Genomic DNA, 53,881 nt, shown 5'->3' on the forward strand with positions numbered 1-53,881 from the left:
ACAATTTCACCGGTACATTCTGAGCGGTAAGGATCTCCAGCATTTGCTGAATGTTGTAGCCTTCCCCTGGTTTTTGCCCGCGCAACCCGGCTGTGACCGCATCAGACATCAGGAACAGACGCAGATCCAGGTTGCTCTCCTGCTCTCGTAGCGCAATGGCCAGCCGTAAGCTGTTAAACAAGGATTCGCTCCCGTAAGGTGCGCCATTAGCAACGATCACGATTTTTTGCATTATTTACTCCTGTATTCAGGGAATTAGACACTGATCTTCTATCTTACTGCTTCTGCACCGTCTGACCAATCAGTCACATTTTTAAGGATTTTCCGGAAAGCGCGAGAAAATACGACAAAAATTGCCTGTAATCGTTATTCTTTAAGGCTATGGTTGTTCATTTTTACTGGAAGTTACCGACGTTTTGAGCCGTTTCGTTTCTCGCATTACCCCGTTTTATTTACTCTTGCTTATAGCAGGCGGTACAGCTAACGCACAATCTACCTTCGAACAAAAAGCGGCAAATCCCTTTGATAATAACAATGATGGTCTGCCGGATTTAGGCATGGCACCTGAAAATCATGATGGGGAAAAACACTTTGCTGAAATTGTGAAAGATTTCGGCGTAACCAGTATGAATGATAACGGGCTGGATACTGGCGAGCAGGCAAAAGCTTTCGCATTGGGAAAAGTCCGCGACGCGCTTAGTCAACAGGTTAATCAGCACGTAGAGTCCTGGCTATCACCGTGGGGAAATGCCAGTGTTGACGTCAAAGTGGATAACGAAGGACATTTCACCGGCAGTCGTGGAAGCTGGTTTGTGCCGTTACAAGATAATGATCGTTATCTCACCTGGAGCCAGCTTGCTCTTACTCAGCAGGATGATGGGTTGGTGAGCAATGTGGGCGTTGGGCAACGCTGGGCGCGCGGCAACTGGCTGGTGGGTTATAACACTTTTTATGACAACTTGCTGGACGAAAATCTTCAGCGAGCGGGCTTTGGTGCCGAAGCGTGGGGCGAATATTTGCGACTATCGGCAAACTTTTATCAGCCGTTTGCTGCATGGCATGAACAGACAGCCACGCAGGAACAACGGATGGCGCGCGGGTACGACCTGACAGCCCGGATGCGCATGCCGTTCTATCAACACCTCAATACCAGTGTCAGCGTAGAACAGTATTTTGGTGATCGTGTTGATTTGTTTAACTCTGGTACGGGTTATCACAATCCCGTCGCATTGAGTCTGGGATTAAATTACACCCCTGTGCCCTTAGTCACTGTGACGGCCCAGCATAAACAGGGTGAAAGTGGCGAGAATCAAAATAACCTCGGGCTGAATCTTAACTACCGCTTTGGTGTACCGCTCAAAAAACAACTTTCTGCGGGCGAGGTTGCCGAAAGTCAGTCGTTACGTGGTAGTCGCTATGACAATCCGCAGCGAAATAATCTACCGACTCTTGAGTACCGACAGCGAAAAACGTTAACGGTGTTTCTGGCGACACCTCCGTGGGATCTAAAACCTGGCGAAACAGTGCCGCTGAAATTACAAATCCGCAGTCGTTACGGTATTCGGCAACTGATTTGGCAGGGCGATACGCAGATATTAAGTTTGACGCCGGGCGCACAAGCCAATAGCGCGGAGGGCTGGACGCTGATCATGCCTGACTGGCAAAACGGGGAAGGGGCAAGCAATCGCTGGCGATTGTCTGTAGTGGTGGAAGATAACCAGGGGCAGCGTGTCTCCTCCAATGAGATCACGCTAACGCTTGTCGAACCGTTCGACGCATTGTCAAACGACGAACTGCGCTGGGAACCGTAATCAGAAAATGCGCTCCTGATGCACCCATACTGCTGCTTCCACGCGAGACTTGAGCTTCATTTTCTTCAGCATGTGCTTGACGTGCACTTTTACTGTGCTTTCGGTGATGTCCAGGCGGCGGGCAATCATCTTGTTCGGCAAACCCTGGGCAATCAGCTTGAGAATATCGCGCTCGCGTGGAGTTAACTGATTAACATCGCGTTCAGTAGTGGCACGGTTAGCGCGCAAGCTGGCGGCCAGAACAGGCGTTAATGCTTCGCTTAATACCATTTCGCCAGCAGCAGCCTGATGCAATGCTTTCAGCAGATCTTCCGGTTCCATATCTTTTAACAGATAGCCATCCGCGCCGCGTTTCAGTGCGGTGACCACATCTTCTTCATGGTTAGAGACGCTGAATACCACAATGCGCCCGGAGAGGGACTTTTCGCGCAGTTTATCCAGCGTTTCCAGACCGTTCATGCCGGGCATATTGAGATCTAACAAGATCAAATCGGGATCAAGAGACTCCGCCAGTTCAATACCCTGTTCGCCATTACTCGCTTCGCCAACCACGGTGATATCTGGTGCCATACTGATAAGCTGTTTTACGCCAGTTCGCAGCATCGGGTGATCGTCGATCAGCAGGATAGTAGCCGGTTCCTGATTACTCATGGGTATCTCCTTGGACGTCTGTGAAAGTTTTTTCGGGAATAAAGGTGACCACCACTTCGGTGCCACCTGATTCACGACGGCGGACGCGGCAATCGCCTCGTAAACTTTGCGCACGGTCGCGCATTATTATCATGCCGTAGTGATTGCTGCGGATGGCATTTTCAGGCACGCCGCAGCCGTTATCCTGGACGGTCAGTTTGACCTGATTATCGTTTTGCGCCACTGTCACCACGACCTCACTCGCTTGCGAATGTTTGAGGGCGTTACTTAATGCCTCACGGGCAATTTGCAACAGATGGATTGCCTGATGCGAAGGTACCAGACGAGGCGGCAATTGATAATCCAGCTTCACCGGGAAGCCAAATTTGGCGCTGTACTCTTCGCAACTCGCTTCCAGTGCCGGACGTAATCCAGGCTCAGTGAGCTGCAAACGGAATGTGGTGAGCAATTCACGCAACTGCGCCCAGGACGCATTCAGTTCGTTACGGATCTGACTTAACAGTTCGCGGCTGCTTTCTGGCAGCGCATCGCCCTGCATCTGTAAACAACTCACCTGCATCTTCATGCAAGAGAGAGATTGGGCAATAGAATCATGCAGTTCGCGCGCAATGGTGGCACGCTCTTCCATCACAATCAACTGTTGCTGACGTTCCTGATGGCGATCCAACGCCAACGTGGCGGTGAGTTGTTCAACCAGGGTATCCACCAGTTGCTGTTGATCATGGCTAAGATGACGCCCCTGCGGTAGGGTCGCCAGCAAAATACCGTACTGCGTATGAGTGTCAGCCAGTCGCCACTTCAGGGTTGTGCCGCGATCGCCAACGGGGAGTACACCGCGCGGGCAGAGCTGACAGCCTTTATCATCGCAAGTCATATCCGACTGGCAGGTAAATTCCTGGTGATTATCTTCATCGTCAGTGTCATACACCCGCAGTTCGATATCACGTAGCAGGGTTAAATTCTGTAAGCCGTTGAGTACAGGTGACAGGCGTTCACACAGCGGGGCGCGGGAATGCAAACGGCGGTTGGCCTGCCATAAAAAAGAGAGGATCTGATTTTTATGTTCCAGCCCGGCGGTTTTCTCCTGAACCCGCTGCTCAAGTACGGCGTAACTTTCCGCCAGTTCTGCAGACATATTGTTCAACGCAGTTCCAAGCATAGCCATTTCGTTGCGCCCGCTGATGTTCGCGCGTTGGGTAAAATCGCGATGGCTGACGGCACTCGCCATTGCCAACAACTGCCGCCACGGTTGTAGCAGTCGCGCCCGCAACCAGATAATAGTGAACACCAGTAAAAGTGCCATAAATACCGCCATTACCCGATGGACCAGCACCACTGTCTCAATGCGCATTTCCGTGGTGCGGTCAAAACCAGATACCAGTTGATCAAGCCCGGCAACAAACTGGCTGACATCCGCTGACACCGTTTTGCGGTTTTGTGCACGCAGCAGCGCAGGGATCAGTTCATTACGCCAGTAATCTTGTAAACCCTGTAGTTGCGCCAGTTGTCCGTCTCGTTCTGCTGCTCGGGTTAACTCGGCGCTAAATGCCGTTTGTTCCATCTCTTTAATTAAGGGCTTGTCTTTCTCGCTTAATGGCACTGCCGCCAACAGACGGTAACTTTGCATGCGCAGCGATCCCGCTTTGTTGATCGCATGGGCGCTGCCCTGAACGCCTTGTACCAGCCAGCCAGAAACCGCCATCCCCGCCAGTCCAATAGCAGTAGAAAGCAACACAATAAGCGCAACCTGATTAACCAGGGTGAGCGGAGAGAGACAACGTTTAAGCATGTAAACCTCTTCCTTCAGGCTTTAAATGAGCAATAACCTTAATGAATGTGACGATACATTCTGGAATGGCAGTATTCTCGGCTATTGGCTGAGGTATACCCATACCCGGAAAGAGTTACTCCTTATTTGCCGCGTGGTTAGTCGCTTTACATCGGTAAGGGTAGGGATTTTACAGCACCGTGAAAAATCTCATAATTTTTATGAAATCACTGTACTCACTATGGGTAATGATAAATATCAATGATAGATAAAGTTATCTTATCGTTTGATTTACATCAAATTGCCTTTAGCTACAGACACTAAGGTGGCAGACATCGAAACGAGTATCAGAGGTGTCTATGAGTCACTCATCCGCCCCCGAAAGGGCTACTGGAGCTGTCATTACAGATTGGCGACCGGAAGATCCTGCGTTCTGGCAACAACGCGGTCAACGTATTGCCAGCCGCAACCTGTGGATTTCCGTTCCCTGTCTGCTGCTGGCGTTTTGCGTATGGATGTTATTCAGTGCTGTTGCGGTGAACTTACCGAAAGTCGGTTTTAATTTTACGACCGATCAGCTATTTATGTTGACGGCGCTGCCATCGGTTTCTGGCGCGTTGTTACGTGTTCCATACTCCTTTATGGTTCCTATCTTCGGTGGTCGTCGCTGGACGGCGTTCAGCACCGGTATTCTGATTATTCCTTGCGTCTGGCTGGGTTTTGCCGTGCAGGATACCTCCACGCCTTATAGCGTCTTCATCATCATCTCTCTGCTGTGCGGCTTTGCTGGCGCGAACTTCGCATCCAGTATGGCAAACATCAGCTTCTTCTTTCCGAAACAGAAGCAGGGTGGCGCGCTGGGTCTGAATGGTGGTCTGGGCAACATGGGCGTCAGCGTCATGCAGTTGGTTGCTCCGCTGGTGGTATCACTGTCGATTTTCGCAGTATTTGGTAGCCAGGGTGTCAAACAGCCGGATGGGACTGAGCTGTATCTGGCGAATGCGTCCTGGGTATGGGTGCCGTTCCTTGCCATCTTCACCATTGCGGCGTGGTTTGGCATGAACGATCTTGCTACCTCGAAAGCCTCCATCAAGGAGCAGTTGCCGGTACTCAAACGGGGTCATCTGTGGATTATGAGCCTGCTGTATCTGGCAACCTTCGGCTCCTTCATCGGCTTCTCCGCGGGCTTTGCGATGCTGTCAAAAACGCAGTTCCCGGATGTTCAGATTCTGCAATACGCTTTCTTCGGGCCGTTTATTGGTGCGCTGGCGCGTTCTGCAGGTGGTGCATTATCTGACCGTCTGGGCGGAACTCGTGTCACACTGGTGAACTTTATCCTGATGGCGATTTTCAGTGGCCTGCTGTTCCTGACCTTACCGACTGACGGACAGGGCGGAAGCTTCATGGCGTTCTTCGCAGTCTTCCTGGCGCTGTTCCTGACCGCTGGGCTGGGTAGTGGTTCCACTTTCCAGATGATTTCCGTGATCTTCCGTAAACTGACAATGGATCGCGTGAAAGCAGAAGGGGGTTCTGACGAACGTGCGATGCGTGAAGCGGCAACCGACACGGCGGCGGCGCTGGGTTTCATCTCTGCGATTGGCGCGATTGGTGGCTTCTTTATCCCGAAAGCGTTCGGTAGCTCGCTGGCATTAACGGGTTCGCCAGTCGGCGCAATGAAAGTATTTTTGATTTTCTATATCGCCTGCGTAGTGATTACCTGGGCGGTATATGGTCGGCATTCTAAAAAATAAATCTTAATATTTGATTATCCTTTGCGCGGCATGATGTCGCGCTTTTTTTATGCATCATTTAGTTACAACATACTAATGTTATATGGCTTATTTTGCCGGATTTCATTAAGAGCCATTAATATGTTACCCATGGGGAATACTCCTTAATACCCATCTGCATAAAATTCTTAATAGTTTAAATAACTACAGGTATAAAATGCCTTAATTTACAGTCTTTTATGCTGTAACTGTTAATTATCCTAAAGGGGTATCTTAGGAATTTACTTTATTTTTCATCCCCATCACTCTTGATCGTTATCAATTCCCACGCTGTTTCAGAGCGTTACCTTGCCCTTAAACATTAGCAATGTCGATTTATCAGAGAGCCGACAGGCTCCCACAGGAGAAAACCGATGAGTAAATTCCTGGACCGGTTTCGCTACTTCAAACAGAAGGGCGAAACCTTTGCCGATGGGCATGGCCAGCTTCTCAATACCAACCGTGACTGGGAGGATGGATATCGCCAGCGTTGGCAGCATGACAAAATCGTCCGCTCTACCCATGGGGTAAACTGCACCGGCTCCTGCAGCTGGAAAATCTACGTTAAAAACGGTCTGGTGACTTGGGAAACCCAGCAGACTGACTATCCGCGTACTCGCCCGGATCTGCCAAACCATGAACCTCGCGGCTGCCCGCGCGGTGCCAGCTACTCCTGGTATCTCTATAGCGCCAACCGTCTGAAATATCCGATGATGCGCAAACGCCTGATGAAAATGTGGCGTGAAGCGAAGGCGCAGCATAGCGATCCGGTTGAGGCATGGGCTTCTATCATTGAAGACGCCGATAAAGCGAAAAGCTTTAAACAAGCGCGTGGACGTGGTGGTTTTGTTCGTTCTTCCTGGCAGGAAGTGAACGAACTGATCGCCGCCTCTAACGTTTACACCATCAAAAACTACGGCCCGGACCGCGTCGCTGGCTTCTCGCCAATTCCGGCAATGTCGATGGTTTCTTACGCATCGGGTGCTCGCTATCTTTCGCTGATTGGCGGTACTTGCTTAAGCTTCTACGACTGGTACTGCGACCTGCCTCCTGCATCTCCACAAACCTGGGGTGAGCAGACTGACGTACCGGAATCCGCTGACTGGTACAACTCCAGCTACATCATCGCCTGGGGCTCTAACGTGCCGCAGACGCGTACCCCGGATGCTCACTTCTTTACTGAAGTGCGCTACAAAGGCACCAAAACCGTTGCCGTCACGCCGGACTACGCTGAAATCGCCAAACTGTGCGATCTGTGGCTGGCACCGAAGCAGGGCACCGACGCAGCAATGGCGCTGGCGATGGGCCACGTGATGCTGCGTGAATTCCACCTCGACAACCCAAGCCAGTATTTCACCGACTATGTGCGTCGTTATACCGACATGCCAATGCTGGTGATGCTGGAAGAGCGCGACGGTTACTACGCTGCGGGTCGTATGCTGCGCGCTGCTGATCTGGTGGATGCGCTGGGCCAGGAAAACAATCCGGAATGGAAAACAGTCGCCTTTAATACCAATGGCGAAATGGTTGCGCCGAACGGTTCTATTGGCTTCCGCTGGGGCGAGAAGGGCAAATGGAATCTGGAGCAGCGCGACGGCAAAACTGGCGAAGAAACCGAGCTGCAACTGAGCCTGCTGGGTAGCCAGGATGAGATCGCTGAAGTGGGCTTCCCATACTTTGGTGGCGACGGCACGGAACACTTCAACAAAGTGGAACTGGAAAACGTGCTGCTGCACAAGCTGCCGGTGAAACGCTTGCAACTGGCTGATGGCAGCACCGCACTGGTGACCACCGTTTATGATCTGACGCTGGCAAACTATGGTCTGGAACGTGGCCTGAACGACGTTAACTGTGCAACCAGCTATGACGATGTGAAAGCTTACACCCCTGCGTGGGCCGAGCAGATTACCGGCGTTTCTCGCAGCCAGATTATTCGCATCGCCCGTGAATTTGCCGATAACGCTGACAAGACGCACGGTCGTTCGATGATTATCGTCGGTGCGGGGCTGAACCACTGGTATCACCTCGATATGAACTATCGTGGTCTGATCAACATGCTGATTTTCTGCGGCTGTGTAGGTCAGAGCGGTGGCGGCTGGGCGCACTATGTAGGTCAGGAAAAACTGCGTCCGCAAACCGGCTGGCAGCCGCTGGCGTTTGCTCTTGACTGGCAGCGTCCGGCGCGTCACATGAACAGCACCTCTTATTTCTATAACCACTCCAGCCAGTGGCGTTATGAAACCGTGACCGCAGAAGAGTTGTTGTCGCCGATGGCGGATAAATCCCGTTATACCGGACATCTGATCGACTTTAACGTCCGTGCAGAACGTATGGGCTGGCTGCCGTCTGCGCCGCAGTTAGGCACTAACCCGCTAACTATCGCTAGCGAAGCGGAAAAAGCGGGCATGAATCCGGTGGATTACACCGTGAAATCCCTGAAAGAGGGTTCTATCCGTTTTGCGGCAGAACAACCAGAAAACGGTAAAAACCACCCGCGTAACCTGTTCATCTGGCGTTCTAACCTGCTCGGTTCTTCCGGTAAAGGTCATGAGTTTATGCTCAAGTACCTGCTGGGGACGGAGCACGGTATCCAGGGTAAAGACCTGGGTCAGCAGGGCGGCGTGAAGCCGGAAGAAGTGGACTGGCAGGACAACGGCCTGGAAGGCAAGCTGGATCTGGTGGTGACGCTGGACTTCCGTCTGTCGAGCACCTGTCTCTATTCCGACATCATTTTGCCGACGGCGACCTGGTACGAAAAAGACGACATGAATACTTCGGATATGCATCCGTTTATTCACCCGCTGTCTGCGGCGGTCGATCCGGCCTGGGAAGCGAAAAGCGACTGGGAAATCTACAAAGCCATCGCGAAGAAATTCTCCGAAGTGTGCGTTGGTCATCTGGGCAAAGAAACCGACATCGTTACGCTGCCGATCCAGCACGACTCTGCCGCTGAACTGGCGCAGCCGCTGGATGTGAAAGACTGGAAAAAAGGCGAATGCGACCTGATCCCAGGTAAAACTGCACCGCACATTATGGTCGTAGAGCGCGATTATCCGGCAACTTACGAACGCTTTACCTCTATCGGTCCGCTGATGGAGAAAATCGGTAACGGCGGTAAAGGGATTGCCTGGAACACCCAGAGCGAGATGGATCTGCTGCGTAAGCTCAACTACACCAAAGCGGAAGGTCCGGCAAAAGGCCAGCCGATGCTGAACACCGCAATTGATGCGGCAGAGATGATCCTGACGCTGGCACCGGAAACCAATGGTCAGGTAGCCGTGAAAGCCTGGGCTGCCCTGAGCGAGTTTACCGGTCGTGACCATACGCATCTGGCGCTGAATAAAGAAGACGAGAAGATCCGCTTTCGTGACATTCAGGCGCAGCCGCGCAAAATCATCTCCAGCCCGACCTGGTCTGGCCTTGAAGATGAACATGTTTCTTACAACGCCGGTTACACCAACGTTCACGAGCTGATCCCGTGGCGTACGCTCTCTGGCCGTCAGCAGCTGTATCAGGATCATCAGTGGATGCGTGATTTCGGTGAAAGCCTGCTGGTTTATCGTCCGCCGATCGACACCCGTTCGGTGAAAGAAGTGATGGGTCAGAAATCTAACGGTAATCCGGAAAAAGCGCTCAACTTCCTGACACCGCACCAGAAATGGGGTATCCACTCCACCTACAGCGACAACCTGCTGATGCTGACTTTAGGTCGCGGTGGTCCGGTAGTCTGGTTGAGTGAAGCCGATGCCAAAGAGCTGGGTATCGCCGATAACGACTGGATTGAAGTCTTCAACAGCAACGGTGCACTGACTGCCCGTGCGGTTGTCAGCCAGCGTGTTCCGGCAGGGATGACCATGATGTACCACGCGCAGGAACGTATCGTTAACCTGCCTGGTTCAGAAATCACCAGTCAGCGCGGCGGTATTCATAACTCGGTCACCCGTATCACGCCGAAACCGACGCATATGATCGGCGGCTATGCCCATCTGGCATACGGCTTTAACTACTACGGCACTGTAGGTTCTAACCGCGATGAATTTGTTGTAGTGCGTAAGATGAAGAACATTGACTGGTTAGATGGCGAAGGCAATGACCAGGTACAGGAGAGCGTAAAATGAAAATTCGTTCACAAGTCGGCATGGTGCTGAATCTGGATAAGTGCATCGGTTGCCACACCTGTTCAGTGACCTGTAAAAACGTCTGGACCAGCCGTGAAGGCGTGGAATACGCGTGGTTCAACAACGTGGAAACCAAGCCGGGCCAGGGCTTCCCGACAGACTGGGAAAACCAGGAGAAATACAAAGGCGGCTGGATCCGTAAAATCAACGGCAAACTGCAACCGCGCATGGGTAACCGCGCCATGCTGCTGGGTAAAATCTTCGCTAACCCGCATCTGCCGGGGATCGACGATTATTACGAGCCGTTCGATTTTGACTATCAGAACCTGCATACCGCGCCGGAAGGCAGCAAATCGCAGCCGATTGCCCGTCCACGTTCGCTGATTACCGGCGAACGGATGGCGAAAATCGAAAAAGGACCGAACTGGGAAGATGACCTGGGCGGCGAGTTTGACAAACTGGCGAAAGACAAGAACTTCGACAACATCCAGAAGGCGATGTATAGCCAGTTCGAAAACACCTTCATGATGTATTTGCCACGCCTGTGCGAACACTGCCTGAACCCGGCATGTGTGGCGACCTGCCCGAGCGGTGCGATTTACAAGCGTGAAGAAGATGGCATCGTCCTGATCGACCAGGACAAATGCCGCGGCTGGCGTATGTGCATCACCGGATGCCCGTACAAAAAAATCTACTTCAACTGGAAGAGCGGTAAGTCTGAGAAGTGCATCTTCTGCTATCCGCGTATTGAAGCGGGTCAGCCGACGGTGTGCTCTGAAACCTGTGTCGGTCGTATCCGTTATCTTGGCGTGCTGTTGTACGATGCCGACGCGATTGAACGTGCGGCCAGCACCGAGAACGAGAAAGATCTCTACCAGCGTCAGCTGGACGTGTTCCTCGATCCGAACGATCCGAAAGTCATCGAGCAGGCGATTAAGGACGGTATTCCGCTGAGCGTTATTGAAGCCGCACAGCAGTCGCCGGTTTATAAAATGGCGATGGAATGGAAACTGGCGCTGCCGCTGCATCCGGAATATCGCACACTGCCGATGGTCTGGTACGTGCCGCCTCTATCGCCGATTCAGTCTGCGGCAGATGCGGGCGAGCTGGGCAGCAACGGTATTTTGCCAGACGTCGAAAGCCTGCGTATCCCGGTACAGTATCTGGCGAATCTGCTGACCGCCGGTGATACCAAACCGGTACTGCGCGCGCTGAAACGTATGCTGGCGATGCGTCATTACAAACGTGCTGAAACCGTTGACGGTAAAGTTGATACCCGTGCGCTGGAAGAGGTCGGTCTGACCGAAGCTCAGGCACAGGAGATGTACCGTTATCTGGCAATTGCCAACTACGAAGATCGCTTTGTGGTGCCGAGCAGTCACCGTGAACTGGCGCGGGAAGCCTTCCCGGAGAAAAATGGCTGTGGCTTTACCTTTGGTGACGGCTGCCACGGTTCAGATACCAAATTCAATCTGTTCAACAGCCGCCGTATCGATGCCATCGACGTGACCAGTAAAACGGAGCCGCACCCATGATCGAACTTGTGATTGTATCGCGTCTCCTTGAATATCCGGATGCTGCCTTATGGCAGCATCAACAAGAGATGTTTGAGGCGATTGCTGCGTCGGAAAATCTGTCGAAAGAGGATGCCCATGCGCTGGGCATTTTCCTGCGCGATTTAACAGCGCTGGATCCGCTGGATGCTCAGGCCCAGTACAGCGAACTGTTCGACCGTGGTCGCGCCACGTCGTTGCTGCTGTTTGAGCATGTTCACGGTGAATCCCGCGATCGCGGCCAGGCAATGGTTGACTTGTTGGCACAGTATGAGCAGCACGGTTTGCAATTGAACAGCCGCGAATTACCGGATCATCTGCCGCTGTATCTGGAGTACCTGGCGCAGTTGCCGCAAAGCGAAGCCGTGGAAGGTTTGAAAGACATCGCGCCGATCCTGGCGTTGCTGAGCGCACGTCTGCAACAGCGTGAAAGCCGTTATGCCGTGCTGTTTGATCTGCTGCTGAAACTGGCGAATACCGCTATCGACAGCGACAAAGTGGCGGAAAAAATTGCCGACGAAGCGCGCGACGATACGCCACAGGCGCTGGATGCTGTCTGGGAAGAAGAGCAGGTTAAGTTCTTTGCTGACAAAGGTTGCGGTGATTCAGCAATCACTGCTCATCAGCGTCGCTTTGCCGGTGCCGTCGCGCCGCACTATCTGAATATCACCACCGGAGGACAGCACTAATGCAATTCCTGAATATGTTCTTCTTTGATATCTACCCGTACATAGCCGGGGCCGTCTTCCTGATTGGTAGCTGGCTGCGCTATGACTACGGGCAGTACACCTGGCGCGCGGCATCCAGCCAGATGCTGGATCGCAAAGGGATGAACCTGGCGTCGAACCTGTTCCATATCGGTATTCTGGGGATTTTTGTCGGCCACTTCTTCGGTATGCTGACGCCGCACTGGATGTATGAAGCCTGGCTGCCGATTGAAGTGAAACAGAAAATGGCGATGTTTGCTGGGGGTGCCAGCGGCGTGCTGTGTCTGATTGGCGGCGTGCTGTTGCTAAAACGCCGCCTGTTCAGCCCGCGCGTGCGTGCAACGACTACCGGAGCGGACATCCTGATCCTGTCGCTGCTCGTTATCCAGTGCGCACTGGGCCTGCTGACTATTCCATTCTCCGCCCAGCATATGGACGGTAGCGAGATGATGAAACTGGTTGGCTGGGCGCAGTCGGTGGTGACCTTCCATGGTGGCGCTTCTCAACATCTTGATGGTGTGGCGTTTATCTTCCGTCTGCACCTGGTGCTGGGGATGACGTTATTCCTGCTGTTCCCGTTCTCGCGTCTGGTGCACATCTGGAGCGTACCGGTGGAGTATCTGACACGGAAATATCAGTTGGTGCGTGCTCGCCACTAAGTGAATTTTAGTTCACACAGACCCTGCTTCGGCGGGGTTTTTTTATGGGTACGGTGCGGGGTGAGTTGTCGGATGCGCTTCGCTTATCCGACCTACAGGGGAGGATATTGTAGGTCCGGTAAACCGTGGTGCCATCGGGCAAAATTAGCTCGGAGTAACAGGTTTTGATTATTTCAGGAAGCGATGGTGGTGGGGGAAGGATTACTCAGCGCTGCGCGCTTCGCCCTTCGGGTCGTTGCCTGCGGCAACGCTCTCTCGCTGGCGCTCGGGTCGAACCTTGGTCGAAGTTTCCCATCCTTCCCCGCATGGGCAGAATATTTAATTGTGGATTTGTTGGGGATTTCAGGAACTTTTGAAAGTGATGGTGGTGGGGGAAGGATTACTCAGCGCTGCGCGCTTCGCCCTACGGGTCGTTGCCTGCGGCAACGCTCTCTCGCTGGCGCTCGAGTCGAACCTTAGTCGAAGCTTCTCATCCTTCCCCGCATGGGCAGAATATTCAGTTACGGATTCGTTGGAGAATACAGGGGTTTTTGAAAGTGATGGTGGTGGGGGAAGGATTCGAACCTTCGAAGTCGATGACGGCAGATTTACAGTCTGCTCCCTTTGGCCGCTCGGGAACCCCACCACGGGGTAATGCTTTTTACTGGCCTGCTCCCTTGTGGGGAAGCGGGGCGCATCATATCAAATGACACGCCGCTGTAAAGGGTTACGTTGAGAAAAATGAACTGGTTGCGTAATTTTCATCCGTAACGGATTAAAGGCAACCAGTTCTATTTTGCTGGCGATTAAAGAATAATCGTCCGGTTACCGTAAACAAATACACGCTGCGCCAGCACTTTGTAAAGCGCGCGGCTTAAGACGTTTTTCTCGACATCACGACCTGCACGCATCATATCTTCAGCCGTGTATGTATGATCGACATGAATAACGTCCTGCATGATGATTGGGCCTTCATCCAGATTGTCATTCACATAGTGAGCGGTTGCACCAATAATCTTCACGCCACGCTCATAGGCCTGGTGATAGGGACGTGCACCGATAAACGCTGGCAGGAATGAATGGTGAATATTGATAATTTTATTCGGGAAGCGTGCTACGAACTCTGGCGTTAATACCCGCATATACTTCGCCAGCACCACGTAGTCAGGCTGATAAGCATCAATGGCATCCGCCATCTTTTGATCGTGCTCGTTGCGACTTAATCCTTCATGACTTACCAGCTCAAACGGAATATCAAAACGCTCAACCAGAGAACGTAAAGTATCGTGGTTACCAATAACTGCCGCGATTTCGACATCCAGGCCGCCGTAATTGGCTTTCATCAACAAATCGCCAAGGCAATGCGCCTCTTTAGTGACCAGAATCACTATCCGGCGACGACCGGCAGGATTCAGCTCACGTACGGAGCCTTCTGGCAATGCGCTGTCGAGATCCGCCAGCAGGGTGGAATCATTAAAAATTCCTTCCAGTTCCGTGCGCATAAAAAAGCGCCCGGTACGGTGATCAACAAATTCATTGTTCTGCACGATATTTAACTCGTGCTTGTAGCAAATATTAGTAATACGGGCGATCAGACCTTTTTGGTCCGGACAAATAGTACGCAGAACTTTACGTTGGAGTGAATGCATTGCTGGAAAAACCTTGTTGAGAGTGTTTGCTTAACCGTACCGTCAACCATTATTGGCCGCAGCACTTTTTAAATTTTTTACCTGAACCACAAGGGCAGGGATCGTTGCGGCCAAACTGCGGACGTGTACCGTCAATATAGTACCATTGACCGTTTTCTTTCAAAAATCGCGAACGTTCAATTATTGCACCTGTTTTGCCACCTTCGGTAAATCGAGCAACAAAACTGACAAATCCGATATTGTCGCCGTCCTGCCAACAATGTTCAAATACGGTCAATCCCAACCATTCAGTATGCGCAAATCCGGCAATCAATTCGGCACGTAACGCCGCCGCTCCACAAGATGGATGCCAGGTCTTTATTAAATAATCTGCGTCTTGCATCACAAAAGCGCAGTAACGCGAACGCATGAGATGTTCTGGATCAGGTGCAACCTTTTCACCAGACACATAAGGGTGGCAACATAGGCTATACTCGACAGCACTACCACAGGGACAAAGCTGAGACACAAATAATCTCCCTGGAAACAATAACGGCGTATTAACCGCCTGAGTAGCACTATGTTAACCGAGCAGTAGCGATGTTGCTACGATTGCATTCCAGGGGAATCTTGCGGGAATAATGAGAAAGATAAAAATAGGGCTGGCGCTGGGATCTGGCGCGGCGAGAGGTTGGTCGCATATTGGCGTTATTAATGCGCTAAAAAAAGTGGGTATTGAAATTGATATCGTTGCAGGATGCTCAATTGGTTCGCTGGTGGGCGCGGCCTATGCATGCGATCGATTATCTGCGCTGGAAGATTGGGTAACCTCTTTCAGTTATTGGGATGTTTTACGCCTGATGGATCTCTCCTGGCAGCGCGGTGGGTTACTGCGCGGCGAGCGTGTCTTCAATCAATATCGCGAAATAATGCCGGAAACAGAGATCGAAAATTGTTCCCGTCGCTTCGCGGCTGTTGCCACCAATTTAAGTACTGGGCGCGAATTATGGTTTACTGAAGGCGATCTCCATCTTGCTATTCGTGCATCATGCAGTATTCCAGGACTAATGGCACCCGTTGCGCATAACGGCTACTGGCTGGTTGATGGGGCAGTAGTTAACCCAATTCCTATTTCGCTCACGCGTGCATTGGGTGCTGATATTGTGATAGCGGTCGACCTGCAGCACGATGCTCATTTGATGCAACAAGATCTGCTCTCCTTTAATGTCAGTGAAGAAAATAGCGAGAATGGTGATTCTCTGCCGTGGCATGCGCGTCTGAAAGAAAGGTTGGGCAGCATAACGACACGTCGGGCGGTGACAGCGCCAACGGCAACAGAGATTATGACCACTTCTATCCAGGTGCTGGAGAACCGCCTTAAAAGGAACCGCATGGCAGGTGATCCGCCCGATATTCTGATTCAACCTGTTTGCCCGCAAATATCTACGCTTGATTTCCATCGCGCGCACGCTGCCATTGCGGCTGGGCAGCTGGCAGTGGAAAAGAAAATGGACGAACTTTTGCCGTTGGTACGCACCAACATTTGACCAGAATTTTTATCTACACTTAAGTTAATTCTGACAGGCGCAGGTGGCAATAGCATGCCACTATTGAGTAAAGCCAGTCAGGGGAGAGAACATGACGCAGCCATTGGTCGGAAAACAGATTCTCATTGTTGAAGATGAGCAGGTATTTCGCTCGCTTCTGGATTCGTGGTTTTCCTCATTGGGAGCGACAACGGTACTGGCGGCTGATGGGGTGGATGCCCTTGAGTTGCTGGGAGGTTTCACTCCAGACCTGATGATATGTGATATCGCGATGCCACGAATGAACGGGCTTAAACTGCTGGAACATATACGCAACAGAGGTGACCAGACACCGGTTCTGGTGATATCTGCCACTGAAAATATGGCAGATATTGCCAAAGCGTTACGTCTGGGCGTTGAAGATGTTTTGCTGAAACCAGTTAAAGATCTGAATCGCTTGCGCGAGATGGTTTTTGCCTGTCTCTATCCCAGCATGTTTAATTCCCGCGTTGAGGAAGAGGAGAGGCTTTTTCGCGACTGGGATGCAATGGTTGATAACCCTGCCGCAGCGGCGAAATTATTACAGGAATTGCAACCGCCGGTTCAGCAGGTGATTTCCCATTGCCGGGTTAATTATCGTCAATTGGTTGCCGCGGACAAACCCGGCCTGGTGCTTGATATTGCCGCACTTTCGGAAAACGATCTTGCATTTTATTGCCTTGATGTCACCAGAGCTGGACATAATGGCGTACTTGCTGCCTTGTTATTACGCGCATTGTTTAACGGATTATTACAGGAACAGCTTGCACATCAAAATCAACGGTTGCCAGAGTTGGGCGCGTTATTGAAGCAGGTAAACCATTTACTCCGTCAGGCCAATCTGCCGGGGCAGTTTCCGCTATTAGTTGGCTATTATCATCGCGAACTGAAAAATCTCATTCTGGTTTCTGCGGGTCTGAATGCGACGTTAAATACTGGCGAACACCAGGTGCAAATCAGTAATGGTGTTCCGTTAGGCACTTTAGGTAACGCTTATTTGAATCAATTGAGCCAGCGATGCGATGCCTGGCAATGCCAAATATGGGGAACCGGTGGTCGGCTTCGCTTGATGTTGTCTGCAGAATGAGCAAACGATAACGCGGGCTAAATTTGCATTACCTGCTAATGTCGGCTGGTGGTACTATCGTCGCCATTCGTATAAGTAATTGTCTTAATTATGCTAACTCGCCTCCTTTTCAGAACTTAGCCCCTTCGGGGTGCTGATATACTGGGATGCGATACAGAAATATGAACACGTTCAAAACACGAACAGTCCAGGAGAATTTAAATGGCTGCCATTAATACGAAAGTCAAAAAAGCCGTTATCCCCGTTGCGGGATTAGGAACCAGGATGTTGCCGGCGACGAAAGCCATCCCGAAAGAGATGCTGCCACTTGTCGATAAGCCATTAATTCAATACGTCGTGAATGAATGTATTGCGGCTGGCATTACTGAAATTGTGCTGGTTACTCACTCATCTAAAAACTCTATTGAAAACCACTTTGATACCAGTTTTGAACTGGAAGCAATGCTGGAAAAACGTGTAAAACGTCAACTTCTTGATGAAGTGCAGTCTATTTGTCCGCCGCACGTGACTATTATGCAAGTTCGTCAGGGGCTGGCGAAAGGCCTGGGACACGCGGTATTGTGTGCTCACCCGGTAGTGGGTGATGAACCTGTGGCTGTTATTTTGCCTGACGTTATTCTGGATGAATATGAATCCGATTTGTCACAGGATAACCTGGCAGAGATGATCCGCCGCTTTGATGAAACGGGTCATAGCCAGATCATGGTTGAACCGGTTGCTGATGTGACCGCATATGGCGTTGTGGATTGCAAAGGCGTTGAATTAGCGCCGGGTGAAAGCGTACCGATGGTTGGCGTGGTTGAAAAACCAAAAGCGGATGTTGCGCCGTCTAATCTCGCTATTGTGGGTCGTTACGTTCTTAGCGCGGATATTTGGCCGTTGCTGGCAAAAACCCCTCCGGGTGCTGGTGATGAAATTCAGCTCACCGACGCAATTGATATGCTGATCGAAAAAGAAACGGTGGAAGCCTATCATATGAAAGGGAAGAGCCATGACTGCGGTAATAAATTAGGTTACATGCAGGCCTTCGTTGAATACGGTATTCGTCATAACACCCTTGGCACGGAATTTAAAGCCTGGCTTGAAGAAGAGATGGGCATTAAGAAGTAACTTCCGTATCGGTGTTATCCACGAAACGGCGTTGAGCAATCGACGCCGTTTTTTTATAGCTTATTCTTATTAAATTGTCTTAAACCGGACAATAAAAAATCCCGCCAATGGCGGGATTTTAAGCAAGTGTCATCTACAAAAGATTATTGCTTGATCAGGAAATCGTCGAGGGATTTACCTTGCTCATCCATTGCTTTTTTGATTACAGCTGGAGTACGACCCTGGCCAGTCCAGGTTTTAGTTTCGCCGTTTTCGTCAACGTAGCTGTATTTTGCCGGACGCTGAGCGCGTTTAGCTTTGGTGCCAGATTTAACGGCAGCAAGGCTATTCAGCAGTTCGTTCGGGTCAATACCGTCAGCGATCAGCATTTCGCGATATTGTTGCAGTTTACGAGTGCGCTCTTCAACTTCAGCAGCAGCCGCGCTTTCTTCTTCGCGACGTTCGTTAACAACAACTTCTAATTTTTCCAGCATTTCTTCCAGCGTTTCAAGTGTACATTCTCTTGCCTGCGCACGAAGAGTACGGATGTTGTTCAGAATTTTAAGTGCTTCGCTCATTGTAGTAATCTCAAACTTATATTGGGGTGGTTTGTTGAGGTAATAATAGAGCCTTAAATTCAGTTGTGCAATAGCCAGGAATGTAAGGAATTCAAAATTGTTCTTTATTTTGTGCCGCCAATAAATATCTTTTCATAAAATTAGCCAGAAAAGACGCGGCATATAGCCCTATTTGCGCCGATGATTTCGCAGCACGTGAGGTTAAAACTTCCTGATTCATGTCACATTTTATGGGGAGATTATCGTAGGCTGACGACCTTTCAGTCTTCTGTATTAGTCGTGTTTACGAGAATTCCCTATTAAGCGAATGATGAAAAGTAGAACAGTCGCAATAAGAGCAGGGACTTAGTATTGCACTATCTCCAGGAGGTCAACAGAGGGCTATTACTTGCGCAACAGGTTAAAGATTGTGAATAGTTACCAGCAGTCATTTACCCGCTTATAACAAGCGAGGCAGTTGTAATGATAGCTCAGAAGGATTATGCAAGGCTTCGTAAGGGAGAACGCATATACCACTTCTATGCATACTGTTGAGCTGAAAAACTGACGAATTATGATAAACTCCAGCCAACTTTAATTCATATCATTGAGGGCCTGTGGCTGATGGCACAGCTATATTTCTACTATTCCGCAATGAATGCGGGTAAGTCTACAGCATTGTTGCAATCTTCATACAATTACCAGGAACGCGGCATGCGCACTGTCGTATATACGGCAGAAATTGATGATCGCTTTGGTGCCGGGAAAGTCAGCTCGCGTATAGGTTTGTCATCGCCTGCAAAATTATTTAACCAAAATTCATCATTATTTGATGAGATTCGTGCGGAACATGAACAGCAGGCAATTCATTGCGTACTGGTTGATGAATGCCAGTTTTTAACCAGACAACAAGTATATGAATTATCGGAGGTTGTAGATCAACTCGATATACCCGTACTTTGTTATGGTTTACGTACCGATTTTCGAGGTGAATTATTTATTGGCAGCCAATACTTACTGGCATGGTCCGACAAACTGGTTGAATTAAAAACCATCTGTTTTTGTGGCCGTAAAGCAAGCATGGTGCTGCGTCTTGATCAAGCAGGCAGACCTTATAACGAAGGTGAGCAGGTGGTTATTGGTGGTAATGAACGCTACGTTTCTGTATGCCGCAAACACTATAAAGAGGCGTTAGAAGTCGGCTCATTAACGGCTATTCAGGAAAGGCATCGCCACGATTAATAAGAATTTCTTTACTGACAGGGTGAGCAGGGCGCTTTTATCCTGTCAGTTCATTTTACGCACTTCATCCGGTGTATATACCCTTCTCGACAGTTCTTTAACGCCACTATACCCCTCACAGATCGCTTTTACAGTGACGTTGACTTGTGACCTGTAAAGTACAATATCGCTGTGTGTAGGCGTTATACATCGCCGTAAATATGATGAAGGCAAATGCTGTCGGTTTATGGGAAAGTTGCTTTGGGTAAAACAAAAAAACGGCCCCAGAAGGGACCGTTTATGTTGCCAGACAGCGCTACTTATTAAGCGGATTTCTTCGCTTTTTTCTCAGCTTTAGCCGGAGCGGCTTCTTTTTTCGCTGCAGTTTCACCTTCTACATAATCACGACCGTAGTAGGTATCCAGCAGAATCTGTTTCAGCTCGGAGATCAGTGGGTAACGCGGGTTAGCGCCGGTGCACTGGTCATCGAATGCATCTTCAGACAGTTTATCCACATTCGCCAGGAAGTCTGCTTCCTGAACGCCAGCTTCACGGATAGATTTCGGAATACCCAGTTCAGCTTTCAGCGTTTCCAGCCATGCCAGCAGTTTCTCGATCTTAGCAGCAGTACGGTCGCCCGGTGCGCTCAGACCCAGGTGGTCAGCAATTTCAGCATAACGACGGCGAGCCTGCGGACGGTCATACTGGCTGAATGCAGTCTGCTTGGTCGGGTTGTCATTCGCGTTGTAGCGAATAACGTTACAAATCAGCAGGGCGTTTGCCAGACCGTGCGGAATATGGAACTGGGAACCCAGTTTGTGCGCCATTGAGTGACATACACCCAGGAAGGCGTTCGCAAACGCGATACCCGCGATAGTTGCTGCACTGTGAACACGTTCACGCGCTACCGGATTTTTAGATCCTTCGTGGTAGGACGCTGGCAGATATTCTTTCAGCAGTTTCAGTGCCTGCAGTGCCTGACCATCAGAGAACTCAGATGCCAGTACAGAAACATAAGCTTCCATGGCGTGAGTTACTGCGTCCAGACCACCGAAAGCACACAGGGACTTCGGCATGTCCATAACCAGGTTGGCATCGACAATCGCCATATCCGGGGTCAGCGCATAGTCTGCCAGCGGATATTTCTGACCAGTAGCGTCGTCAGTTACAACCGCAAACGGAGTGACTTCAGAACCTGTACCAGAAGTGGTGGTGACAGCGATCATTTTCGCTTTCACGCCCATTTTCGGGAACTTGTAGATACGTTTACGGATATCCATAAAGCGCAGCGCCAGTTCTTCGAAGTGAGTTTCCGGATGTTCGTACATGACCCACATGATCTTCGCGGCGTCCATCGGGGAACCACCACCCAGCGCGATAATCACGTCTGGTTTGAAGGAGTTTGCCAGTTCTGCACCTTTACGAACGATGCTCAGGGTCGGGTCAGCTTCTACTTCGAAGAAGACTTCAGTTTCAACGCCTGCTGCTTTCAGTACGGAAGTGATCTGATCAGCATAACCATTGTTGAACAGGAAGCGGTCAGTCACGATGAGCGCACGTTTGTGGCCATCAGTAATCACTTCATCCAGCGCGATTGGCAGAGAGCCACGGCGGAAGTAGATAGATTTCGGAAGTTTGTGCCACAACATGTTTTCAGCTCGCTTAGCAACGGTTTTCTTGTTGATCAGGTGTTTCGGACCAACGTTTTCAGAGATGGAGTTACCACCCCAGGAACCACAACCCAGAGTCAGGGAAGGTGCGAGTTTGAAGTTATACAGGTCACCGATACCACCCTGAGACGCCGGGGTGTTGATCAGAATACGGGCCGTTTTCATTTTCTGACCGAAGTAGGCAACGCGAGCCGGTTGGTTATCCTGGTCAGTGTACAGGCAAGAGGTATGACCGATGCCGCCCATAGCAACCAGTTTCTCTGCTTTTTCTACCGCGTCTTCGAAATCTTTAGCACGGTACATTGCCAGAGTCGGGGACAGTTTTTCATGTGCGAACGGTTCGCTTTCATCAACAACGGTCACTTCACCGATCAGAATCTTGGTATTTTCTGGTACAGAGAAGCCTGCCAGTTCAGCAATTTTATAGGCTGGCTGACCAACGATAGCCGCGTTCAGCGCACCGTTTTTCAGGATAACATCCTGAACAGCTTTCAGCTCTTTACCCTGCAACAGATAGCCGCCGTGGGTTGCGAAACGTTCACGTACTGCGTCATAAACAGAGTCAACAACAACAACAGACTGTTCAGAAGCACAGATTACGCCGTTGTCGAAGGTTTTGGACATCAGTACAGATGCAACTGCACGTTTGATATCAGCAGTTTCATCGATAACAACTGGCGTGTTACCCGCGCCTACGCCGATAGCTGGTTTACCGGAGCTGTATGCGGCTTTAACCATGCCCGGACCACCGGTCGCGAGGATCAGGTTGATGTCTGGGTGGTGCATCAGTGCGTTAGACAGTTCAACCGAAGGTTGATCGATCCAGCCGATCAGATCTTTCGGAGCACCGGCAGCGATAGCAGCCTGCAGAACGATATCAGCTGCTTTGTTGGTTGCATCTTTTGCACGCGGGTGCGGGGAGAAGATAATGGCGTTACGGGTCTTCAGGCTGATCAGCGATTTGAAGATAGCAGTTGAAGTCGGGTTAGTGGTCGGAACGATACCGCAAATAATACCGATTGGTTCAGCGATAGTGATGGTACCAAAAGTGTCGTCTTCAGACAGAACACCACAGGTTTTTTCATCTTTATAGGCGTTGTAGATATATTCAGAAGCAAAGTGGTTTTTGATTACTTTATCTTCGACGATACCCATGCCGGATTCGGCAACGGCCATTTTCGCGAGTGGGATTCGAGCATCTGCAGCTGCCAGGGCGGCGGCGCGGAAGATTTTGTCTACTTGCTCTTGAGTGAAACTGGCATATTCACGCTGGGCTTTTTTTACACGCTCTACGAGTGCGTTAAGTTCAGCGACATTAGTAACAGCCATAATGCTCTCCTGATAATGTTAAACTTTTTTAGTAAATCATCTGCTCGAATACGAGAGTATAGTCAGTGCGGTGATGATTTGCTTAACCGATGAAAATCAAAAGCTTACTCGCGCTCACACTCACTGTGATTTACTAAAAGAGTTTAAACATTAGAGCTATTTATCTCTAATGCGTCACTTCCAGGTGGCGTAAGCAAGATTACTCACTTCTGGGTACTGATTACGTGATCCAAATCAAATTTTTGCGAAGCTGACACCTTTCAGCATCGCTTTTCGCCATTATAGCTAACAGTTAATAAATTGTAGTATGGTTTGTTGGTTACATTAGCATGTTTTGTACAACTAGATAACAATAACGAATGATAGCAATTTTAAGTAGTTAGGAGGTGAAAAATGCGGTTAAAAGGCGTATTGTCAGCGCGTCTTTTTAACCTTTTTATGGCTAACATTATCCGGCTTTTGCTTCGGAGCTAACCGTGATTCAGACCCTTTTTGATTTTCCCGTTTACTTCAAATTTTTCATCGGGTTATTTGCGCTGGTCAACCCGGTTGGGATTATTCCCGTCTTTATCAGCATGACCAGTTATCAGACAGCGGCAGCGCGAAACAAAACGAACCTTACAGCCAACTTGTCTGTGGCCATTATCTTGTGGATCTCGCTTTTTCTCGGCGACACGATTCTACAGCTTTTTGGTATATCAATTGATTCGTTCCGTATCGCCGGTGGCATCCTGGTGGTGACGATTGCGATGTCGATGATCAGCGGCAAGCTCGGCGAGGATAAACAGAACAAGCAAGAAAAATCAGAAACCGCGGTACGTGAAAGCATTGGTGTAGTGCCATTGGCGTTGCCGTTGATGGCGGGGCCAGGGGCGATTAGTTCCACCATCGTCTGGGGTACGCGTTATCACAGTATTAGCTATCTATTTGGTTTCTTTGTGGCTATTGCATTGTTTGCTTTATGCTGCTGGGGATTGTTCCGCATGGCACCGTGGCTGGTACGGGTTTTACGCCAGACCGGCATCAACGTGATTACGCGTATTATGGGGCTATTGCTGATGGCGTTGGGGATTGAATTTATCGTTACTGGTATTAAGGGGATTTTCCCCGGCCTGCTTAATTAATTCCTTTCAAATGAAACGGAGCTGACATGCTCCGTTTTTTCGTCATTATTTTTACTTTGTTCCCGCGCAGTTATCAAAAGCAAAAGGAATAGGTAAGAATATTCCTCTGAAATTACAGTTATTTATAAGGATTTCCTTAACTGCTTCGCCTCACCATCATGTTATTTTCGCCACATCATAATCCTGGGCTTGCTGAAGAATAATTGAAATGATATTAGTAATTCCACTGCCTTTGGTAGAGGAAAGTGCTAAATAATAATCATTTGTTAAATTATTGTGTATTTCACGACTTAATCTATAGCCAGAAAAGATAGACATGCTTAACAGTTCTCTATTTGATTGAATTGAAAGATGTTTGTTAAATCATGGACGCGCGCTGTAGATTCTGACATTGTCAATAAAAGAGAATTGCTTAACAATTTTGCAAAATGTATTGGCGAGTAAGAAGCGCATTTGGTACTTTCCGACCAACCGCCAGGCGATTTTTATTGGTAATGAGAATAATTAACAATTAAAGAGCGTCGCAAAAGAATAATGTGTCTCGACAGGGGAGACACAGTACGAATCGACATAAGGTGATCGTCTGAATCACCAGAATAAATAAAGTCGGTGATAGCAATCCGTAACGATAAAGTAACCTGACAGCAGAAAGTCTCCGAGCCTGTGCAGGGTCCCAATCCGGGATTACACATGCTGGTTAATACCAGTAATTATAATGAGGGAGTCCAAAAAACAATGACCAACATCACCAAGAGAAGTTTAGTAGCAGCTGGCGTTCTGGCTGCGCTTATGGCAGGGAATGTCGCGCTGGCAGCTGATGTACCCGCAGGCGTCACACTGGCGGAAAAACAAACGCTGGTACGTAACAATGGTTCAGAAGTTCAGTCATTAGATCCGCATAAAATTGAAGGTGTTCCGGAGTCTAATATCAGCCGAGACCTGTTTGAAGGCTTACTGGTCAGCGATCTTGACGGTCATCCGGCACCTGGCGTCGCTGAATCCTGGGATAATAAAGACGCGAAAGTCTGGACCTTCCATTTGCGTAAAGATGCGAAATGGTCTGATGGCACACCAGTCACAGCACAAGACTTTGTGTATAGCTGGCAACGTTCTGTTGATCCAAACACCGCTTCTCCGTATGCCAGTTATCTGCAATATGGGCATATCGCCGGTATTGATGAAATTCTTGAAGGGAAAAAACCGATTACCGATCTCGGCGTGAAAGCTATTGATGATCACACATTAGAAGTCACCTTAAGTGAACCTGTTCCGTACTTCTATAAATTACTTGTTCACCCATCAACTTCACCGGTGCCAAAAGCCGCTATCGAGAAATTCGGCGAAAAATGGACCCAGCCTGGTAATATCATCACCAACGGTGCCTATACCTTAAAAGATTGGGTCGTAAACGAACGAATCGTTCTTGAACGCAGCCCAACCTACTGGAACAACGCGAAAACCGTTATTAACCAGGTAACCTATTTGCCTATTGCTTCTGAAGTTACCGATGTCAACCGCTACCGTAGTGGTGAAATCGACATGACTTATAACAACATGCCGATCGAATTGTTCCAGAAGCTGAAAAAAGAGATCCCGGACGAAGTTCACGTTGATCCATACCTGTGCACTTATTATTACGAAATTAACAACCAGAAACCGCCATTCAACGATGTACGTGTGCGTACCGCACTGAAACTGGGTATGGACCGCGATATCATTGTTAATAAAGTGAAAGCGCAGGGCGACATGCCCGCCTATGGTTACACTCCACCGTATACTGATGGCGCAAAATTGACTCAGCCGGAATGGTTTGGCTGGAGCCAGGAAAAACGTAACGAAGAAGCGAAAAAACTGCTGGCTGAAGCGGGTTATACCGCAGACAAACCGTTGACCATCAACCTGTTGTATAACACCTCCGATCTCCATAAAAAGCTGGCGATTGCTGCCTCTTCATTGTGGAAGAAAAACATTGGTGTAAACGTCAAACTGGTTAACCAGGAGTGGAAAACGTTCCTCGACACCCGTCACCAGGGCACTTTTGATGTGGCCCGTGCAGGCTGGTGTGCAGACTACAACGAACCAACTTCCTTCCTGAACACCATGCTGTCGAACAGCTCGATGAATACCGCGCATTATAAGAGCCCGGCCTTTGACAGCATTATGGCGGAAACGCTGAAAGCGACTGACGAGGCGCAGCGCACAGCTCTGTACACTAAAGCAGAACAACAGCTGGATAAGGATTCGGCCATTGTTCCTGTTTATTACTACGTGAATGCGCGTCTGGTGAAACCGTGGGTTGGTGGCTATACCGGCAAAGATCCGCTGGATAATACCTACACCCGGAATATGTACATTGTGAAGCACTAATGGCAATACGTGGGGCAGGAGTGTCCTGCTCCACGGTGTCTGATTTTTATCGCATTACAGAAGGCACAGGCCAGAAGGTAGGGCAATGTTAAAATTTATTCTACGTCGCTGTCTGGAAGCGATTCCGACGCTATTTATTCTTATTACTATTTCGTTCTTCATGATGCGCCTCGCGCCGGGAAGCCCTTTTACCGGCGAACGTACTTTACCGCCAGAAGTGATGGCCAATATCGAAGCGAAATATCATCTTAATGATCCGATCATGACTCAGTATTTCAGTTACCTGAAACAACTGGCGCATGGCGATTTCGGTCCGTCTTTTAAATATAAAGATTATTCGGTCAATGACCTGGTAGCCTCCAGCTTTCCGGTTTCAGCAAAACTGGGAGCCGCTGCATTTTTCCTTGCGGTAGTACTGGGCGTTAGTGCTGGCGTTATTGCTGCATTAAAACAAAACACCAAATGGGACTATACAGTGATGGGGCTGGCAATGACCGGGGTGGTTATCCCCAGTTTTGTGGTTGCGCCATTATTAGTCATGATATTTGCGATCATTTTGCATTGGCTACCGGGCGGTGGCTGGAATGGCGGGACGCTTAAATTCATGATACTGCCAATGGTGGCGTTGTCACTCGCCTATATCGCCAGTATCGCGCGTATTACCCGTGGCTCTATGATTGAGGTTTTACACTCCAACTTTATTCGTACCGCCAGGGCGAAAGGGTTACCTATGCGGCGGATCATTTTACGCCACGCACTAAAACCTGCTCTGTTACCCGTGCTCTCCTATATGGGCCCTGCATTTGTCGGCATTATTACCGGTTCTATGGTCATCGAAACCATTTATGGTTTACCGGGGATTGGGCAATTGTTCGTTAATGGCGCATTGAATCGTGACTATTCCTTAGTGTTAAGTCTGACCATTCTGGTTGGCGCGTTAACCATTTTGTTTAATGCCATTGTCGATGTGCTATATGCGGTTATCGACCCGAAAATCCGTTACTGATACTGGAGCTCGCGATGATGTTAAGTAAGAAAAACAGCGAGACGCTGGAAAATTTCAGTGAAAAGCTGGAGGTCGAAGGGCGCAGCTTGTGGCAGGACGCACGTCGACGTTTTATGCATAACCGTGCGGCGGTTGCCAGTCTGATAGTGCTGGTGCTAATCGCGTTATTTGTAATCCTGGCACCGATGCTTTCGCAGTTTGCCTATGACGATACTGACTGGGCGATGATGTCCAGCGCCCCAGATATGGAGTCCGGTCACTACTTTGGTACTGACTCATCCGGTCGCGACCTGCTTGTGCGTGTTGCGATTGGCGGGCGTATCTCACTCATGGTCGGTGTTGCTGCGGCACTGGTGGCAGTGGTCGTGGGGACACTTTATGGTTCGCTTTCCGGTTATCTGGGCGGTAAAGTGGATTCGGTAATGATGCGTCTGCTGGAAATCCTCAACTCCTTCCCATTCATGTTCTTCGTCATTTTGCTGGTGACCTTTTTCGGTCAAAACATCCTGCTGATTTTCGTGGCGATTGGCATGGTTTCCTGGCTGGATATGGCTCGTATTGTGCGTGGGCAAACCCTGAGTCTGAAGCGTAAAGAGTTTATTGAGGCGGCACAAGTTGGCGGTGTATCGACGCCGGGCATTGTTATTCGCCACATTGTACCGAACGTACTCGGTGTGGTGGTGGTCTACGCATCGCTACTGGTGCCCAGCATGATCCTCTTTGAATCTTTCCTTAGCTTCCTGGGGTTGGGGACGCAAGAGCCGTTAAGCAGCTGGGGCGCATTGCTGAGTGATGGCGCGAACTCGATGGAAGTCTCTCCATGGTTACTGTTGTTCCCAGCGGGATTCCTCGTGGTGACGCTATTTTGTTTCAACTTTATCGGCGATGGCTTGCGTGATGCCCTCGACCCGAAAGATCGTTAAGGAGTGCAGCCATGAGCGTAATTGAAACTGCAACTGTGCCGCTCGCACAACAACAGGCTGACGCACTGCTGAACGTGAAAGATTTGCGTGTCACCTTTAGTACCCCGGATGGCGACGTCACGGCGGTCAATGATTTGAATTTTTCTCTACGTGCCGGAGAAACGCTGGGCATTGTAGGTGAGTCTGGTTCGGGTAAATCGCAAACTGCATTTGCGTTGATGGGCCTGCTGGCTGCCAACGGACGTATTGGCGGATCGGCAACCTTCAATGGGCGTGAAATCCTCAATTTGCCAGAGCGTGAACTCAATAAACTGCGTGCTGAACAAATCTCAATGATTTTTCAGGATCCGATGACTTCGTTGAATTCCTATATGCGCGTCGGTGAGCAGTTGATGGAAGTGCTGATGTTGCATAAGAACATGAGCAAAGCTGAGGCGTTTGAAGAGTCGGTGCGGATGCTCGATGCGGTAAAAATGCCGGAAGCACGTAAACGCATGAAAATGTACCCGCATGAATTTTCTGGTGGCATGCGTCAGCGAGTCATGATTGCGATGGCATTGCTATGTCGACCTAAGCTACTGATTGCTGATGAACCCACTACTGCGCTGGACGTCACCGTACAGGCGCAGATCATGACGCTATTGAATGAACTGAAGCGGGAATTTAATACCGCCATCATTATGATCACCCACGATCTTGGCGTGGTGGCAGGGATCTGCGACAAAGTGCTGGTAATGTACGCCGGGCGCACGATGGAATATGGCAACGCGCGCGATGTCTTTTATCAACCCGTTCATCCTTATTCTATCGGTTTACTCAACGCGGTGCCGCGTCTCGATGCGGAAGGTGAAACAATGTTGACCATCCCGGGTAATCCGCCAAACCTGTTGCGATTACCGAAAGGTTGCCCGTTCCAGCCACGTTGTCCGCATGCGATGGAAATTTGTAGTAGCGCACCGCCGCTGGAAGAGTTTACGCCTGGCCGTCTGCGTGCTTGCTTTAAACCGGTGGAGGAACTGTTATGAATGCTGTAACCGAAGGAAGAAAAGTCCTCCTCGAAATCGCCGATCTGAAAGTGCACTTTGAAATCAAAGATGGCAAACAGTGGTTCTGGCAACCGCCGAAAACGCTCAAAGCCGTAGATGGTGTAACTCTTCGCCTGTATGAAGGGGAAACATTAGGTGTGGTAGGGGAGTCGGGATGCGGTAAGTCCACCTTTGCTCGCGCCATCATTGGCCTGGTTAAAGCGACCGACGGTCATGTTGCCTGGTTAGGTAAAGAGTTGCTGGGCATGAAGCCCGATGAATGGCGTGCCGTTCGCAGTGATATTCAGATGATTTTCCAGGATCCATTGGCATCGCTTAACCCGCGTATGACCATCGGCGAGATCATCGCTGAACCACTGCGTACTTATCATCCGAAAATGTCACGCCAGGAAGTTCGCGAGCGCGTGAAGGCGATGATGCTGAAAGTCGGGTTATTGCCTAACCTGATTAACCGCTATCCGCATGAGTTCTCTGGTGGGCAGTGCCAGCGTATCGGGATTGCTCGTGCTCTTATTCTTGAACCGAAGCTGATTATCTGTGATGAGCCGGTGTCGGCGCTGGACGTGTCAATTCAGGCGCAGGTGGTCAACCTGCTCCAGCAGCTGCAACGCGAGATGGGATTGTCATTAATTTTTATCGCTCACGACCTGGCCGTGGTAAAACACATTTCCGATCGTGTGCTGGTGATGTATCTCGGCCATGCGGTAGAACTGGGGACCTATGATGAGGTCTACCACAATCCGCTACATCCTTACACCAGGGCATTGATGTCGGCAGTCCCCATACCTGATCCGGATCTGGAGAAGAACAAAACTATCCAGTTACTGGAAGGGGAATTACCGTCGCCGATCAACCCGCCTTCCGGTTGTGTTTTCCGTACCCGTTGCCCGATAGCCGGTCCAGAGTGTGCCAAAACACGTCCTGTGCTGGAGGGGAGTTTCAGACACGCCGTGTCTTGCCTGAAAGTCGATCCGCTTTAAACAAAATAAGGGCTGACAGTTGTCAGCCCTTTTTCACGCCGAAAGCGATTATTTATTCCCGCCAGATGATATGGCACAGTTTGTGATCTTTTTCGCGGCATAACAGAATGCGGGCGAAAACATCGTTGATTTCACCATCTTCACTGTCCGCCAGACCAATCACCACTTCGGCAAAAAAGTCTGGGTTCAAATCGAAATCAACATGTTCCTGCCAGTCTTCTGCCGGATCGAATAACTCCGCGCCGCCGCGCTCTTCAAACTGAAGATTGAACAGCAGAACATCAGCTGGATCGAGATTGTCGGCAGCCAGTTCGAGAAAAATATCGTAGGCCTGCTCAAGCGTTTCATCTTCAGTCAGGCGATTGTTTAGATCCATATCCATAGTCACTACCTGTTTAACCTCTGTTGGCGACGTTTTACAGCAACGGGCTGAAGAAGTAAAACAGTCGCTCGGCGACACGTTGCCATAATGGGCGTTTTAGCCATAAACGGGCATCGAGCAGACGAGAACGCGAAATATAATCGTCCTGAACGGCGGCGAGGTCAGCACCAAACCCTTTATCGTCGATTGCCAGGGTAATCTCGAAATTCAGCCACAGACTACGCATATCAAGGTTAACGGTACCAACCAGACTTAATTCGCCATCGACCAGCACGCTCTTGGTATGCAATAACCCGCCTTCAAACTGATAAATTTTAACACCAGCAGCCAGCAGTTCCGTAAAGAACGCGCGACTGGCCCAGCCAACCAGCATTGAATCATTTTTTCGCGGAAGGATAATACTGACATCCACCCCGCGCTGCGCCGCCGTGCAAATCGCATGAAGTAAATCATCGCTGGGCACAAAGTAGGGCGTTGTCATGATCAAATATTCACGTGCCGAATAAGCCGCAGTCAGTAATGCCTGGTGAATGAGATCTTCCGGAAAGCCGGGGCCAGAAGCAATTGTGTGAATGGTGTGACCGCTGGCCTGCTCAAACGGCATAATATTGACATCTGGTGGTGGCGGCAGAATACGTTTCCCGGTTTCAATCTCCCAGTCGCAGGAATATATAATCCCCATCGCGGTGGCGATCGGACCTTCCATACGCGCCATCAGATCAATCCATTGCCCTACACCCGCATCCTGTTTGAAGTAGCGAGGGTCGACCATATTCATGCTGCCGGTGTACGCGATGTAATTATCGATCATGATCATCTTGCGATGTTGGCGCAGATCCATACGGCGTAAAAACACACGCATCAGATTGACCTTTAAGGCTTCGACCACTTCAATGCCGGCATTACGCATTAGCTCTGGCCACGGGCTGCGGAAAAAAGCCACACTGCCGGCGGAGTCAAGCATCAATCGGCAATGAATGCCGCGTCGCGCAGCGGCCATTAATGATTCAGCCACCTGGTCCGCCATGCCGCCGGGCTGCCAGATATAAAACACCATCTCGATATTATGGCGAGCGAGCTGGATGTCGCGGATTAACGCCTGCATCACATCATCTGACTCGGTCATCAGTTGTAGCTGATTCCCTTTAACCCCAGCGATACCCTGACGACGTTCACAGAGCTTGAATAATGGCGCTGCGACACTGCTGTTTTCTTCGGCGAAGATATGCTTACAGGCTTTAAGGTCGTTAAGCCATTTTGCGGTGGAAGGCCACATCGCTCTGGCGCGCTCAGCGCGGCGTTTGCCTAAATGGAGCTCGCCAACGGCAAGATAGGCAATAATTCCGACTAAGGGCAGAATGTAAATGATCAACAGCCAGGCCATCGCGGAGGGAACTGCGCGTCGTTTCATTAGAATGCGTAAAGTTACGCCTGCAATGAGCAACCAGTATCCCAGAATGGCCAACCAACTCACCAACGTATAAACGGTTGTCATAGATTAGAAATCCTTTTGAAAGCGCATTGTTATGAGTTTACGCATATGGATTCATCTGGCAAATAAAAACGCGGGAAAAGCACTGGTCAGCGTCGGGGTCGGGGGTATAATGACCATTCTGTTATTGCATAGAGTAGTTAACATGAAGCGGAGTAGAACGGAAGTGGGGCGCTGGCGCATGCAGCGTCAGGCTAGCCGACGTAAATCGCGTTGGCTTGAGGGGCAGTCGCGCCGAAATATGCGTATCCACAGCATCAGGAAGTGCATTCTAAACAAACAGCGTAACTCGTTATTGTTTGCGATCTACAATATCTAAATGTTCTGGGCACCATTGCGGTGCCCAATAAGTTTGCCCTTTCGTCTTCAAACTCTATTTTTGCGCCGATTCTTTATTGTCAGCTTTCGTTTCTTGTTCATCGTTATCGCTGAAAATACCATGACCGGAGTTCAACAACATTGAAACGAGCATATCATTATTAATCTCTTCACCATTTAAAACTCGTGCCAGAATTTCGCTGCCAAACAGTTGCGGCGAGAGAATGATATCCGGATGTACCATCTTAATCTTATTCAGGTTTTTGCTATCACTGACGGCGAGAACTGTTTTGACATCACTGCTCATATCTTTTGCCGAGAGTACAACAAACGCGTTATCAGCATCGTTATCACTCAGCGCCAGAATGGCCCGGCATCGATCGATTCCTGCTTTCTTTAATACCGAACTGTCATTGCTGTCACCGGGGATAACATCAGCATTATCGCCTAAGCGTTGCTCAAGTTGCTTAATATCATCTTCAGGCAAGTTGCTGATAACCGTTACATTTTGTCCGCGTTGATTCAGTTGCAGAATCGTATTGATGGCGAGAATCGAATGCCCGCAAACAATAAAATGATCTTTACGATGCATTGTATGATTGTTTCCTTTTACAAGTTTGTTGAATCCCCCGCGGATAAGCGGACCAAAAATTGAAGTCATGGAGGTGGCAAAAACGGTAATGCCGGAAATAATGACCGAAATAGTGAACAATCGTGCTGATTCAGAAACAGGGACAATATCGCCATAGCCGACGGTTGACATGGTTTCTATCGAAAAATAGAACGCGGTCATCAAACTTTCTATTCGCGGATTAAAACCTTCGCTTAAATAAAGCGCACCGTAGGTGGAGTAAAACAGTAACGTCGTGAAACTAATAAATGCGAAAATTGTCCCGGCTGCGGCGCTACTGTGGGAGAAGTCTTTGCGCAGTATCAGCAAAAACACCAGCGTAAAAATGCAAAATCCAATACTAAATTTCAGCCAGGGATAAAAATGCAGGGTGTAAATTAGCGCTATCAACAACAAAATGATACTGATTGCCCATGCGAGCTTTGCCCGGAACAGTAAGCCAATGGAGTTCAGGACAAGAAAGACGCCGAGCATAAAGAGTGGGGCATTTGCCAGCAAGGAGAGATCTAACTCTGAAAAGGCTTTGATATGGAAAATATCAAGCAAATTGACCGACATACCATAGATTGTTTTAAAAATAAGCAATCCATTTAAAAAGACGGCCAGCGCGAGAATGTCGTGCCGTAGGGTCACCCATAAATTTGTTGCTGTTTGTTTGAATGTAGTCCAGTGACTCACTGATACCTCTGTAACCACAATTTTGTTTAATTATCTCAACGTGCACATTTTCTGAACATATATGCAGCACGTGAATGTGTTAAACAATAGTAGATGACTTTATCTGAAGTAATCAAAGGTTTTGAGTGAGCAACTCTGCGTCAGGAAAGGGCATTTTTCCTGAATATGCTCACATCATATAAAGAAATACAGATAAAGTTATTATCTGCTTGTGGGGGTGAATGCACTGACCGACCTATAAGGAAAGGCCAAACTAGAACACGGTTGCTAAAACCGTGCCCTTAAATATTGAATCTCTATTCAGAACACTTTCTTAAATGGTTTCACTGAAACGTGTTCATAGACTCCTGCCGCTACGTACGGGTCAGCATCGGCCCAGGCCTGAGCTGCTTCCAGCGATTCAAATTCAGCAATAACGGTTGAGCCAGTAAATCCCGCAGCCCCTGGATCGTTACTGTCTACTGCTGGCATTGGACCGGCGGTCAACAATCGACCTTCATCATGCAGTAACTGTAAACGTGCTAAATGTGCCGGACGAACGGAAAGGCGTTTTTCGAGGCTATCAGCTTTGTCTTGAGCGTAAATAACATACAACACGGGCACAACTCCTTGTTCGGGAAAGTTGTAAAGTACGTTATTTGAAAGGGCGAAGATCTGCAACGGAAAGATGATGTCTTTGTTAAGACCATGCATAAAGTAAGGTCAATTACGCCAAAAATGACATTTTCACTGATCCTGATCGTCTTGCCTTATTGAATATGATTGCTATTTGCATTTAAAATCGAGGCCTGGTTTTTCTACTGAAATGATTATGACTTCAATGACCCTTGATTTACCTCGCCGCTTCCCCTGGCCGACGTTACTTTCGGTCTGCATTCATGGTGCTGTTGTGGCGGGTCTGCTCTATACCTCGGTACATCAGGTTATTGAACTACCTGCGCCTGCGCAGCCGATTTCTGTCACGATGGTTGCGCCTGCGGATCTCGAACCGCCACAAGCTGTTCAGCCGCCACCGGCGCCGGTGGTAGAGCCAGAACCGGAACCTGAGCCGATCCCTGAACCGCCAAAAGAAGCACCGGTGGTCATTGAAAAGCCTAAGCCGAAACCTAAGCCAAAACCGAAGCCGGTGAAAAAGGTACAGGAGCAGCCAAAACGCGATGTCAAACCCGTAGAGTCGCGTCCGGCATCACCGTTTGAAAATACGGCACCCGCGCGCCCGACATCAAGTACGGCGACGGCTGCAACCAGCAAGCCGGTTACAAGTGTGGCTTCAGGACCACGCGCATTAAGTCGCAATCAGCCGCAGTATCCGGCACGAGCACAGGCATTGCGCATTGAAGGGCAGGTTAAAGTTAAATTTGATGTCACGCCGGATGGTCGCGTGGATAACGTGCAAATCCTCTCAGCCAAGCCTGCGAACATGTTTGAGCGTGAGGTGAAAAATGCGATGCGCAGATGGCGTTATGAGCCGGGTAAGCCAGGCAGTGGGATTGTGGTGAATATCCTGTTTAAAATTAACGGCACCACCGAAATCCAGTAAGCAGAAAGTCAAAAGCCTCCGACCGGAGGCTTTTGACTATTACTCAACAGGTAAGGCGCGAGGTTTTCCTTCAGGATCAACCGCGACATACTTAAATAATGCTTCTGTCGCTTTATAGCGTTGCCCGATGGGTTCAGACGCGACTTTTTTCACCCACACTTCAATATTAATGCTGACCGATGTCGTCCCTTTCTGGACACAGCGTGCATAGCAGCACACCACATCGCCGACCGCAACCGGTCGTAAGAAAGTCATTCCTTCAACCCGCACGGTCACTACGCGACCGTGCGCAATTTCTTTCGCCAGAATAGCGCCGCCAATATCCATTTGTGACATTAACCAACCACCAAAGATGTCACCATTGGCATTGGTATCGGCGGGCATGGCTAAAGTACGTAAAACAAGATCGCCCTGAGGGACGTTATGTGTTGTAGACATGGTAAAACCGACTTAAAAGGAAAATCACAGGCGCGATGCTACTATGATTTTCCTGAGGAGAACAGAGGAGATACAGTGCCAGCCCCGAAGGACTGGCAGTCTGGTTAGGATTTATCTTCCTGCGGCATGTGGCGGTAGATATAGATACCGCTTAACAATGTGAAGATTAAGGTAAGAGCGGTCAGGCCAAACACTTTAAAGTTGACCCAAATATTTTGCGGCAGCCAGAATGCGATGTAGATGTTTGCCAGACCGCAAAGGATAAAGAAAACAGCCCAGGCCAGATTTAGCTTCGACCATACCGGTTGCGGCAGCGTGAGTTCTTTACCCAGCATCCGCTGAATTAGCGGCTTTTTCATCACCCATTGGCTGACTAACAGGGCACCTGCAAACAGGGCATAAATGACAGTAACCTTCCATTTAATAAACTCATCATTGTGGAAGAACAGCGTCAAGCCACCGAAGACGACCACCAGAACAAAAGTGATCAGGGCCATCTTCTCAACCTTACGAAAGCGAACCCAGCTATATATAAGCACAATCGCCGTGGCGACGATCAGCGCCGCAGTAGCCGCATAGATGTCATAAATCTTGTAAAACGCGAAAAAGACAACCAGCGGTAAAAAATCAAGAAACTGCTTCATTTTACGATTCCGTAATCAAATGCTTAAGGTTATTGGCGAATCAACATATACAGGCGGAACAGATAGATGAGCAGTACGGCTGAAATCATGTTGCTCAAAGTGTTCGCCAGTACGGCACCAATTTCCGGGGTTAATGCGGCAAAAGAAGAGGCAAAAAGTAGCAATAGTGTTTTTGCCAGCAACCAGCTCAGTACCGCGGGTGCCACCAGACGCATATTCGCCCATGTCAGCCGCATACTGCTACGCATCGAGGCAAAAATGCCCATTTTGTCCTGTACCAACATCACCGGTGCCAGAGCCAGTAAAATGGCCATGATAATTCCCGGAACGACCACCAGCATGATGCCAATCTGTACTAAAAGGGTAGTCAGAAAAATCAGAATAAATAACTTTGGCAATATCGGCGCACTGGCACCAATAGCTCGAAGCGCACTGACTCTCTGACCCGCAGACACCAGCTGGATAATTAATATTACGCCTCCGGCGAGAATGGCGTTACCGATTAATCCTGAAAAAGTGGACGCCGCTGAAGCCTGCAGCAAAATTTGTTGCTGTTCAGGTGACATATTCTGAACCAGGTCGAACAACCCACTACTGCCGCTAACGGGCACGCCGTCATTGAGCTGAGCAAGCTGTGCATCACTGGGTGAGAAAACATGCCCTAACACCACTGTGATAAACGCACATAGCAACGATACCAACAGAATGGTCATAAATTGATTACGGAAGAAATTTCCGGTGTCACGGTATACGGACTGCGCCGTGATAGACATGCACTCTCCTTGAGTTTTATGCAGGTGTTAATTAGCGGGCAATTGTACCCTGGTTAAGCCTCGGGTGGCAGCATCAGGTCTTGTATGGAAAAGCATATCTTTGTAAAGCGGAGGTAATTGCTGGCCTTCAGGCGTGGGCAAACCGCTGCAAGTGGCGAGCGAGTTAATATTTGCGTAGCGAAAATATTTAAAAATTGATTTAAATCACATTAACCAGGATTTTCAGTGCAACTTCTAAATTAATCCAGATCAATAAATGGTGAATTATCATATGTAATGTGATCTATGTAGGATCATTTGTTACTCCAATGTGGGTATATTCGTCACGTTTTTATAACCATAACGACGGAGCGGATATGAAAAAGTTAACAGTGGCGGCTTTGGCAGTAACAACTCTTCTCTCTGGCAGTGCCTTTGCGCATGAAGCAGGCGAGTTTTTTATGCGTGCAGGTTCTGCAACCGTACGTCCAACAGAAGGTGCTGGTGGTACGTTAGGAAGTCTGGGTGGATTCAGCGTGACCAATAACACGCAACTGGGCCTGACGTTTACTTATATGGCGACCGATAACATTGGTGTGGAATTGCTGGCAGCGACGCCGTTCCGCCATAAAATCGGCACCCGGGCGACCGGCGATATTGCAACCGTTCATCATCTGCCGCCAACACTGATGGCGCAGTGGTATTTTGGTGATGCCAGCAGCAAATTCCGTCCTTACGTTGGGGCAGGTATTAACTACACCACCTTCTTTGATAATGGATTTAACGATCATGGCAAAGAGGCGGGGCTTTCCGATCTCAGTCTGAAAGATTCCTGGGGAGCTGCCGGGCAGGTGGGGGTTGATTATCTGATTAACCGTGACTGGTTGGTTAACATGTCAGTGTGGTACATGGATATCGATACCACCGCCAATTATAAATTTAATGGAACACCCGTGAAAGACGCGGTACGACTGGATCCGTGGGTGTTTATGTTCTCTGCCGGGTACCGCTTTTAATTTTCTCTGCAAAACCTCTGCAAAACTCTTCTGCAAAACTGGTCGTCAAATGACCAGTTTTTTCCACTCCTTACCACGTGCATCGTTGTAAATATCGGTCATTTTTTGATTCGAATGGCCCAGCAAAATTTGGGTGTCGATCCCTTGCTCCCTGAACAAACGCTCCGACAATGATCGCTGTTCATGGAAAGAGGGTGGGGTACCATTAGCGCACCAGTTGTAATCCACAGAATCCCGCGCTTTTTTAAATGCAACAGTTAACGTTGCTGGCTTAACCATCCCGCCGCGCTTGGCTGTCCCTTTCGCGTGATGATGGTGCAATAGCCACGGACTAAGAACGCAATCGCGACAGGATGACACCACATCATCCAGGGTGAGATTTAATTTATCGCAACGCAGAGCAAGAGGGATGGCAATCCGGGTTCCTGTTTTTTGCTGTTCGACATGAAGATAACCATCCCGGATATCCGAAAATTGCATTTTGCAAATATCTGAAAGGCGCTGGCCTGTCATCAGTGCCAGCAGCATGCCGCGCTGTAAAAAGTAACCATCCTTTTCCGCTGCGTTATAAATCATCATCCACTCATCAAAAGTCAGTCGCTGTCTTGATATCCGCACCTGCGGTTTTTTTGCCGATTCTGCAGGGTTAAAGCCTGGCGGAACATCGCCTGTTTGCTGAGCTTCCCGGAAAACATCGATCAGTACCTTCCTGAAAATTTGTCCCATTCTGTTATGTCCTCTGGCCTTGTACTCTTCCAGCACCGATACCACATCTTTTACGGTTATGGCATCTAACGGTCTGGTGCCAAAACGTTCACCAAATACCTTGAGAGGGGCCGCTTTTTGTTTCAGCGTGTTGAGTTTGATCTCTCCGTTCTCATATCTTTCCTGTTGAATTTTTCTGTAATTATTCAGAAAAATGGAAACGGTTGATGAACCTCCGGTATCACTAATAATCTTCTCCTGCAGACTGAGCATTTGCTCCATTTGTTGTCTGGCAAGACGGCTGTTCGCTTCTGCTGCAATGGTTTCCGCCAGTTTCTGGTCAATACTGCCGAGTCCATGATTTTTACCTGTGATGGGATGCCTGTAACGCCAGTAAACTTTGTTATTTCTTTTGTCAAAATACGGAGATAAACCCGGAACATCGGTTTTATATTTTCGCGGGCGCGCCATCTTCCAGTATCCTCTTCAAAGCAGGGTGATCTGTGGCGATCACCTCCGGCTTGTTTACCATTCCTACAAAGCGAGCGTGTGGATCCACCCGCCAGCGTCTTCCAACTTTTTTGGGGAGAGGAAATATCATTCCGGCTTTAGCGTATTTACTTAACGTACCCGGAGTAGGGACCGGTTCACCGAATTCCTCTTTTGCCCACTCAGTGAGCAGAATAAGTCTTGCCATGAGCGTCGTTCGCTAATCATGGTCGCCGCCACTATAGCTGGTGGACGACGACCGGGGTTGAACATTAAAAATCAGCCTGACTCGGGATCAGTTTTTGTATCGTAGCTGTAACGTATTTTGCCTGGTGACGGGCATCATCCAGCGCATTGTGGCGCACGCCTTCGAATGGAATAACGGTTCTGGCATCAAAGTCGATTGTTTTTCCCAGCTCAACGATTGTGCGTACATCGCGATCGTTGTAGTAGCGCCACGGGCAGGGGATGTTCAGACGTTCGTATGAGGTGCGCAAAATTGCGTTATCGAAAGTTGCACCATTACCCCATACCTGAACTAATTTTTCATCTGAGTATTCGTTGATGAACTCCCGAAACCGCGAAAGGGCATCCTTCAGTTTTACCTGGTCTGTTAAAATGGCAGCTCTGGCTTCACTGGACTGCTTCAGCCACCATTCGATGGTTCCACCGTCAGGAACAGCCCCTGTATTCATTGCGTCAGTCAGACTGATAACGATATAAAATACTGGCCCGATTTCCCCTGTTTGTGGGTCGAAGAAAACCGCACCAATAACCACGATGGGCGCATTGGTGTTGGTTCCCATTGTTTCAAGGTCGATCATCAGGTGGTACCACACTCTGCTGGTGGATGTGATAACGTGATGACCGTTCACCGCAATTAAGGAATCTGCCGTCTCGCCAGTTTCATTATCGCTGGCGTGGTCCTGAGCGCTGCCAGCATTCTCCTTGTGTGGATGTTCAGCGCCTTCCATTTCCTTCGGATCATTTTCCTGAACTTCAACCTGATTCTCTTCATCGAATGTTTCCTGGTATGTTGCGTCGCCCATCACCGCGCCACAATCAGGGCAGTTGCCGCCACCGCTCTGACCGCAGGCGGTGCAGACTTTTTCCGGTTCCTGTTGCGCTACTGGCTCAGGTTGTTTCGTTTCTGGCTCGTTTCGTAACGCATTTTGGCTGTTTTGTTCAGCTTTCTGGTCGTTCTGTTCCGTTTCTTGCTGGTTCTGATTCACTGAATCGCGGGTTTCAATCCCCTTCACCCATTTCGGATCATTCGGGTCGCTAATCCCTGCAACAAATTCTCCGCGAGAGGCAGCAAGCAGTTCATTAGCGTCAGGCTGGCTGATATTGGCTGCCTGCATAATTTTGTTTACTTCGTCAGCGGTAACTTTTACCGGCTCTGGTTGTGCGGTCGTGTCAGATGCACCAGTATTTTGTTGTGAGCCTGAGTATGTACCGTTTTTGCGGGCAAAATATTCTTCTTTCGTGATTTCAGTAGCCCCTGCAGCCAGCGCCTTATTCAGACCAGAAAGTTTGTTTGCACGACCATATTTTTCGCCATCCTTATCTGTGAAAAGGAAGTAGAACGGCCCCTCACGCTCTACAGATGGTTCAGTTTCCAGCGCGCTTTCATTTTTTTGGGTATCAGATACTTCAGTTTCCACTGCATCAGTTTGTGCTGCTGACGGCTGGAGAATATCAGCAGTGCTCTGGTCTGTTTCTTCATCCTCAAACACGCCCTTTGTCGCCAGGTATTCAGTGATGTATTTGTTCAGTGCTACGGGGTCTTTGTGAATGTCGATCGGACGCTCACGGACAAGGCCAAAAATCGTCTGACGGTTGTAGCGAACGGCATCGGGTTGTTTGCGCATTGATGCGGAAATGCGCTTCCAGTCTTCGCGATCCTTGTCGATAACTTCATTTTTTGCCCAGCGATGGATGCTGCCGTCAATGCTTCCGGCATCCACATCACCAGGCCAGAGAGCATAAGCCAGCTCTTCATCCAGTGTTTTCCATGTCTGCTTGTATTCGCGACGAATGGCGGCAGTGACAGGGTGGATTTTTCCTGTTGAGTTTTCAGTGTGCTGCCGGTTGACTCTGGCGCGGGCAAGATCAACAACAGACGTGTATTTTCCAGTCTCTTTGCGCTCCGCGTCCTGCCGTTTTTTCCAGTTACGTAATTCAGCCTGAATTTCGGGCCATTTGGCACCCGGCTTACATTTGTGTTTACCCCATCCGATAGCGAACAGTTTGCGTTCAGGATACATAGCGTTAATTTCTGGTGTTTTCATCAGTGCTTCAACGATATGCCCGTCGAATGTCGCCACGTCTTCCTGCAGTAACTCCTGTGCGCTAATCACCATATCAACGGTGATGTTTTCGCATGTACCGAACTTAACCAGGACCGCGTTCTGCACTTCAGGGGACAGCTTGTCAAAATTGACGTTCATCGGATCGGATTCTGGTTCGACCGGAACAAAGGAAGCGCCTTCCTCATCCCAGCGGTTTTCCAGCATATATTCGGTATCCCAGGAGTCGATGGCAGGGCGGGGCATGCCGGGTTTATCCTCGCAAACAAGAAATTTATAAGCGCAGTCCTGAGCAGCCGGATATTGTTCCAGGAATTGCCAGGTAAATTTGGCACGGGCGCGGCGTTCGTCACCGGCTTCAATGGCAGTGGCTACAGCCACTGCACCTTCTTCCTTTATTGCCTGTTCGTCCGGAATGGCGGCGCAAATAAAGACTTTACTCATTTTGTTTTAACCTCATTACAGATTTAAGGGTGAACAAATCCCTGCCATTGCTGGCATATAAAAATGAAACCGGATATTTATTACGGTGCTGGTTTAAGTCCTGCCGGGATTTCGTTATTGTCCATGTGAATAACTTTATCAACCGGATAACAGTTACTGGGAATTTTCTGTTCTGCTGCGGCAGCCATGCATTCTTTCATCGAACCGTAAATGTCAATAACCAGGTCAACAGGCTCGCCAGTGTTAAGAAAAACAGTCAGAGTGAGGGCAACAGCAGTATTCATTGCCAGTATCCTTTTTGCATCAGACGTAAACGGGCCAGCATTGAAACAATGCATATTTGATTTAATAGCTCCCGTTCGTGTTTTCTCTTATTAATGGCATCTTCAGTAAATACAGGGTTACTGATTTTGACACCAATTTCAAAACAACCTTCAGACGTATTAACGTTTGGTAATAACGTTTCCATTATCGCGTCCTCAACAATGAATTTTGTGATGCGGTGCCTGGTGCCTCCAGGTGACGTTAACCAGTTAACAATTAACGCCGGATACAGAGAACCCACCCATAAGAACCAATACGGAAGTCAACTGGCCTTTTTAACTGTTCCGCGTGCGCTGAGCCGCATTCACCGCATCACAAAATTCACTTTAAAAAGGGCGGACATCAGCCAGCAATGAAACTGATGCCGCCAAAAAAGGTAATCAATATGGGTTGTTGCAGCGGGGTTGTCACTCAGGCGTATGGTCAACCTGACAACCCGGTGCCACTAATGGGGTAAGGATAACCCCGCCATACTTACCGCCGCGCCATTTCGCGGAGTGCCACAACCGGAAGCGCACGGTCGAAGAAATCTAACGACAAGCCTTCTAAGGGAAAGACACCTCCGCCGTGCGCTTTCGCGTTATGCCCTGGCTTTTCAGGGATATATCCTTTCAGTAAACTGTCTGTGCCGGATGCTCACCCGTGTCCGGCGCACGCACTCCACCTGACCCGTGGAGAACTCCTTAATTACCAATCCTCAGGAGGGTGAAATTTATGACACAAGAAGAAAAAGTAATGTTTCTTATGCGCCTGGCTGTGGAAACCTTTAACGCCCATTGCCAGGTGTCCATTTCACCATCTCACGCCATTTCTCTTGCTACCGAGCAAATGGGGGAGATTGACGTCATTTACGATAAATTTGAAGCATTCCTGGATAAGAAGCTTATGGCAGAGAAGCGTCAATAATTCTCATTACCCATCGTAAATATACCGGAGTGGGCTTGATGTTGTGTATTTCAAGTTCGCTCTTCATTACTTCCAGCAGGTTTGAACTGATAATAAATAAATCAGATTCATCGTTATTATTTTTATCTGCATCCTCTTTTTTTGTTTTCAGCTCTTGCGGTGAATGTTCGAAAGAAACTTGCAGGGTATTATTTTTAGCATCCACAGAGCCTAAAGTATGTGCATATGGATGTGCTATTGTGCGCCCTCGCAGATTTGCATCATTTTCTAAATTCACTGAACGAAACAGGGCATCAACAAGGCTCTGTACAATGCAAAGGCAATCGAAGACTGTCGCCGTTTCTGTTTTGATTGATGAAAGAACATGGCCATTCACGCAAACAGAAATTACCCGTTTATTAACATCGCTTTCCTGCTTTTGATTATCAGAACCATATAGCCCAGAAAAAGCATTGCGCACATTACGAACCATATTATCGATGGTTTCTTTTTTGGTGTATGCCGGGTCAATTTTCACCAGACTATCACCGAGAGTCGTTGCAGCAATTGTCTGGATTTCTTTTGGTAAATCTTTAAATTCCATTATTAGCCTCGTTGGTTAGCTATTAACGTGGGTATGTAATCATTCTGGCAATGCTTAATGCCGCTGCTTTTTCCAGCCTGGTGATATCCTGCTCCAGAGCGGACAGATTTTCAGCTTGCTTAGCCCTGGCTTCATTGGCCCACTTCAGGTCCTGCGCTGCCGTAATTTTCTGGCGCATCCACTCATAAAGTTCATCATCGGTATAGTCTGGCGCGATGATGACGGGTTCTCGTTTCTGCATACTGATACCTCGCGGTGCTGCTTCGCTTATCAGCCGTTAGATTTTGCCGGACTGGAAAGCGTCTGTTTAAACTCACTGAAGCTGAGAGCTTCTTCGCCTTCGGCAAGGCCTTCGAAGTATTCTTCGTAAGCCTTTTCCATGATTGTGTCGAAATCCATATCACTCACCTGAGTTTCTTTCCAGCCAGCGACGGGCACCATTTTCGGTTTTAAACGTTTTGCTTTTGGTATACGTCGTCGCGGTGAATGTGCCGTCCTGGTTGGGAAACACGCCGTACACCAGGGATTCGTTGTTGCCAAGATCGATAGTATCCATGTTGACCTCATTTCCCCTTAACGCCGGGGTAGCGGAACAAAAACCTGCTGCATAGTTAAAGTTGAACCCTGCCGTCATGTTCTTACGCCTCGGGCTGGCTACTTAACCCCTGACCACTGCCTGGTAACTCGAAGTATTGCCCTGCATTCTGTGGGGCGGGGTGGGTTGGTATTTTTAGTTTAATAAACATTAAACTTAAGTCAAGTAAAAACTAAACCACGGGGCGTAACAAACACAACGCTTTTGATAAAGTCGTTGCGGTTGTTATGTTTCTATTGGTAGTGAAAGTTAGGGAAACTGGCGTCTTGCGTGGATCACGTTTACTACTTCAACGCTTGATGTTGTTACGCGGTATAGAATTATATAGTTAGGGTGGGCTACAATCTCACGCAAGCCAGGTACTCTGTCGCTTGGTGGGTATAAATACGGATGTTCGGATAACGGCAGCACACAACCCCTTAATCGCTGCCATAAGCGTTCAGCCGCATCTATGTCGAAACGAGCAATATAGCTAGTTATATCATCTAGATCGGTATCTGCGCTTTCAAGCCATAACACGGGTAACATTTTACTGCTTGCTCCGTTCCTTGCGCATTTTAGCAAAGCGTTCTGCCATTCTGCGCTCAACTTCGTCATGGGGAATTGCTGGGCGCGGATCTGCAAGGCTCGTTGCTACTTTCGCACGCAGCCATTCGTTGTAACTGTTTTCTTGTTCAATGGTTTCAAATTCAGAAACCATTGGTGAAAGGGCTCTATTCATGTTTCCTCCGGTTTTATAACTCAGGCGCGGCGGCATTTTTGCGCCGCAATCCATCTCGCTATGAGATCTTCCATTGATTCTTTTTTCTGCTTTAACTCGCTGATTATCTGGCGTTGCTCATCCTCAGGGAAGGCTGAAAAAATCTGCAATAATTCCAGTTGATTAGACGTTAACCCTGCATGTGGTGGAGAAACTTCCGGTTGTTCTGCGTATTCCGCATCCAGATACCCTTCTGGCATCCCGTATGTTTGCTCTATTCTTCTGGCAGCCTTTTCTCCAAACGAGGCCCTCCCACTCATTAGTTGAGATAGGTAGCTCTTCTCTTTGGGTGGCAGAGTTTTATCTTTAAACCACTCCTTGAGACGTAAACGGCGAATTTCTTTTTTTTGCATGTGGTAATTATCTTTAGTAATCACTAAACAAGCAAATACTTGACTTAATGGTTTATTAAACACTAAACTCGCAAAAAAACACTAAACCGAGGAAGGTATGACATTAAAAGAGTTTATTAAATCATTGAGGGTTGGTGATGCTAAGAAATTCGCGGCCAGACTTGGTGTATCGCCATCTTACTTATCGCAAATGGCGTCTGGACGAGCAGCTATATCTCCAACCCGCGCCCTTATGATCGAATCTGCGACGGAAGGCCAAGTAAGTAGGGCGGAGCTACGACCCCATGATTGGGAGCTTATTTGGCCTGAGTATGCGAGCGGCATTCGTTTGGGGCAAACACATGTAGTTCATGCTGAAGGTGATTGTAGTGCATGCTTATCTGATGGAGTTGATTCATGAAAATCAAGCATGAACACATCCGCATGGCGATGAATGCCTGGGCGCGTCCTGATGGCGAAAAAGTTCCAGCAGCTGGAATAACCCAGGCTTATTTTGAGTTGGGTATGACGTTTCCTGAACTGTATGACGATAGCCATCCGGAAGCCCTGGCTCGCAATACTCAGAAAATTTTCCGCTGGGTAGAGAAAGACACTCCTGATGCGGTTAAAAAAATTGAGGCACTGTTACCAGCGATCGAAAAAGCAATGCCACCTCTGCTGGTGGCCCGAATGCGCAGTCACAGTTCAGCCTATTTTCGGGAGCTGGTGGCGACGCGGGAACGACTGGTGAGAGACGCTGATGATTTTGTCGCAGTGGCGATCGCTGGTTTCAACCAGATGAATCGTGGTGGTCCGGCGGGAAATGCCGTGGTGATGCACTAAAAGCACGGTGTTCGGAGTTTTTTATGAGCAGCAAGCTTCATGGTCTTGTCTGGGAAGGGTGTGCCTTCACCGGCATGATCTTATCCAGGGTGGCAGTAATGGCTCGCCTTGCAGATTACAGCAATGACGAAGGTGTGTCATGGCCTGCAGTAGAGACCATTCGTCGTCAGATTGGGGCAAAGAGTGAATCAACGGTTAAAGCTGCGATAGCGGAACTGGAAAAGAACGGCTGGCTGACGAAGGAGGAACGTAAGGTCGGCGGGCGTAATGAAAGCAATATCTACCGTCTTAATGTGGAAAAACTCGAAGCAGCAGCAGCGGCGGCGCGTGAGGCATATAAACCGAAAAGAAAAATTAACCCGGTAAAAAATGACCCGTCAAATATTGACCCCTCAACGGTTGGCCCCTCAAATTTTGATGGATCAACCATTGATAAAAAACAGCCGGATAGGGGGGCGATGGTTGGCCCCGATCCGTCAGTATTAAAACCTGATCCGTCAGATAAAAGATCTTCTTGTCCGGAAGCTTCGCAACCGGACATGCAGACGGCTGAACAGGATTTTTTAAACCGACACCCTGACGCGGTTGTGTTCAGTGCGAAAAAACGCCAGTGGGGCAGCCAGGAGGATTTAGCGTGTGCGCAGTGGATCTGGGGACGAATCGTGAGTCTTTACGAGCAGGCTGCCAGCGATGATGGCGAAATCATGCGACCGAAAGAACCCAACTGGACTGCATGGGCCAATGATGTGCGCACAATGCGGATGCTGGATGGCAGAACTCACAGACAAATTTGCGAAATGTTTGGTCGGGTACAGCGGGATCCATTCTGGGTAAAAAACGTCATGAGCCCGTCAAAGCTTCGCGAAAAATGGGATGAGCTGGTTATTCGTCTGGGGCGTTCGCCTGTACAGCGTTGCGTGAATCACATTTCTGAACCGGACACCGAAATTCCGCCGGGATTCAGGGGGTAACGAAGCATGAAAAATATTGCGACAGGCGGTGTTCTTGAACGCATCCGTAAGCTGGCTCCGCAGCATGTAACCGCGCCATACCGAACAGTGGACGAGTGGCGCGAGTGGCAACTTGCAGAAGGCCAGAAGCGTTGCGAGGAGATCAACCGTCAGAATCGTCAGTTGCGGGTGGAAAAAATTCTGAATCGCTCCGGCATCCAGCCGTTGCACCGCAAGTGCTCGTTTGCGAATTACCAGGTGCAGAATGACGGCCAGCGATACGCGTTGAGCCAGGCGAAATCCATCGCCGATGAACTGATGACCGGATGCACAAATTTCGCATTCAGCGGAAAACCTGGTACCGGGAAAAACCACTTAGCGGCGGCTATCGGGAATCGCCTGCTGAAAGATGGCCAGACAGTGATTGTGGTTACCGTGGCTGATGTTATGAGTGCTCTACACGCCAGCTATGACGACGGGCAATCAGGCGAAAAATTTTTGCGGGAACTGTGCGAAGTGGATCTGCTGGTTCTTGATGAAATTGGCATTCAGCGCGAGACGAAAAACGAGCAGGTGGTACTGCACCAGATTGTTGATCGCCGGACAGCGTCGATGCGCAGCGTGGGAATGCTGACAAACCTGAACTATGAGGCCATGAAAACGCTGCTCGGCGAGCGGATTATGGATCGCATGACCATGAACGGCGGGCGATGGGTGAGTTTTAACTGGGAGAGCTGGCGTTCAAATGTCAGCTATTTGAGGGTTGTTAAGTAATTTCATGAGGGCTTATGGCAAAACCTTTTACACCCGAACAGCGGGAAGAGCTGAAGGCGCGAATTATCGGGTTGGTACGCAAAAATGGACGCATGACGATGTCGCAACTGGAGAGAGCGACGGGGGCTGGCTGGCATTCGGTCCGACGCTGCCTTGTGGATGTACTGGCTTGTGGTGATTTATACATGTCCGGGGAATACGGTGTTTTTGCATCAGAGCAGGCGTATCGTGAATGGCGTAAGACACCGGAGAAAACAACTGACCAGACACTGATTCGAAAGTTACCAGACGGAGAAATACGCCGCTACGACAGGCACCTGAACATAATCTGTCGCGAGTGCCGGAAGAGTGAGGTTATGCAGCGAGTGCTGGCGTTTTATCAGGGGAGTTTTCAGGAGGTGGTGCTGTGAGTGAAATTAGCTATCAGGCTTCAATTGCTGCTGGCATTCGCATCAAAGGAGAGGAGCATGGAAATAAAACCAGAAGATGAGTTAAGTAATATTGTTTTATTTCCGGTAAAAGAGGATGACCCACGTAATCAGGTTAATTTTCTTTATGAGCCATCGGAAAGACCATACTGCCATCACGCTTCTGTCCGGGTTGACGAAAAAGAGCGTCAGGTCCGCTGTAAAATCTGCGGTGCAGTTGTGGAGCCATTTGACTGGATGCTCTCTGTGGCGAAAAGAGAAACCAGACTGGCAGATGATGTAAGGCTATTGCGCCAGGAGGAACAGGAAAGACGGAAAAATATAGAAAAGTTAATTCAGATTGAGCGTAACGCGAAAGCGCGGATACGCAGGGTGACAAAATCCAGAACTGAATAATTAAATTTAGCGCTGTAAATAAAATTTTATCCTTAACCGGAGGGATTTCTACACCCTCAGAACATCAGGAGGCCGCCCGAAAGGGCGGTAAGAAATGACTACATTATTCAGAAAAGAATATCCGCGAAAAAGTAGAGCGACAGAATTTTTGTTTCTCATTCTGTTTATCGTGTTGATGATACCGATATCCCCGCTAATTTTTGTCTGGGTAATCGGGAAAATAATTGAGCCAGTTATTGAATTGTATAACGACGTGGTATGGGCGTCGTTCAACGCACTACACAATAAAATTAATCCGTATAAGGAAGGCTGATATGACCACTTTTACCAAAGAGCGACTGCTGACAATCAAGCAGTGGCGCGAAACATACGGACCGGGTAGCAACGTTGTACTGCCAGCAGAAGAAGCAGAAGAACTGGCACGGATTGCACTGGCATCGCTGGAAGCAGAGCCGGTGGCGTGGAAGGCAACCTTCATGCAAATTGACAATGAATATAATACGTTCACTGCTCTGTATTCTGACAAAGCAGAAGCCGAACGGTGGGTGCGACCGCATGAAATAGGTGACTTTCGGGCAGAAATAACACCGCTTTACGCAGCGCCGTCAGCGCCGGTAATTCCGGATGGTTGGATAAGCTGTAGTGAGCGGATGCCTGAAAAGAACCAGAACGTGCTTATTTCGGTGAATTTCGATAGCTCTCTGGTTGAACCGCTAATATGCTCCGCACGCTATACAGGAAGCACATTCCGGCGAGGAGAAGCAACGATTAAGCCGGGTAATGGTATTGAGCAGGCAACTCACTGGATGCCGCTACCGGAACCACCGCGGGAGGTGAATCAATGACCTGGCCTGAGGCATTCACAACGGTAGGAATTGCGATGGCGGTGGCGCTGGTGGTGTATTCGATTTGCCGCTGGGGATAAATCACCGTAAAAAAGATCCCGACACAAACATGAGCCGGGATCTTTGATTTACATGGCCTACGAACTCGCCAGTAAGAGAGAAGTCGGATAGTTTATTCTAATACCGGAATGATGTGGGTAAAAGTTTATAAGAAATCGGTTTCATAACTTTGCCCACCATGATAGATACCGACAATAAAGACTTTTCTGCCATCAACGGCAAAAGCAATAATCGTTCTGTGGCGGAAATGAGTTACCCGCATCCCCTGGCGAATATCATCGCGTTTATTGCCCCGATGCGGGAATGTAGAAAACCCATCAAGATAATCAAGAAGCGCATTGGCATAATTGTCAGCAATGACGTTCCCTGCTTTCTCCGTTATATATCTGTGCAGGTTGATTATTTGTTGTTCGGCCTCAGGAGTAATGATGACTTCATATGTCATGCAGATTACTTCTCGGATTGAATCGCGGCGCGAACCTGTGAAATGGAGCGTCCGTTGTTTGGATTTTCGCGGATAGAATCAAGAGAGGGGGCGGCTGAATGCGTTAACCACGCTTCGATTGCTTTATCGCGCTCATTCAGTGCGCGAAGCCCTTCACGAATGACCTCGCTTTCTGAAGCATAGGCACCGGAAGCCACACGGGCGCGCACCATGTCAGCCATCTCGTTAGTTAATGTAATGCTGAATTGTTGGGTTGTACGCATGGTAAACCTCACGGAGTAGGATAGAACACTATTCGATGATAGCACGCTGCCTGTTGACGACAACAGAAATCAGAGACAATATTGCCGCACGTCAGCCTGAACAACTGGCACCTGCTGCGCCAGCAGAGAAAACAGATGGCGCACAATACCAAATTACACAATTCTGATACCGTTCGTGCCAGCAGGCACGGGCGGCGTTCTCATGTATTCAAATATGACTGGTATCAGCACGATCCCTGCACTGAAGAACAGGCCGAATGGCTGATTCATAACTACCACAGACGTGGGTATGAGTTTAGGAAAGCCCTCAGCCTCGATTATCGTCACTGGATAATCTACGTCAGACTCCCTTATTCCGAACGCCCACCGCGTCCGTCCCGCACATTCCAGCAACGGATCTGGAGGTAACGTGCGGGTATTGCTTCGACCTGTTCCGGTACCGGAACTCGGGCTGGTGGTCCTTAAGCCTGGTCGTGAATCCATGCAGGTATTTCATAACCCTCGAGTGCTGGTGGAGCCGGAACCGAAAAGCATGCGCGGTCTGCCGTCCGGAGTTGTTCCTGCCATTCGCCAGCCGCTGGCGGAAGATAAATCTCTGCTGCCATTTTTCAGCGATGAGCGGGTGATTCGTGCTGCCGGCGGCGCAGGTGCATTGTCTGACTGGCTCCTGCGTCATGTCAAATCCTGCCAGTGGCCTCATGGTGATTACCATCACAGCGAAACCGTCATACATCGTTATGGTACCGGCGCGATGGTGTTGTGCTGGCACTGCGACAACCAGCTGCGTGACCAGACCTCCGAATCACTCGAGCAACTTGCTTATCAAAACCTGTCTGCATGGATGATTGACGTCATACGCCATGCAATGAATGGCACACAGGAGCGGGAATTATCGCTGGCTGAATTATCCTGGTGGGCGGTCTGCAATCAGGTGGCGGACGCGCTACCGGAGACAGTATTACGTCGTTCTCTGGGGTTACGTGCGGAAAAAATTCGCTCGGTGTACCGCGAAAGCGACATCATACCGGGAGAGCAGACCGCCACCAGCATACTGAAGCAGCGCACAAAAAATCTTGCGCCGTTGCCTCACGTCCACCAGCAACAAATCCCGTCACAGGAAAAGGCGGTGGTCAGCATTGCTGTTGATCCGGAGTCACCGGCTCAGTATCTCCAGCGCCAGAAACCACAACGGGAAGAGATGCCTGTATACACGCGTTGGGTAAAAACGCAGAAATGCATGACGTGCGGTAATCAGGCAGATGATCCGCATCACATCATTGGTCATGGACTTGGAGGGATGGGAACAAAGGCTGACGATTTGTTTGTTATTCCACTGTGCCGTAAATGTCATAACGAACTGCACGCCGGGGTAAAAGATTTTGAAGACAGACACGGCAGCCAGCTGTTGTTGCTGATTCGTTTTTTAATGCACGCGAGAAATTCAGGTGTCCTGAAGTGGAAAGCATAAATGACTGAAAGCATAGAATTTGTTTTGCCTTACCCGCCAACGGTGAACACCTACTGGCGACGTCGTGGCAGCACATATTTTGTATCAAAAGCCGGTGAGCGTTATCGCCGTGATGTGGCGCTCATTGTTCGCCAGCAGCGGCTGAAATTAAACCTGTCCGGAAGGCTGGCGATAAAGATCATTGCAGAGCCGCCGGATAAGCGCCGTCGTGACCTGGACAATATTCTGAAAGCACCACTGGATGCACTGACACATGCGGGGTTGCTTATCGACGACGAGCAGTTTGATGAAATCAATATTGTGCGCGGTCAGGTCGTTCCTGGTGGTCGGCTGGGGATAAAAATCACAGAGCTGGAGTGCGCATGAATAACCAGTATTTACAGTTTGTTCGTGAGCAGCTCATTATCGCCACCGCCGATTTGAGTGGGGCAACAAAAGGTCAGCTTGAAGCCTGGCAGGAGAATGCCATGTTCGATACAGGGCGTTACAGGCGTAAAAAAATCCGGTACCGCGATGAAGTGACTGGAAAAATGATAACGCGGGATAATCCACCAATCCCGGGAAAACAATCGCTGGCGAAGGGGACGTCAATTCCTCTGGTAAGTCAGGTTGAGTTTTCGACATCGTCATGGCGACGGGCAGTTCTGTCTCTTGAAGAACATCATAAAACCTGGTTGTTGTGGTGTTACAGCGGGAGTATTTGCTGGGAGTATCAGGTCACCATAACCCGCTGGGCATGGGAAGAGTTTAAGGCTCATTCTGGCAACAGGAAAATTGCAGAGAAAACACGGGAACGCCTGAAAAAATTAATCTGGCTGGCGGCGCAGGATGTCAGGGGATGGGTAACCGGGCATGAGAACTACCAGCGACAGGAACTTGCCAGGCTGTGTGGAATTAAACCTGACAACTGGAGCCATAATTATGCGAACTACTGGCGTGAGATGTGCGACATTTTTAAGAATCTTGATACAGAATCCTTGATTTGCACAGTGAAAATGAGAACGCAACAAAAAGCGACCTTTTCGCGACGAGATATTGCAAAAATCAATTAAAGCGCGTACATTTCGTGTAAATTTGATATTTTGCCGATTTTGTACGCGATGGCAAAGTAAGCAAGGCCCGCCGCTGAGCGGGTTTTTTTATGCCAGAAAAACGGTACAGGACGTTAAACGCGCTGGTGGTTGTGAATACTGGTCTTTCAGCTTGCTGGCTTTTTCGACAAGAGTTATTGGTATGTCACGTTAACCAGAAAAGGAAAAAGACATGCTAAAACAGCAGGATATGACCGAAACTGCCAGAGTGGTGTTTAATGAATTGAGCGTCACCGAACCGGCGACCGTCGGGGAAATTGCGCAGAATACTTACCTTTCACGCGAACGCTGCCAGTTAATACTGACCCAGCTTGTTATGGCGGGTCTGGCAGATTATCAGTTTGGTTGTTACAGACGCCTTCCGCAGTGAAGG

At 49.1% G+C, this 53,881-nt stretch carries 61 protein-coding genes, 1 tRNA gene, 2 other RNA genes and 2 pseudogenes (1 of these 66 running past the window's edge); 33 read left to right on the forward strand and 33 right to left on the reverse strand.

The window, feature by feature from the left end; genetic code table 11:
• On the reverse strand, positions 1 to 232 hold the 5' portion of the coding sequence (gene ychN / locus FQZ95_RS13985; RefSeq protein ID WP_001169669.1) for a DsrE/F sulfur relay family protein YchN. 122 nt of this gene lie to the left of the window's left edge; the window shows 232 of its 354 coding nt (coding positions 1–232); its start codon is at positions 230 to 232; the stop codon falls past the left edge of the window.
• A 184-nt stretch (positions 233 to 416) separates the two neighbouring features.
• Between ychN and ychO the strand changes: the two genes are divergently transcribed.
• Positions 417 to 1,811, forward strand: a complete 1,395-nt coding sequence (ychO, locus tag FQZ95_RS13990; RefSeq protein ID WP_160530314.1) for an inverse autotransporter invasin YchO — start codon at positions 417 to 419, stop codon at positions 1,809 to 1,811.
• Here ychO and narL read toward each other — a convergent pair whose 3' ends face one another.
• Together narL and narX are read right to left on the reverse strand one after the other, a co-directional pair.
• Positions 1,812 to 2,462: a two-component system response regulator NarL gene (gene narL, locus FQZ95_RS13995; RefSeq protein WP_000070491.1), complete on the reverse strand. Its 651-nt coding sequence runs from the start codon at positions 2,460 to 2,462 to the stop codon at positions 1,812 to 1,814. It abuts the gene before it with no gap.
• Complete coding sequence (gene narX, locus FQZ95_RS14000; protein ID WP_160530315.1) at positions 2,455 to 4,251, reverse strand: nitrate/nitrite two-component system sensor histidine kinase NarX; 1,797 nt, start codon at positions 4,249 to 4,251, stop codon at positions 2,455 to 2,457. Before narX ends, narL begins: the two co-directional genes overlap by 8 nt.
• Before the next feature lie 338 nt (positions 4,252 to 4,589).
• On the opposite strand from narX, the gene narK reads away from it, so the two are divergent.
• From narK to narI, 5 genes are all read left to right on the forward strand, one after another.
• Complete coding sequence (narK, locus tag FQZ95_RS14005) at positions 4,590 to 5,981, forward strand: nitrate transporter NarK (RefSeq protein ID WP_000019836.1); 1,392 nt, start codon at positions 4,590 to 4,592, stop codon at positions 5,979 to 5,981.
• Between the two features lie 392 nt (positions 5,982 to 6,373).
• Positions 6,374 to 10,117, forward strand: a complete 3,744-nt coding sequence (locus tag FQZ95_RS14010; RefSeq protein WP_160530316.1) for a nitrate reductase subunit alpha — start codon at positions 6,374 to 6,376, stop codon at positions 10,115 to 10,117.
• Positions 10,114 to 11,652: a nitrate reductase subunit beta gene (gene narH / locus FQZ95_RS14015; RefSeq protein ID WP_000702650.1), complete on the forward strand. Its 1,539-nt coding sequence runs from the start codon at positions 10,114 to 10,116 to the stop codon at positions 11,650 to 11,652. The genes FQZ95_RS14010 and narH overlap by 4 nt, the downstream gene beginning before the upstream one ends.
• Positions 11,649 to 12,359 (forward strand): nitrate reductase molybdenum cofactor assembly chaperone, encoded by a 711-nt coding sequence (gene narJ / locus FQZ95_RS14020; RefSeq protein WP_160530317.1) that lies wholly within the window; start codon positions 11,649 to 11,651, stop codon positions 12,357 to 12,359. The genes narH and narJ overlap by 4 nt, the downstream gene beginning before the upstream one ends.
• Positions 12,359 to 13,036: a respiratory nitrate reductase subunit gamma gene (narI, locus tag FQZ95_RS14025; protein WP_001160110.1), complete on the forward strand. Its 678-nt coding sequence runs from the start codon at positions 12,359 to 12,361 to the stop codon at positions 13,034 to 13,036. Before narJ ends, narI begins: the two co-directional genes overlap by 1 nt.
• A 184-nt stretch (positions 13,037 to 13,220) precedes the next feature.
• Here the strand turns inward: narI and FQZ95_RS14030 are convergent.
• The 5 genes from FQZ95_RS14030 to FQZ95_RS14050 form a co-directional block, all read right to left on the reverse strand.
• Positions 13,221 to 13,352, reverse strand: a non-coding RNA gene (locus FQZ95_RS14030) — RtT sRNA.
• Positions 13,353 to 13,398: 46 nt separating this feature from the next.
• A non-coding RNA gene (locus FQZ95_RS14035) (RtT sRNA) lies at positions 13,399 to 13,530 on the reverse strand.
• A 46-nt stretch (positions 13,531 to 13,576) separates the two neighbouring features.
• Positions 13,577 to 13,661, reverse strand: a tRNA-Tyr gene (locus tag FQZ95_RS14040).
• A 160-nt stretch (positions 13,662 to 13,821) separates the two neighbouring features.
• The gene (gene purU / locus FQZ95_RS14045) at positions 13,822 to 14,664 is read right to left on the reverse strand and encodes a formyltetrahydrofolate deformylase (protein ID WP_000555849.1); all 843 of its coding nucleotides are present in this window, start codon (positions 14,662 to 14,664) and stop codon (positions 13,822 to 13,824) included.
• Between the two features lie 49 nt (positions 14,665 to 14,713).
• Positions 14,714 to 15,172, reverse strand: coding sequence for a YchJ family protein (locus tag FQZ95_RS14050; protein ID WP_001602321.1), 459 nt, complete (start codon positions 15,170 to 15,172; stop codon positions 14,714 to 14,716).
• A 112-nt stretch (positions 15,173 to 15,284) separates the two neighbouring features.
• Here FQZ95_RS14050 and rssA point away from each other — a divergent pair, with 112 nt between their 5' ends.
• The 3 genes from rssA to galU all read left to right on the forward strand — a co-directional run bounded on the left by rssA (position 15,285) and on the right by galU (position 18,405).
• Complete coding sequence (gene rssA, locus FQZ95_RS14055; protein ID WP_001226476.1) at positions 15,285 to 16,190, forward strand: patatin-like phospholipase RssA; 906 nt, start codon at positions 15,285 to 15,287, stop codon at positions 16,188 to 16,190.
• 91 nt (positions 16,191 to 16,281) lie between these two features.
• Entirely contained in the window at positions 16,282 to 17,295 is a 1,014-nt protein-coding gene (gene rssB, locus FQZ95_RS14060; protein ID WP_000193447.1) for a two-component system response regulator RssB, read from the forward strand.
• A 201-nt stretch (positions 17,296 to 17,496) separates the two neighbouring features.
• On the forward strand, positions 17,497 to 18,405 hold the full coding sequence (gene galU / locus FQZ95_RS14065) for a UTP--glucose-1-phosphate uridylyltransferase GalU (protein WP_000718995.1): 909 nt from the start codon (positions 17,497 to 17,499) through the stop codon (positions 18,403 to 18,405).
• A gap of 143 nt (positions 18,406 to 18,548) precedes the next feature.
• On the opposite strand, the gene hns is transcribed toward galU, so the two are convergent.
• The gene (gene hns / locus FQZ95_RS14070; protein ID WP_001287378.1) at positions 18,549 to 18,962 is read right to left on the reverse strand and encodes a histone-like nucleoid-structuring protein H-NS; all 414 of its coding nucleotides are present in this window, start codon (positions 18,960 to 18,962) and stop codon (positions 18,549 to 18,551) included.
• A 603-nt stretch (positions 18,963 to 19,565) separates the two neighbouring features.
• On the opposite strand from hns, the gene tdk reads away from it, so the two are divergent.
• A complete protein-coding gene (gene tdk / locus FQZ95_RS14075; RefSeq protein WP_000068076.1) occupies positions 19,566 to 20,183 on the forward strand; it encodes a thymidine kinase in 618 nt (205 codons plus the stop codon).
• A 302-nt stretch (positions 20,184 to 20,485) separates the two neighbouring features.
• On the opposite strand, the gene adhE is transcribed toward tdk, so the two are convergent.
• Positions 20,486 to 23,161 (reverse strand): bifunctional acetaldehyde-CoA/alcohol dehydrogenase, encoded by a 2,676-nt coding sequence (adhE, locus tag FQZ95_RS14080; protein ID WP_000301643.1) that lies wholly within the window; start codon positions 23,159 to 23,161, stop codon positions 20,486 to 20,488.
• Positions 23,162 to 23,637: 476 nt separating this feature from the next.
• On the opposite strand from adhE, the gene ychE reads away from it, so the two are divergent.
• Entirely contained in the window at positions 23,638 to 24,285 is a 648-nt protein-coding gene (ychE, locus tag FQZ95_RS14085) for an NAAT family transporter YchE (protein WP_000616773.1), read from the forward strand.
• Between the two features lie 156 nt (positions 24,286 to 24,441).
• Here ychE and FQZ95_RS14090 read toward each other — a convergent pair whose 3' ends face one another.
• Positions 24,442 to 24,603 (reverse strand): hypothetical protein, encoded by a 162-nt coding sequence (locus FQZ95_RS14090; protein WP_000021855.1) that lies wholly within the window; start codon positions 24,601 to 24,603, stop codon positions 24,442 to 24,444.
• Positions 24,604 to 25,020: 417 nt separating this feature from the next.
• Here FQZ95_RS14090 and oppA point away from each other — a divergent pair, with 417 nt between their 5' ends.
• From oppA to oppF, 5 genes are all read left to right on the forward strand, one after another.
• On the forward strand, positions 25,021 to 26,652 hold the full coding sequence (gene oppA / locus FQZ95_RS14095) for an oligopeptide ABC transporter substrate-binding protein OppA (RefSeq protein WP_001317786.1): 1,632 nt from the start codon (positions 25,021 to 25,023) through the stop codon (positions 26,650 to 26,652).
• Positions 26,653 to 26,737: 85 nt separating this feature from the next.
• Positions 26,738 to 27,658, forward strand: coding sequence for an oligopeptide ABC transporter permease OppB (gene oppB, locus FQZ95_RS14100; RefSeq protein WP_160530318.1), 921 nt, complete (start codon positions 26,738 to 26,740; stop codon positions 27,656 to 27,658).
• A gap of 14 nt (positions 27,659 to 27,672) precedes the next feature.
• Entirely contained in the window at positions 27,673 to 28,581 is a 909-nt protein-coding gene (oppC, locus tag FQZ95_RS14105) for an oligopeptide ABC transporter permease OppC (protein WP_000979659.1), read from the forward strand.
• Positions 28,582 to 28,592: 11 nt separating this feature from the next.
• Positions 28,593 to 29,606: a murein tripeptide/oligopeptide ABC transporter ATP-binding protein OppD gene (gene oppD / locus FQZ95_RS14110; RefSeq protein WP_160530319.1), complete on the forward strand. Its 1,014-nt coding sequence runs from the start codon at positions 28,593 to 28,595 to the stop codon at positions 29,604 to 29,606.
• Positions 29,603 to 30,607: a murein tripeptide/oligopeptide ABC transporter ATP-binding protein OppF gene (gene oppF, locus FQZ95_RS14115; protein ID WP_000994905.1), complete on the forward strand. Its 1,005-nt coding sequence runs from the start codon at positions 29,603 to 29,605 to the stop codon at positions 30,605 to 30,607. The genes oppD and oppF overlap by 4 nt, the downstream gene beginning before the upstream one ends.
• Positions 30,608 to 30,659: 52 nt before the next feature.
• Here the strand turns inward: oppF and FQZ95_RS14120 are convergent, their stop codons facing one another.
• Both FQZ95_RS14120 and cls read right to left on the reverse strand, forming a co-directional pair.
• Positions 30,660 to 30,989: an HI1450 family dsDNA-mimic protein gene (locus FQZ95_RS14120; RefSeq protein WP_000366959.1), complete on the reverse strand. Its 330-nt coding sequence runs from the start codon at positions 30,987 to 30,989 to the stop codon at positions 30,660 to 30,662.
• A 34-nt stretch (positions 30,990 to 31,023) separates the two neighbouring features.
• Complete coding sequence (gene cls, locus FQZ95_RS14125; RefSeq protein ID WP_000214516.1) at positions 31,024 to 32,484, reverse strand: cardiolipin synthase; 1,461 nt, start codon at positions 32,482 to 32,484, stop codon at positions 31,024 to 31,026.
• 142 nt (positions 32,485 to 32,626) lie between these two features.
• On the opposite strand from cls, the gene FQZ95_RS14130 reads away from it, so the two are divergent.
• A complete protein-coding gene (locus FQZ95_RS14130; RefSeq protein WP_001309467.1) occupies positions 32,627 to 32,800 on the forward strand; it encodes a YciY family protein in 174 nt (57 codons plus the stop codon).
• Positions 32,801 to 32,854: 54 nt separating this feature from the next.
• Here the strand turns inward: FQZ95_RS14130 and kch are convergent, their stop codons facing one another.
• Both kch and FQZ95_RS14140 read right to left on the reverse strand, forming a co-directional pair.
• Positions 32,855 to 34,108 carry a voltage-gated potassium channel protein gene (gene kch / locus FQZ95_RS14135; RefSeq protein ID WP_105271245.1) on the reverse strand — a complete coding sequence of 418 codons (1,254 nt, stop codon included), beginning with the start codon at positions 34,106 to 34,108 and terminating at the stop codon, positions 32,855 to 32,857.
• Between the two features lie 300 nt (positions 34,109 to 34,408).
• Complete coding sequence (locus FQZ95_RS14140) at positions 34,409 to 34,705, reverse strand: YciI family protein (RefSeq protein WP_000967595.1); 297 nt, start codon at positions 34,703 to 34,705, stop codon at positions 34,409 to 34,411.
• Positions 34,706 to 34,928: 223 nt separating this feature from the next.
• On the opposite strand from FQZ95_RS14140, the gene tonB reads away from it, so the two are divergent.
• Positions 34,929 to 35,648 (forward strand): TonB system transport protein TonB, encoded by a 720-nt coding sequence (gene tonB, locus FQZ95_RS14145; protein ID WP_160530335.1) that lies wholly within the window; start codon positions 34,929 to 34,931, stop codon positions 35,646 to 35,648.
• A 39-nt stretch (positions 35,649 to 35,687) separates the two neighbouring features.
• On the opposite strand, the gene yciA is transcribed toward tonB, so the two are convergent.
• The 4 genes and pseudogenes from yciA to FQZ95_RS14165 form a co-directional block, all read right to left on the reverse strand.
• A complete protein-coding gene (yciA, locus tag FQZ95_RS14150) occupies positions 35,688 to 36,086 on the reverse strand; it encodes an acyl-CoA thioester hydrolase YciA (protein WP_000108160.1) in 399 nt (132 codons plus the stop codon).
• 104 nt (positions 36,087 to 36,190) lie between these two features.
• Positions 36,191 to 36,730: a septation protein A gene (locus FQZ95_RS14155; RefSeq protein WP_000808667.1), complete on the reverse strand. Its 540-nt coding sequence runs from the start codon at positions 36,728 to 36,730 to the stop codon at positions 36,191 to 36,193.
• 29 nt (positions 36,731 to 36,759) lie between these two features.
• Entirely contained in the window at positions 36,760 to 37,503 is a 744-nt protein-coding gene (locus FQZ95_RS14160) for a YciC family protein (RefSeq protein ID WP_000028542.1), read from the reverse strand.
• 27 nt (positions 37,504 to 37,530) lie between these two features.
• Positions 37,531 to 37,620: pseudogene (locus tag FQZ95_RS14165) on the reverse strand (YkgJ family cysteine cluster protein); the annotation flags it as partial.
• A gap of 239 nt (positions 37,621 to 37,859) precedes the next feature.
• Between FQZ95_RS14165 and ompW the strand changes: the two are divergent.
• Positions 37,860 to 38,498 (forward strand): outer membrane protein OmpW, encoded by a 639-nt coding sequence (gene ompW / locus FQZ95_RS14170; protein ID WP_086625366.1) that lies wholly within the window; start codon positions 37,860 to 37,862, stop codon positions 38,496 to 38,498.
• Between the two features lie 45 nt (positions 38,499 to 38,543).
• Here the strand turns inward: ompW and FQZ95_RS14175 are convergent, their stop codons facing one another.
• The 5 genes from FQZ95_RS14175 to dicB all read right to left on the reverse strand — a co-directional run bounded on the left by FQZ95_RS14175 (position 38,544) and on the right by dicB (position 42,914).
• Positions 38,544 to 39,674: a phage integrase Arm DNA-binding domain-containing protein gene (locus FQZ95_RS14175; protein WP_160530320.1), complete on the reverse strand. Its 1,131-nt coding sequence runs from the start codon at positions 39,672 to 39,674 to the stop codon at positions 38,544 to 38,546.
• Positions 39,652 to 39,900 (reverse strand): excisionase, encoded by a 249-nt coding sequence (locus tag FQZ95_RS14180; protein ID WP_160530321.1) that lies wholly within the window; start codon positions 39,898 to 39,900, stop codon positions 39,652 to 39,654. Before FQZ95_RS14180 ends, FQZ95_RS14175 begins: the two co-directional genes overlap by 23 nt.
• A gap of 64 nt (positions 39,901 to 39,964) precedes the next feature.
• Positions 39,965 to 42,445: an exonuclease gene (locus FQZ95_RS14185; RefSeq protein ID WP_160530322.1), complete on the reverse strand. Its 2,481-nt coding sequence runs from the start codon at positions 42,443 to 42,445 to the stop codon at positions 39,965 to 39,967.
• A gap of 80 nt (positions 42,446 to 42,525) precedes the next feature.
• On the reverse strand, positions 42,526 to 42,729 hold the full coding sequence (locus FQZ95_RS14190; RefSeq protein ID WP_160530323.1) for a DUF1482 family protein: 204 nt from the start codon (positions 42,727 to 42,729) through the stop codon (positions 42,526 to 42,528).
• On the reverse strand, positions 42,726 to 42,914 hold the full coding sequence (gene dicB, locus FQZ95_RS14195) for a cell division inhibition protein DicB (protein ID WP_001542789.1): 189 nt from the start codon (positions 42,912 to 42,914) through the stop codon (positions 42,726 to 42,728). The genes FQZ95_RS14190 and dicB overlap by 4 nt, the downstream gene beginning before the upstream one ends.
• A 569-nt stretch (positions 42,915 to 43,483) precedes the next feature.
• On the opposite strand from dicB, the gene FQZ95_RS14200 reads away from it, so the two are divergent.
• Complete coding sequence (locus FQZ95_RS14200; RefSeq protein ID WP_001678557.1) at positions 43,484 to 43,675, forward strand: hypothetical protein; 192 nt, start codon at positions 43,484 to 43,486, stop codon at positions 43,673 to 43,675.
• Between the two features lie 184 nt (positions 43,676 to 43,859).
• Here FQZ95_RS14200 and FQZ95_RS26440 read toward each other — a convergent pair.
• From FQZ95_RS26440 to FQZ95_RS14230, 7 genes and pseudogenes are all read right to left on the reverse strand, one after another.
• Positions 43,860 to 44,258: pseudogene (locus FQZ95_RS26440) on the reverse strand (hypothetical protein); the annotation flags it as partial.
• A 22-nt stretch (positions 44,259 to 44,280) separates the two neighbouring features.
• Positions 44,281 to 44,499: a protein YdfC gene (ydfC, locus tag FQZ95_RS14210; protein WP_001171959.1), complete on the reverse strand. Its 219-nt coding sequence runs from the start codon at positions 44,497 to 44,499 to the stop codon at positions 44,281 to 44,283.
• Between the two features lie 29 nt (positions 44,500 to 44,528).
• Complete coding sequence (gene ydfB / locus FQZ95_RS26725; RefSeq protein WP_258793881.1) at positions 44,529 to 44,657, reverse strand: protein YdfB; 129 nt, start codon at positions 44,655 to 44,657, stop codon at positions 44,529 to 44,531.
• Between the two features lies 1 nt (position 44,658).
• Positions 44,659 to 44,814: a DUF1391 family protein gene (locus tag FQZ95_RS14215; RefSeq protein ID WP_160530325.1), complete on the reverse strand. Its 156-nt coding sequence runs from the start codon at positions 44,812 to 44,814 to the stop codon at positions 44,659 to 44,661.
• 288 nt (positions 44,815 to 45,102) lie between these two features.
• Entirely contained in the window at positions 45,103 to 45,381 is a 279-nt protein-coding gene (locus tag FQZ95_RS14220; RefSeq protein ID WP_001303511.1) for a type II toxin-antitoxin system RelE/ParE family toxin, read from the reverse strand.
• 1 nt (position 45,382) lies between these two features.
• Positions 45,383 to 45,574 (reverse strand): type II toxin-antitoxin system RelB family antitoxin, encoded by a 192-nt coding sequence (gene relB, locus FQZ95_RS14225; protein ID WP_001302048.1) that lies wholly within the window; start codon positions 45,572 to 45,574, stop codon positions 45,383 to 45,385.
• Between the two features lie 20 nt (positions 45,575 to 45,594).
• Positions 45,595 to 45,966: a hypothetical protein gene (locus tag FQZ95_RS14230; RefSeq protein ID WP_001169685.1), complete on the reverse strand. Its 372-nt coding sequence runs from the start codon at positions 45,964 to 45,966 to the stop codon at positions 45,595 to 45,597.
• 97 nt (positions 45,967 to 46,063) lie between these two features.
• Here FQZ95_RS14230 and FQZ95_RS14235 point away from each other — a divergent pair, with 97 nt between their 5' ends.
• The 8 genes from FQZ95_RS14235 (at position 46,064) to FQZ95_RS14270 (ending at position 50,181) form a co-directional block, all read left to right on the forward strand.
• A complete protein-coding gene (locus FQZ95_RS14235) occupies positions 46,064 to 46,366 on the forward strand; it encodes a transcriptional regulator (RefSeq protein ID WP_000172735.1) in 303 nt (100 codons plus the stop codon).
• A complete protein-coding gene (locus FQZ95_RS14240; RefSeq protein ID WP_160530326.1) occupies positions 46,363 to 46,788 on the forward strand; it encodes a toxin YdaT family protein in 426 nt (141 codons plus the stop codon). Before FQZ95_RS14235 ends, FQZ95_RS14240 begins: the two co-directional genes overlap by 4 nt.
• Positions 46,789 to 46,811: 23 nt before the next feature.
• Positions 46,812 to 47,759, forward strand: a complete 948-nt coding sequence (locus FQZ95_RS14245) for a helix-turn-helix domain-containing protein (protein ID WP_160530327.1) — start codon at positions 46,812 to 46,814, stop codon at positions 47,757 to 47,759.
• A 6-nt stretch (positions 47,760 to 47,765) separates the two neighbouring features.
• On the forward strand, positions 47,766 to 48,512 hold the full coding sequence (locus FQZ95_RS14250) for an ATP-binding protein (RefSeq protein ID WP_089540674.1): 747 nt from the start codon (positions 47,766 to 47,768) through the stop codon (positions 48,510 to 48,512).
• A gap of 14 nt (positions 48,513 to 48,526) precedes the next feature.
• Complete coding sequence (locus FQZ95_RS14255) at positions 48,527 to 48,922, forward strand: DUF977 family protein (RefSeq protein WP_160530328.1); 396 nt, start codon at positions 48,527 to 48,529, stop codon at positions 48,920 to 48,922.
• A gap of 57 nt (positions 48,923 to 48,979) precedes the next feature.
• The gene (locus FQZ95_RS14260; protein WP_021527610.1) at positions 48,980 to 49,336 is read left to right on the forward strand and encodes a hypothetical protein; all 357 of its coding nucleotides are present in this window, start codon (positions 48,980 to 48,982) and stop codon (positions 49,334 to 49,336) included.
• A gap of 94 nt (positions 49,337 to 49,430) precedes the next feature.
• Positions 49,431 to 49,649, forward strand: coding sequence for a DUF4014 family protein (locus FQZ95_RS14265; RefSeq protein ID WP_160530330.1), 219 nt, complete (start codon positions 49,431 to 49,433; stop codon positions 49,647 to 49,649).
• Between the two features lies 1 nt (position 49,650).
• Positions 49,651 to 50,181 (forward strand): DUF551 domain-containing protein, encoded by a 531-nt coding sequence (locus FQZ95_RS14270; RefSeq protein WP_157709461.1) that lies wholly within the window; start codon positions 49,651 to 49,653, stop codon positions 50,179 to 50,181.
• Between the two features lie 205 nt (positions 50,182 to 50,386).
• Here FQZ95_RS14270 and FQZ95_RS14275 read toward each other — a convergent pair whose 3' ends face one another.
• Both FQZ95_RS14275 and FQZ95_RS14280 read right to left on the reverse strand, forming a co-directional pair.
• Positions 50,387 to 50,686 (reverse strand): type II toxin-antitoxin system RelE/ParE family toxin, encoded by a 300-nt coding sequence (locus FQZ95_RS14275; RefSeq protein ID WP_000220600.1) that lies wholly within the window; start codon positions 50,684 to 50,686, stop codon positions 50,387 to 50,389.
• A 5-nt stretch (positions 50,687 to 50,691) separates the two neighbouring features.
• Entirely contained in the window at positions 50,692 to 50,949 is a 258-nt protein-coding gene (locus FQZ95_RS14280) for a type II toxin-antitoxin system ParD family antitoxin (protein WP_160530331.1), read from the reverse strand.
• Between the two features lie 135 nt (positions 50,950 to 51,084).
• Between FQZ95_RS14280 and FQZ95_RS14285 the strand changes: the two genes are divergently transcribed.
• The 5 genes from FQZ95_RS14285 (at position 51,085) to FQZ95_RS14305 (ending at position 53,878) form a co-directional block, all read left to right on the forward strand.
• A complete protein-coding gene (locus tag FQZ95_RS14285; protein WP_160530336.1) occupies positions 51,085 to 51,357 on the forward strand; it encodes a hypothetical protein in 273 nt (90 codons plus the stop codon).
• Between the two features lies 1 nt (position 51,358).
• Positions 51,359 to 52,417 (forward strand): DUF968 domain-containing protein, encoded by a 1,059-nt coding sequence (locus FQZ95_RS14290; RefSeq protein WP_160530332.1) that lies wholly within the window; start codon positions 51,359 to 51,361, stop codon positions 52,415 to 52,417.
• Positions 52,418 to 52,783, forward strand: coding sequence for a RusA family crossover junction endodeoxyribonuclease (locus tag FQZ95_RS14295; RefSeq protein ID WP_089569385.1), 366 nt, complete (start codon positions 52,418 to 52,420; stop codon positions 52,781 to 52,783).
• Positions 52,780 to 53,469 carry a bacteriophage antitermination protein Q gene (locus FQZ95_RS14300; protein WP_160530333.1) on the forward strand — a complete coding sequence of 230 codons (690 nt, stop codon included), beginning with the start codon at positions 52,780 to 52,782 and terminating at the stop codon, positions 53,467 to 53,469. The genes FQZ95_RS14295 and FQZ95_RS14300 overlap by 4 nt, the downstream gene beginning before the upstream one ends.
• A 211-nt stretch (positions 53,470 to 53,680) precedes the next feature.
• Positions 53,681 to 53,878, forward strand: a complete 198-nt coding sequence (locus tag FQZ95_RS14305; protein WP_000917767.1) for a hypothetical protein — start codon at positions 53,681 to 53,683, stop codon at positions 53,876 to 53,878.
• Positions 53,879 to 53,881 lie beyond the last annotated feature (3 nt).

The organism is Escherichia sp. HH41S, assembly GCF_009820115.1.
Classification (GTDB): Bacteria; Pseudomonadota; Gammaproteobacteria; order Enterobacterales; family Enterobacteriaceae; genus Escherichia; species Escherichia coli_F.

Coding starts and splice junctions, on each gene's coding strand:
- galU (WP_000718995.1), top strand. CDS start 17,497: ATGGCTGCCATTAATACGAAAGTCAAAAAAGCCGTTATCCCCGTTGCG.
- FQZ95_RS14245 (WP_160530327.1), top strand. CDS start 46,812: ATGAGCAGCAAGCTTCATGGTCTTGTCTGGGAAGGGTGTGCCTTCACC.
- FQZ95_RS14260 (WP_021527610.1), top strand. CDS start 48,980: ATGGAAATAAAACCAGAAGATGAGTTAAGTAATATTGTTTTATTTCCG.
- oppC (WP_000979659.1), top strand. CDS start 27,673: ATGATGTTAAGTAAGAAAAACAGCGAGACGCTGGAAAATTTCAGTGAA.
- FQZ95_RS14280 (WP_160530331.1), bottom strand. CDS start 50,949: ATGCGTACAACCCAACAATTCAGCATTACATTAACTAACGAGATGGCT.
- narH (WP_000702650.1), top strand. CDS start 10,114: ATGAAAATTCGTTCACAAGTCGGCATGGTGCTGAATCTGGATAAGTGC.
- FQZ95_RS14255 (WP_160530328.1), top strand. CDS start 48,527: ATGGCAAAACCTTTTACACCCGAACAGCGGGAAGAGCTGAAGGCGCGA.
- FQZ95_RS14180 (WP_160530321.1), bottom strand. CDS start 39,900: ATGGCAAGACTTATTCTGCTCACTGAGTGGGCAAAAGAGGAATTCGGT.
- tonB (WP_160530335.1), top strand. CDS start 34,929: ATGACCCTTGATTTACCTCGCCGCTTCCCCTGGCCGACGTTACTTTCG.
- FQZ95_RS14220 (WP_001303511.1), bottom strand. CDS start 45,381: ATGTTACCCGTGTTATGGCTTGAAAGCGCAGATACCGATCTAGATGAT.
- FQZ95_RS14200 (WP_001678557.1), top strand. CDS start 43,484: ATGACACAAGAAGAAAAAGTAATGTTTCTTATGCGCCTGGCTGTGGAA.
- FQZ95_RS14185 (WP_160530322.1), bottom strand. CDS start 42,445: ATGAGTAAAGTCTTTATTTGCGCCGCCATTCCGGACGAACAGGCAATA.
- ompW (WP_086625366.1), top strand. CDS start 37,860: ATGAAAAAGTTAACAGTGGCGGCTTTGGCAGTAACAACTCTTCTCTCT.
- purU (WP_000555849.1), bottom strand. CDS start 14,664: ATGCATTCACTCCAACGTAAAGTTCTGCGTACTATTTGTCCGGACCAA.
- FQZ95_RS14120 (WP_000366959.1), bottom strand. CDS start 30,989: ATGGATATGGATCTAAACAATCGCCTGACTGAAGATGAAACGCTTGAG.
- hns (WP_001287378.1), bottom strand. CDS start 18,962: ATGAGCGAAGCACTTAAAATTCTGAACAACATCCGTACTCTTCGTGCG.
- FQZ95_RS14010 (WP_160530316.1), top strand. CDS start 6,374: ATGAGTAAATTCCTGGACCGGTTTCGCTACTTCAAACAGAAGGGCGAA.
- FQZ95_RS14285 (WP_160530336.1), top strand. CDS start 51,085: ATGGCGCACAATACCAAATTACACAATTCTGATACCGTTCGTGCCAGC.
- narX (WP_160530315.1), bottom strand. CDS start 4,251: ATGCTTAAACGTTGTCTCTCTCCGCTCACCCTGGTTAATCAGGTTGCG.
- FQZ95_RS14130 (WP_001309467.1), top strand. CDS start 32,627: ATGAAGCGGAGTAGAACGGAAGTGGGGCGCTGGCGCATGCAGCGTCAG.
- rssA (WP_001226476.1), top strand. CDS start 15,285: ATGAGAAAGATAAAAATAGGGCTGGCGCTGGGATCTGGCGCGGCGAGA.
- FQZ95_RS14295 (WP_089569385.1), top strand. CDS start 52,418: ATGACTGAAAGCATAGAATTTGTTTTGCCTTACCCGCCAACGGTGAAC.
- oppA (WP_001317786.1), top strand. CDS start 25,021: ATGACCAACATCACCAAGAGAAGTTTAGTAGCAGCTGGCGTTCTGGCT.
- adhE (WP_000301643.1), bottom strand. CDS start 23,161: ATGGCTGTTACTAATGTCGCTGAACTTAACGCACTCGTAGAGCGTGTA.
- FQZ95_RS14270 (WP_157709461.1), top strand. CDS start 49,651: ATGACCACTTTTACCAAAGAGCGACTGCTGACAATCAAGCAGTGGCGC.
- dicB (WP_001542789.1), bottom strand. CDS start 42,914: ATGGAAACGTTATTACCAAACGTTAATACGTCTGAAGGTTGTTTTGAA.
- FQZ95_RS14240 (WP_160530326.1), top strand. CDS start 46,363: ATGAAAATCAAGCATGAACACATCCGCATGGCGATGAATGCCTGGGCG.
- FQZ95_RS14090 (WP_000021855.1), bottom strand. CDS start 24,603: ATGTCTATCTTTTCTGGCTATAGATTAAGTCGTGAAATACACAATAAT.
- tdk (WP_000068076.1), top strand. CDS start 19,566: ATGGCACAGCTATATTTCTACTATTCCGCAATGAATGCGGGTAAGTCT.
- FQZ95_RS14175 (WP_160530320.1), bottom strand. CDS start 39,674: ATGGCGCGCCCGCGAAAATATAAAACCGATGTTCCGGGTTTATCTCCG.
- FQZ95_RS14215 (WP_160530325.1), bottom strand. CDS start 44,814: ATGGATACTATCGATCTTGGCAACAACGAATCCCTGGTGTACGGCGTG.
- FQZ95_RS14190 (WP_160530323.1), bottom strand. CDS start 42,729: ATGAATACTGCTGTTGCCCTCACTCTGACTGTTTTTCTTAACACTGGC.
- narK (WP_000019836.1), top strand. CDS start 4,590: ATGAGTCACTCATCCGCCCCCGAAAGGGCTACTGGAGCTGTCATTACA.
- FQZ95_RS14230 (WP_001169685.1), bottom strand. CDS start 45,966: ATGCAAAAAAAAGAAATTCGCCGTTTACGTCTCAAGGAGTGGTTTAAA.
- FQZ95_RS14275 (WP_000220600.1), bottom strand. CDS start 50,686: ATGACATATGAAGTCATCATTACTCCTGAGGCCGAACAACAAATAATC.
- FQZ95_RS14305 (WP_000917767.1), top strand. CDS start 53,681: ATGCTAAAACAGCAGGATATGACCGAAACTGCCAGAGTGGTGTTTAAT.
- FQZ95_RS14300 (WP_160530333.1), top strand. CDS start 52,780: ATGAATAACCAGTATTTACAGTTTGTTCGTGAGCAGCTCATTATCGCC.
- rssB (WP_000193447.1), top strand. CDS start 16,282: ATGACGCAGCCATTGGTCGGAAAACAGATTCTCATTGTTGAAGATGAG.
- ydfB (WP_258793881.1), bottom strand. CDS start 44,657: ATGGATTTCGACACAATCATGGAAAAGGCTTACGAAGAATACTTCGAA.
- oppF (WP_000994905.1), top strand. CDS start 29,603: ATGAATGCTGTAACCGAAGGAAGAAAAGTCCTCCTCGAAATCGCCGAT.
- narI (WP_001160110.1), top strand. CDS start 12,359: ATGCAATTCCTGAATATGTTCTTCTTTGATATCTACCCGTACATAGCC.
- relB (WP_001302048.1), bottom strand. CDS start 45,574: ATGAATAGAGCCCTTTCACCAATGGTTTCTGAATTTGAAACCATTGAA.
- narJ (WP_160530317.1), top strand. CDS start 11,649: ATGATCGAACTTGTGATTGTATCGCGTCTCCTTGAATATCCGGATGCT.
- FQZ95_RS14250 (WP_089540674.1), top strand. CDS start 47,766: ATGAAAAATATTGCGACAGGCGGTGTTCTTGAACGCATCCGTAAGCTG.
- oppD (WP_160530319.1), top strand. CDS start 28,593: ATGAGCGTAATTGAAACTGCAACTGTGCCGCTCGCACAACAACAGGCT.
- ydfC (WP_001171959.1), bottom strand. CDS start 44,499: ATGCAGAAACGAGAACCCGTCATCATCGCGCCAGACTATACCGATGAT.
- yciA (WP_000108160.1), bottom strand. CDS start 36,086: ATGTCTACAACACATAACGTCCCTCAGGGCGATCTTGTTTTACGTACT.
- narL (WP_000070491.1), bottom strand. CDS start 2,462: ATGAGTAATCAGGAACCGGCTACTATCCTGCTGATCGACGATCACCCG.
- oppB (WP_160530318.1), top strand. CDS start 26,738: ATGTTAAAATTTATTCTACGTCGCTGTCTGGAAGCGATTCCGACGCTA.
- cls (WP_000214516.1), bottom strand. CDS start 32,484: ATGACAACCGTTTATACGTTGGTGAGTTGGTTGGCCATTCTGGGATAC.
- FQZ95_RS14235 (WP_000172735.1), top strand. CDS start 46,064: ATGACATTAAAAGAGTTTATTAAATCATTGAGGGTTGGTGATGCTAAG.
- FQZ95_RS14155 (WP_000808667.1), bottom strand. CDS start 36,730: ATGAAGCAGTTTCTTGATTTTTTACCGCTGGTTGTCTTTTTCGCGTTT.
- FQZ95_RS14160 (WP_000028542.1), bottom strand. CDS start 37,503: ATGTCTATCACGGCGCAGTCCGTATACCGTGACACCGGAAATTTCTTC.
- FQZ95_RS14265 (WP_160530330.1), top strand. CDS start 49,431: ATGACTACATTATTCAGAAAAGAATATCCGCGAAAAAGTAGAGCGACA.